70 protein-coding genes, 2 tRNA genes and 1 pseudogene (2 of these 73 cut by a window edge) are annotated in these 52506 nt (G+C 63.5%); 33 read left to right on the top strand and 40 right to left on the bottom strand.

Going from position 1 to position 52506, the window contains the following annotated elements:
* Window positions 1–761 carry the 3' portion of a TRAP transporter large permease gene (locus IVB54_RS20605; RefSeq protein WP_007591317.1) on the top strand. 598 nt of this gene lie to the left of the window's left edge, so the window shows 761 of its 1359 coding nt (coding positions 599–1359); its start codon lies off the left edge, out of view; its stop codon occupies window positions 759–761.
* Window positions 762–806: 45 nt separating this feature from the next.
* Here the strand turns inward: IVB54_RS20605 and IVB54_RS20610 are convergent, their stop codons facing one another.
* From IVB54_RS20610 to IVB54_RS20625, 4 genes are read right to left on the bottom strand one after another with little or no spacing between them, the layout of a single operon-like run.
* Complete coding sequence (locus IVB54_RS20610) at window positions 807–1718, bottom strand: hydroxymethylglutaryl-CoA lyase (RefSeq protein ID WP_018457768.1); 912 nt, start codon at window positions 1716–1718, stop codon at window positions 807–809.
* 1 nt (window position 1719) lies between these two features.
* Window positions 1720–3723, bottom strand: a complete 2004-nt coding sequence (locus tag IVB54_RS20615) for an acetyl/propionyl/methylcrotonyl-CoA carboxylase subunit alpha (protein ID WP_018457767.1) — start codon at window positions 3721–3723, stop codon at window positions 1720–1722.
* A gap of 4 nt (window positions 3724–3727) precedes the next feature.
* The gene (locus IVB54_RS20620) at window positions 3728–5332 is read right to left on the bottom strand and encodes a carboxyl transferase domain-containing protein (protein WP_018457766.1); all 1605 of its coding nucleotides are present in this window, start codon (window positions 5330–5332) and stop codon (window positions 3728–3730) included.
* Between the two features lie 24 nt (window positions 5333–5356).
* Window positions 5357–6529 (bottom strand): isovaleryl-CoA dehydrogenase, encoded by a 1173-nt coding sequence (locus IVB54_RS20625; RefSeq protein ID WP_247776432.1) that lies wholly within the window; start codon window positions 6527–6529, stop codon window positions 5357–5359.
* Between the two features lie 113 nt (window positions 6530–6642).
* Here IVB54_RS20625 and IVB54_RS20630 point away from each other — a divergent pair, with 113 nt between their 5' ends.
* Window positions 6643–7671, top strand: a complete 1029-nt coding sequence (locus tag IVB54_RS20630) for an AraC family transcriptional regulator (RefSeq protein WP_018457764.1) — start codon at window positions 6643–6645, stop codon at window positions 7669–7671.
* Window positions 7672–7743: 72 nt separating this feature from the next.
* Here the strand turns inward: IVB54_RS20630 and IVB54_RS20635 are convergent, their stop codons facing one another.
* The 3 genes from IVB54_RS20635 to IVB54_RS20645 form a co-directional block, all read right to left on the bottom strand.
* Window positions 7744–8043: a DUF3551 domain-containing protein gene (locus IVB54_RS20635; protein WP_018457763.1), complete on the bottom strand. Its 300-nt coding sequence runs from the start codon at window positions 8041–8043 to the stop codon at window positions 7744–7746.
* A 273-nt stretch (window positions 8044–8316) separates the two neighbouring features.
* Complete coding sequence (locus IVB54_RS20640) at window positions 8317–8802, bottom strand: Lrp/AsnC family transcriptional regulator (protein ID WP_007591345.1); 486 nt, start codon at window positions 8800–8802, stop codon at window positions 8317–8319.
* Window positions 8803–8995: 193 nt separating this feature from the next.
* Window positions 8996–9301: an ETC complex I subunit gene (locus tag IVB54_RS20645; RefSeq protein ID WP_007591346.1), complete on the bottom strand. Its 306-nt coding sequence runs from the start codon at window positions 9299–9301 to the stop codon at window positions 8996–8998.
* Window positions 9302–9561: 260 nt separating this feature from the next.
* Between IVB54_RS20645 and IVB54_RS20650 the strand changes: the two genes are divergently transcribed.
* Window positions 9562–10731, top strand: a complete 1170-nt coding sequence (locus IVB54_RS20650) for an OpgC domain-containing protein (RefSeq protein ID WP_018457761.1) — start codon at window positions 9562–9564, stop codon at window positions 10729–10731.
* A gap of 40 nt (window positions 10732–10771) precedes the next feature.
* On the opposite strand, the gene IVB54_RS20655 is transcribed toward IVB54_RS20650, so the two are convergent.
* A complete protein-coding gene (locus IVB54_RS20655; protein ID WP_018457760.1) occupies window positions 10772–10966 on the bottom strand; it encodes a hypothetical protein in 195 nt (64 codons plus the stop codon).
* A 335-nt stretch (window positions 10967–11301) separates the two neighbouring features.
* Between IVB54_RS20655 and IVB54_RS41465 the strand changes: the two genes are divergently transcribed.
* A complete protein-coding gene (locus tag IVB54_RS41465) occupies window positions 11302–11433 on the top strand; it encodes a hypothetical protein (protein ID WP_256374433.1) in 132 nt (43 codons plus the stop codon).
* 336 nt (window positions 11434–11769) lie between these two features.
* Here the strand turns inward: IVB54_RS41465 and IVB54_RS20660 are convergent.
* The 4 genes from IVB54_RS20660 to IVB54_RS20675 all read right to left on the bottom strand — a co-directional run bounded on the left by IVB54_RS20660 (window position 11770) and on the right by IVB54_RS20675 (window position 14147).
* Window positions 11770–11846, bottom strand: a tRNA-Pro gene (locus IVB54_RS20660).
* A 111-nt stretch (window positions 11847–11957) separates the two neighbouring features.
* Window positions 11958–12443 carry a DUF192 domain-containing protein gene (locus tag IVB54_RS20665; protein WP_018457758.1) on the bottom strand — a complete coding sequence of 162 codons (486 nt, stop codon included), beginning with the start codon at window positions 12441–12443 and terminating at the stop codon, window positions 11958–11960.
* A 111-nt stretch (window positions 12444–12554) separates the two neighbouring features.
* Window positions 12555–13187, bottom strand: coding sequence for a cold-shock protein (locus tag IVB54_RS20670; RefSeq protein WP_018457757.1), 633 nt, complete (start codon window positions 13185–13187; stop codon window positions 12555–12557).
* A gap of 198 nt (window positions 13188–13385) precedes the next feature.
* Window positions 13386–14147 carry an NAD-dependent protein deacetylase gene (locus IVB54_RS20675; RefSeq protein ID WP_018457756.1) on the bottom strand — a complete coding sequence of 254 codons (762 nt, stop codon included), beginning with the start codon at window positions 14145–14147 and terminating at the stop codon, window positions 13386–13388.
* Between the two features lie 274 nt (window positions 14148–14421).
* Between IVB54_RS20675 and IVB54_RS20680 the strand changes: the two genes are divergently transcribed.
* Entirely contained in the window at window positions 14422–14586 is a 165-nt protein-coding gene (locus IVB54_RS20680; RefSeq protein WP_018457755.1) for a hypothetical protein, read from the top strand.
* Between the two features lie 67 nt (window positions 14587–14653).
* On the opposite strand, the gene IVB54_RS20685 is transcribed toward IVB54_RS20680, so the two are convergent.
* Window positions 14654–14947 (bottom strand): hypothetical protein, encoded by a 294-nt coding sequence (locus IVB54_RS20685; RefSeq protein WP_247777516.1) that lies wholly within the window; start codon window positions 14945–14947, stop codon window positions 14654–14656.
* Between the two features lie 278 nt (window positions 14948–15225).
* On the opposite strand from IVB54_RS20685, the gene IVB54_RS20690 reads away from it, so the two are divergent.
* On the top strand, window positions 15226–15456 hold the full coding sequence (locus IVB54_RS20690) for a hypothetical protein (protein WP_026233438.1): 231 nt from the start codon (window positions 15226–15228) through the stop codon (window positions 15454–15456).
* A gap of 78 nt (window positions 15457–15534) precedes the next feature.
* Complete coding sequence (locus IVB54_RS41470; RefSeq protein ID WP_256464728.1) at window positions 15535–15660, top strand: hypothetical protein; 126 nt, start codon at window positions 15535–15537, stop codon at window positions 15658–15660.
* On the opposite strand, the gene IVB54_RS20695 is transcribed toward IVB54_RS41470, so the two are convergent.
* The 4 genes from IVB54_RS20695 to IVB54_RS20705 form a co-directional block, all read right to left on the bottom strand.
* Window positions 15657–15854 (bottom strand): hypothetical protein, encoded by a 198-nt coding sequence (locus IVB54_RS20695; protein WP_026232719.1) that lies wholly within the window; start codon window positions 15852–15854, stop codon window positions 15657–15659. The two genes, IVB54_RS41470 and IVB54_RS20695, sit on opposite strands and share 4 nt — an antisense overlap.
* Before the next feature lie 195 nt (window positions 15855–16049).
* On the bottom strand, window positions 16050–16430 hold the full coding sequence (locus IVB54_RS20700) for a hypothetical protein (RefSeq protein WP_018454367.1): 381 nt from the start codon (window positions 16428–16430) through the stop codon (window positions 16050–16052).
* Window positions 16431–16641: 211 nt separating this feature from the next.
* The gene (locus IVB54_RS41475; RefSeq protein WP_256374376.1) at window positions 16642–16764 is read right to left on the bottom strand and encodes a hypothetical protein; all 123 of its coding nucleotides are present in this window, start codon (window positions 16762–16764) and stop codon (window positions 16642–16644) included.
* Window positions 16765–17020: 256 nt separating this feature from the next.
* Window positions 17021–17170, bottom strand: a complete 150-nt coding sequence (locus tag IVB54_RS20705) for a hypothetical protein (protein ID WP_018454370.1) — start codon at window positions 17168–17170, stop codon at window positions 17021–17023.
* 287 nt (window positions 17171–17457) lie between these two features.
* On the opposite strand from IVB54_RS20705, the gene IVB54_RS20710 reads away from it, so the two are divergent.
* On the top strand, window positions 17458–17685 hold the full coding sequence (locus IVB54_RS20710) for a hypothetical protein (protein ID WP_018454371.1): 228 nt from the start codon (window positions 17458–17460) through the stop codon (window positions 17683–17685).
* Window positions 17686–17937: 252 nt separating this feature from the next.
* Here IVB54_RS20710 and IVB54_RS20715 read toward each other — a convergent pair whose 3' ends face one another.
* Window positions 17938–18114, bottom strand: a complete 177-nt coding sequence (locus IVB54_RS20715; protein WP_018454372.1) for a DUF2934 domain-containing protein — start codon at window positions 18112–18114, stop codon at window positions 17938–17940.
* 136 nt (window positions 18115–18250) lie between these two features.
* Complete coding sequence (locus IVB54_RS20720; RefSeq protein ID WP_007591377.1) at window positions 18251–18547, bottom strand: HU family DNA-binding protein; 297 nt, start codon at window positions 18545–18547, stop codon at window positions 18251–18253.
* Window positions 18548–18955: 408 nt separating this feature from the next.
* Between IVB54_RS20720 and IVB54_RS20725 the strand changes: the two genes are divergently transcribed.
* The 5 genes from IVB54_RS20725 (at window position 18956) to IVB54_RS20745 (ending at window position 21213) form a co-directional block, all read left to right on the top strand.
* Window positions 18956–19141 carry a hypothetical protein gene (locus tag IVB54_RS20725; protein WP_007591378.1) on the top strand — a complete coding sequence of 62 codons (186 nt, stop codon included), beginning with the start codon at window positions 18956–18958 and terminating at the stop codon, window positions 19139–19141.
* Window positions 19142–19386: 245 nt separating this feature from the next.
* Complete coding sequence (locus tag IVB54_RS20730; protein ID WP_018454373.1) at window positions 19387–19689, top strand: hypothetical protein; 303 nt, start codon at window positions 19387–19389, stop codon at window positions 19687–19689.
* Window positions 19690–19864: 175 nt separating this feature from the next.
* Entirely contained in the window at window positions 19865–20137 is a 273-nt protein-coding gene (locus tag IVB54_RS20735) for a hypothetical protein (protein WP_247338023.1), read from the top strand.
* 169 nt (window positions 20138–20306) lie between these two features.
* Complete coding sequence (locus tag IVB54_RS20740) at window positions 20307–20483, top strand: hypothetical protein (protein WP_007610124.1); 177 nt, start codon at window positions 20307–20309, stop codon at window positions 20481–20483.
* Between the two features lie 220 nt (window positions 20484–20703).
* On the top strand, window positions 20704–21213 hold the full coding sequence (locus IVB54_RS20745) for a hypothetical protein (RefSeq protein ID WP_018454375.1): 510 nt from the start codon (window positions 20704–20706) through the stop codon (window positions 21211–21213).
* Window positions 21214–21235: 22 nt separating this feature from the next.
* Here IVB54_RS20745 and IVB54_RS20750 read toward each other — a convergent pair whose 3' ends face one another.
* Window positions 21236–21616 (bottom strand): hypothetical protein, encoded by a 381-nt coding sequence (locus IVB54_RS20750; protein ID WP_018454376.1) that lies wholly within the window; start codon window positions 21614–21616, stop codon window positions 21236–21238.
* A gap of 168 nt (window positions 21617–21784) precedes the next feature.
* Window positions 21785–22000, bottom strand: a complete 216-nt coding sequence (locus IVB54_RS20755; RefSeq protein WP_018454377.1) for a hypothetical protein — start codon at window positions 21998–22000, stop codon at window positions 21785–21787.
* Between the two features lie 160 nt (window positions 22001–22160).
* Here IVB54_RS20755 and IVB54_RS20760 point away from each other — a divergent pair, with 160 nt between their 5' ends.
* Window positions 22161–22376: a DUF3072 domain-containing protein gene (locus tag IVB54_RS20760; protein ID WP_026232720.1), complete on the top strand. Its 216-nt coding sequence runs from the start codon at window positions 22161–22163 to the stop codon at window positions 22374–22376.
* Between the two features lie 628 nt (window positions 22377–23004).
* Here IVB54_RS20760 and IVB54_RS20765 read toward each other — a convergent pair.
* Both IVB54_RS20765 and IVB54_RS20770 read right to left on the bottom strand, forming a co-directional pair.
* Window positions 23005–23274 carry a hypothetical protein gene (locus IVB54_RS20765; protein WP_018454380.1) on the bottom strand — a complete coding sequence of 90 codons (270 nt, stop codon included), beginning with the start codon at window positions 23272–23274 and terminating at the stop codon, window positions 23005–23007.
* A gap of 5 nt (window positions 23275–23279) precedes the next feature.
* The gene (locus IVB54_RS20770) at window positions 23280–23522 is read right to left on the bottom strand and encodes a hypothetical protein (RefSeq protein ID WP_245288382.1); all 243 of its coding nucleotides are present in this window, start codon (window positions 23520–23522) and stop codon (window positions 23280–23282) included.
* Window positions 23523–23768: 246 nt separating this feature from the next.
* Between IVB54_RS20770 and IVB54_RS20775 the strand changes: the two genes are divergently transcribed.
* From IVB54_RS20775 to IVB54_RS20785, 3 genes are all read left to right on the top strand, one after another.
* The gene (locus IVB54_RS20775) at window positions 23769–24167 is read left to right on the top strand and encodes a VOC family protein (RefSeq protein WP_018454382.1); all 399 of its coding nucleotides are present in this window, start codon (window positions 23769–23771) and stop codon (window positions 24165–24167) included.
* Between the two features lie 228 nt (window positions 24168–24395).
* Window positions 24396–24848 (top strand): VOC family protein, encoded by a 453-nt coding sequence (locus IVB54_RS20780; RefSeq protein ID WP_247338024.1) that lies wholly within the window; start codon window positions 24396–24398, stop codon window positions 24846–24848.
* A 293-nt stretch (window positions 24849–25141) separates the two neighbouring features.
* Window positions 25142–25780 carry a glutathione S-transferase gene (locus IVB54_RS20785; RefSeq protein ID WP_247338025.1) on the top strand — a complete coding sequence of 213 codons (639 nt, stop codon included), beginning with the start codon at window positions 25142–25144 and terminating at the stop codon, window positions 25778–25780.
* A gap of 108 nt (window positions 25781–25888) precedes the next feature.
* Here the strand turns inward: IVB54_RS20785 and IVB54_RS20790 are convergent, their stop codons facing one another.
* Genes IVB54_RS20790 through IVB54_RS20800 form a run of 3 tightly spaced genes read right to left on the bottom strand, consistent with a single transcriptional unit; the run spans window position 25889 to window position 26621 of the window.
* Window positions 25889–26056, bottom strand: coding sequence for a hypothetical protein (locus IVB54_RS20790; RefSeq protein WP_018454385.1), 168 nt, complete (start codon window positions 26054–26056; stop codon window positions 25889–25891).
* A 6-nt stretch (window positions 26057–26062) separates the two neighbouring features.
* Entirely contained in the window at window positions 26063–26308 is a 246-nt protein-coding gene (locus IVB54_RS20795; RefSeq protein ID WP_018454386.1) for a hypothetical protein, read from the bottom strand.
* Between the two features lie 58 nt (window positions 26309–26366).
* Window positions 26367–26621 (bottom strand): PilZ domain-containing protein, encoded by a 255-nt coding sequence (locus IVB54_RS20800; RefSeq protein ID WP_007591415.1) that lies wholly within the window; start codon window positions 26619–26621, stop codon window positions 26367–26369.
* 224 nt (window positions 26622–26845) lie between these two features.
* Between IVB54_RS20800 and IVB54_RS20805 the strand changes: the two genes are divergently transcribed.
* The 7 genes from IVB54_RS20805 (at window position 26846) to IVB54_RS20835 (ending at window position 32421) form a co-directional block, all read left to right on the top strand.
* Window positions 26846–26920 (top strand) — tRNA-Glu (locus IVB54_RS20805).
* A gap of 99 nt (window positions 26921–27019) precedes the next feature.
* The gene (locus tag IVB54_RS20810; protein ID WP_018454387.1) at window positions 27020–27667 is read left to right on the top strand and encodes a hypothetical protein; all 648 of its coding nucleotides are present in this window, start codon (window positions 27020–27022) and stop codon (window positions 27665–27667) included.
* A gap of 165 nt (window positions 27668–27832) precedes the next feature.
* On the top strand, window positions 27833–28459 hold the full coding sequence (locus tag IVB54_RS20815; protein WP_018454388.1) for a pilus assembly protein PilZ: 627 nt from the start codon (window positions 27833–27835) through the stop codon (window positions 28457–28459).
* 104 nt (window positions 28460–28563) lie between these two features.
* Window positions 28564–28836: a hypothetical protein gene (locus tag IVB54_RS20820; protein ID WP_018454389.1), complete on the top strand. Its 273-nt coding sequence runs from the start codon at window positions 28564–28566 to the stop codon at window positions 28834–28836.
* A 570-nt stretch (window positions 28837–29406) separates the two neighbouring features.
* Entirely contained in the window at window positions 29407–30447 is a 1041-nt protein-coding gene (locus tag IVB54_RS20825; RefSeq protein WP_018454391.1) for a PrsW family glutamic-type intramembrane protease, read from the top strand.
* A 74-nt stretch (window positions 30448–30521) separates the two neighbouring features.
* A complete protein-coding gene (locus tag IVB54_RS20830; protein WP_026232724.1) occupies window positions 30522–31100 on the top strand; it encodes an HdeD family acid-resistance protein in 579 nt (192 codons plus the stop codon).
* 235 nt (window positions 31101–31335) lie between these two features.
* Complete coding sequence (locus tag IVB54_RS20835; RefSeq protein ID WP_018454393.1) at window positions 31336–32421, top strand: 3-deoxy-7-phosphoheptulonate synthase; 1086 nt, start codon at window positions 31336–31338, stop codon at window positions 32419–32421.
* A 54-nt stretch (window positions 32422–32475) separates the two neighbouring features.
* On the opposite strand, the gene IVB54_RS20840 is transcribed toward IVB54_RS20835, so the two are convergent.
* The 3 genes from IVB54_RS20840 to epmA are packed head-to-tail and all read right to left on the bottom strand — an operon-like array spanning window position 32476 to window position 34926.
* Window positions 32476–32727 (bottom strand): hypothetical protein, encoded by a 252-nt coding sequence (locus IVB54_RS20840; protein ID WP_018454394.1) that lies wholly within the window; start codon window positions 32725–32727, stop codon window positions 32476–32478.
* A gap of 43 nt (window positions 32728–32770) precedes the next feature.
* Complete coding sequence (locus IVB54_RS20845) at window positions 32771–33865, bottom strand: lysine-2,3-aminomutase-like protein (RefSeq protein WP_026232725.1); 1095 nt, start codon at window positions 33863–33865, stop codon at window positions 32771–32773.
* Window positions 33862–34926, bottom strand: coding sequence for an EF-P lysine aminoacylase EpmA (gene epmA / locus IVB54_RS20850; protein WP_018454396.1), 1065 nt, complete (start codon window positions 34924–34926; stop codon window positions 33862–33864). The genes IVB54_RS20845 and epmA overlap by 4 nt, the downstream gene beginning before the upstream one ends.
* Before the next feature lie 162 nt (window positions 34927–35088).
* On the opposite strand from epmA, the gene efp reads away from it, so the two are divergent.
* The 3 genes from efp (at window position 35089) to IVB54_RS20865 (ending at window position 38371) form a co-directional block, all read left to right on the top strand.
* The gene (gene efp / locus IVB54_RS20855; protein WP_026232726.1) at window positions 35089–35655 is read left to right on the top strand and encodes an elongation factor P; all 567 of its coding nucleotides are present in this window, start codon (window positions 35089–35091) and stop codon (window positions 35653–35655) included.
* 23 nt (window positions 35656–35678) lie between these two features.
* Window positions 35679–37301 carry a peptidoglycan DD-metalloendopeptidase family protein gene (locus IVB54_RS20860; RefSeq protein WP_085353465.1) on the top strand — a complete coding sequence of 541 codons (1623 nt, stop codon included), beginning with the start codon at window positions 35679–35681 and terminating at the stop codon, window positions 37299–37301.
* Window positions 37302–37384: 83 nt separating this feature from the next.
* A complete protein-coding gene (locus IVB54_RS20865; protein WP_018454399.1) occupies window positions 37385–38371 on the top strand; it encodes a DUF808 domain-containing protein in 987 nt (328 codons plus the stop codon).
* Window positions 38372–38401: 30 nt separating this feature from the next.
* On the opposite strand, the gene IVB54_RS20870 is transcribed toward IVB54_RS20865, so the two are convergent.
* Both IVB54_RS20870 and IVB54_RS20875 read right to left on the bottom strand, forming a co-directional pair.
* A complete protein-coding gene (locus tag IVB54_RS20870; protein ID WP_026232727.1) occupies window positions 38402–38899 on the bottom strand; it encodes a cupin domain-containing protein in 498 nt (165 codons plus the stop codon).
* Between the two features lie 21 nt (window positions 38900–38920).
* A complete protein-coding gene (locus IVB54_RS20875) occupies window positions 38921–39400 on the bottom strand; it encodes a carboxymuconolactone decarboxylase family protein (protein ID WP_018454401.1) in 480 nt (159 codons plus the stop codon).
* A 54-nt stretch (window positions 39401–39454) separates the two neighbouring features.
* Between IVB54_RS20875 and IVB54_RS20880 the strand changes: the two genes are divergently transcribed.
* The gene (locus IVB54_RS20880) at window positions 39455–39976 is read left to right on the top strand and encodes a MarR family transcriptional regulator (protein WP_018454402.1); all 522 of its coding nucleotides are present in this window, start codon (window positions 39455–39457) and stop codon (window positions 39974–39976) included.
* A 27-nt stretch (window positions 39977–40003) separates the two neighbouring features.
* Here the strand turns inward: IVB54_RS20880 and IVB54_RS20885 are convergent, their stop codons facing one another.
* From IVB54_RS20885 to IVB54_RS20895, 3 genes are all read right to left on the bottom strand, one after another.
* Window positions 40004–40174 (bottom strand): hypothetical protein, encoded by a 171-nt coding sequence (locus IVB54_RS20885; RefSeq protein ID WP_018454403.1) that lies wholly within the window; start codon window positions 40172–40174, stop codon window positions 40004–40006.
* An 85-nt stretch (window positions 40175–40259) separates the two neighbouring features.
* Window positions 40260–40511, bottom strand: coding sequence for a hypothetical protein (locus tag IVB54_RS20890; RefSeq protein WP_018454404.1), 252 nt, complete (start codon window positions 40509–40511; stop codon window positions 40260–40262).
* Between the two features lie 58 nt (window positions 40512–40569).
* A complete protein-coding gene (locus IVB54_RS20895) occupies window positions 40570–40830 on the bottom strand; it encodes a hypothetical protein (RefSeq protein WP_018454405.1) in 261 nt (86 codons plus the stop codon).
* A 135-nt stretch (window positions 40831–40965) separates the two neighbouring features.
* Between IVB54_RS20895 and IVB54_RS20900 the strand changes: the two genes are divergently transcribed.
* Window positions 40966–42186, top strand: coding sequence for a lytic murein transglycosylase (locus IVB54_RS20900; protein WP_018454406.1), 1221 nt, complete (start codon window positions 40966–40968; stop codon window positions 42184–42186).
* 6 nt (window positions 42187–42192) lie between these two features.
* Here IVB54_RS20900 and IVB54_RS20905 read toward each other — a convergent pair whose 3' ends face one another.
* The 3 genes from IVB54_RS20905 to recJ all read right to left on the bottom strand — a co-directional run bounded on the left by IVB54_RS20905 (window position 42193) and on the right by recJ (window position 45796).
* Window positions 42193–42990 carry an aldolase gene (locus IVB54_RS20905; RefSeq protein ID WP_018454407.1) on the bottom strand — a complete coding sequence of 266 codons (798 nt, stop codon included), beginning with the start codon at window positions 42988–42990 and terminating at the stop codon, window positions 42193–42195.
* A 109-nt stretch (window positions 42991–43099) separates the two neighbouring features.
* On the bottom strand, window positions 43100–43909 hold the full coding sequence (locus tag IVB54_RS20910; protein WP_026232728.1) for a glucose 1-dehydrogenase: 810 nt from the start codon (window positions 43907–43909) through the stop codon (window positions 43100–43102).
* 45 nt (window positions 43910–43954) lie between these two features.
* A complete protein-coding gene (recJ, locus tag IVB54_RS20915) occupies window positions 43955–45796 on the bottom strand; it encodes a single-stranded-DNA-specific exonuclease RecJ (protein WP_018454409.1) in 1842 nt (613 codons plus the stop codon).
* A gap of 277 nt (window positions 45797–46073) precedes the next feature.
* On the opposite strand from recJ, the gene IVB54_RS20920 reads away from it, so the two are divergent.
* The gene (locus IVB54_RS20920; protein WP_018454410.1) at window positions 46074–47150 is read left to right on the top strand and encodes a methyl-accepting chemotaxis protein; all 1077 of its coding nucleotides are present in this window, start codon (window positions 46074–46076) and stop codon (window positions 47148–47150) included.
* Between the two features lie 126 nt (window positions 47151–47276).
* Here the strand turns inward: IVB54_RS20920 and IVB54_RS20925 are convergent, their stop codons facing one another.
* On the bottom strand, window positions 47277–48296 hold the full coding sequence (locus tag IVB54_RS20925; protein WP_018454411.1) for a helix-turn-helix domain-containing protein: 1020 nt from the start codon (window positions 48294–48296) through the stop codon (window positions 47277–47279).
* A 359-nt stretch (window positions 48297–48655) separates the two neighbouring features.
* Here IVB54_RS20925 and IVB54_RS20930 point away from each other — a divergent pair.
* The 3 genes and pseudogenes from IVB54_RS20930 (at window position 48656) to IVB54_RS20940 (ending at window position 51073) form a co-directional block, all read left to right on the top strand.
* Window positions 48656–49668, top strand: a pseudogene (locus tag IVB54_RS20930) (formylglycine-generating enzyme family protein).
* A gap of 234 nt (window positions 49669–49902) precedes the next feature.
* The gene (locus IVB54_RS20935; RefSeq protein WP_018454412.1) at window positions 49903–50646 is read left to right on the top strand and encodes an SDR family oxidoreductase; all 744 of its coding nucleotides are present in this window, start codon (window positions 49903–49905) and stop codon (window positions 50644–50646) included.
* 10 nt (window positions 50647–50656) lie between these two features.
* Entirely contained in the window at window positions 50657–51073 is a 417-nt protein-coding gene (locus IVB54_RS20940) for a cupin domain-containing protein (protein ID WP_247776433.1), read from the top strand.
* A gap of 41 nt (window positions 51074–51114) precedes the next feature.
* Here the strand turns inward: IVB54_RS20940 and IVB54_RS20945 are convergent, their stop codons facing one another.
* Window positions 51115–52113 (bottom strand): L,D-transpeptidase family protein, encoded by a 999-nt coding sequence (locus tag IVB54_RS20945; RefSeq protein WP_018454414.1) that lies wholly within the window; start codon window positions 52111–52113, stop codon window positions 51115–51117.
* Window positions 52114–52125: 12 nt separating this feature from the next.
* On the bottom strand, window positions 52126–52506 hold the end of the coding sequence (locus tag IVB54_RS20950) for a glycosyltransferase family 4 protein (RefSeq protein WP_247776434.1). The gene runs 681 nt beyond the window's last position; the window shows 381 of its 1062 coding nt (coding positions 682–1062); the start codon falls outside the window, past its right edge; its stop codon occupies window positions 52126–52128.

Consider the following 52506-nt stretch of genomic DNA (forward strand, 5'->3'; position numbering starts at 1 on the left):
AGGAATACGCCGCGGCCGAAGCGATCTACAAGAACGGCGGCCCGGAAGCTGCGATCCTCGCCCGCGACGAGTACACGCTCGCGGAACGCTTCAGCGTACTGCCGCGCGTGATCCCGTTCGTGCTGCTGCTCACCGGCGTCATGATCGCCCTCTATGGCGGTTACGCCACGCCATCAGAGACTGCCGGCCTCGGCGGCCTCTTGGCGCTGGCATTGATCGCGGCGATCTACAGCGTGTGGCGGCCGAGCGACCTTGCCCCGATCCTGAAATCGACGATCCGGGAATCGACCATGCTGATGATGATCATCGGCATGTCGCTGCTCTATTCCTACGTGATGAGCTATCTGCACATCTCGCAATCGGCCGCCGAATCCGTCGTCGCGATGCATTTGCCCCGCTGGGGCCTCTTGTTCGCGATCCTCGTCATGGTCGTCGTGCTCGGTTTCTTCCTGCCGCCGGTCTCGATTATTCTCATGACCGCGCCAATCATCCTGCCGCCGCTCCGCGCCGCCAATTTCGACATCATCTGGTTCGGCGTCGTCATGACCATCGTGATGGAGATGGGACTGATCCATCCACCCGTCGGCCTCAACATCTTCGTCATCCGCAACGTCGCGCCGGATATTCCCCTGCGCGAGGTGATCTGGGGCACGCTGCCGTTCGTGCTTTTGATGATGCTCGCGGTGCTGCTGCTCTGCTTCGTGCCGGGCATCTCGACCGCACTGCCGGACCTGGTGATGGGGCCGGACGGGAGCAGGTAGCTGCGTCCACCATCATTGCTTCGCTGCGCTCGCAATAACGGAGAACTAGGAGCTGGCGCGCTTCCTCTTCGCGTTCAGTGCGGAGGCCACGCGGCTCACCGGCGGCTTGCCCAGCACGCCGCTCATCTCGTTGGTTGCCGCCAGCAACCGGTCCATATCGACACCCGTCCTAATCCCCATGCCACCGAGCATATAGACGACGTCCTCGGTCGCGACGTTGCCGGTCGCGCCCGGCGCGTAGGGGCAGCCGCCGAGGCCGCCGGCGGCGGCGTCGATGACGCGGACGCCTTCCTCCAGCCCCGCATAGAGATTGGCGAGCGCCTGGCCGTAGGTGTCGTGAAAATGCATCGCGAGATTGGCGGGAGGGATGTTGGCGCTGACCGCCCGCAGCATCTCTTTGGCTTTGGCAGGCGTACCGACACCGATCGTGTCGCCGAGCGAGATCTCGTAGCAGCCGAGCTCCCACAGCGTGGTGGCGAGATCGGCGACCGCTTTCGGCTGGATCTCACCGTCGAACGGACAGCCCAGCACGCAGGAGATATAGCCGCGGACCTTGACACCATCGTCCCTGGCGCGCGCCAGCACCGGCTTAAACCGTTCGATGGACTCCGCGACCGTGCAATTGATGTTGGCCCGCGAAAAGCCCTCGGAGGCCGCGGCGAACACCGAGACGATCTTTGCGCCGGCCGCGCACGCGGCGTCATAGCCCTTCTCGTTCGGCACTAGCACGTGGAATTCGGCACTGGTCAAATGGCTAACGCCGCGCAGCACGGCGTCCGAGCTCGCCATCTGCGGGATCGCCTTGGGCGAGACGAAGGCGCCGACCTCGACTGTATTGAGGCCGGCCGCGACCAGCGCCTCGATGAAGGCGATCCGGGCCTCGACACTGACCGCCGTCTTCTCGTTCTGGAGGCCGTCACGCGGCCCCATTTCGATGATGCGGACCTTATCGCTCATCTCATTCTCCGGAAGGATCGACCACGGCGAGCTCGACGCCCTCCTGGACGATGTCGCCGACCTTGCATTTGATGGATTTCAGCACGCCGGCATAGGGGGCGCGCAGCGTCTGCTCCATCTTCATCACTTCCAGGGTGAGGATCGGCGCCCCCTTCTCGAGCTTGGCGCCCTCCTCCGCCAGCACGGCGACGACCGTGCCCGGCAAGGGCGCTGCGATCTTGTCCGCGCCGACCTGCTCCTCGGTCTCGCCGCCGAACGGATCAACCCAATGCAGATCGAAGCGGCCGTTGCGCGTGCGCAAATACAGCTCATGGCCGTCGATCACGGCCGCGACCGACGTTTTGACGCCGTCGAGGGTCAGATCGAAGCCGCCGTCCTTCGCTACCATCGTAAACGCCAGCTCGCGCTCGCCGATCACGAGCGTCGACGGGCCGCTGCCATAGTTCAGCACAACCTTCTGCTCCGGCCCGTGTCCAACGCGGAAAGCAAAGCCGCGCCGACGGCGGCCGACCGGCATCCAGCCAAAGGTCTGCCAGGGCGAATTCGCGTCCGCCTGTGCAGCCTGCCGCTCGTTGTTGATCACAGCGGCGACCGCGGCACACAGCTCGAGCTCGCCTGGTGCCGGCGACGCCTGCGTCAGGACCGCCAGCTCGCGCTCGATGAAGCCGGTGTCGATCGCGTTCGCCCTCACCTTCGGATGCGTCATCAGCGCCGACAGGAACGGGATGTTGGTGACGATGCCGCGGACGTCGGACTCTTCCAGCCCGCGGTTCAGCCGCTCGATCGCGACATCCCGCGTCGGCGCCCATGCGATCATTTTTGCCAGCATCGCATCGTAGTATGGCGAGACCGTATCGCCTTCCCGATAGCCGGAGTCGATGCGCAGCCCCCCCGTTTCAGCGGGCAGACGCCAGGTTGATATCTTGCCCACCGACGGCATGAAGTTCTTGGTCGGGTTCTCCGCATAGACCCGCGCCTCCACGGCGTGGCCATGAAGCTTGATCTCGTCCTGCTTCAGCGGCAACGCCTCGCCGAAAGCGACGCGCAACTGCCACTCGACCAGGTCGATCCCCGTGATCAGCTCGGTCACGGGATGCTCGACCTGGAGACGAGTGTTCATCTCGATGAAGAACACGTCCTTGCCGTCGGAGACGAACTCGATGGTGCCGGCGCCGACATAGTTGACGGCCCCCGCGGCCTTTCGCGCGGCGGCACAGACCGCCTCGCGCTGGGCGGGATTGAGCGTCGGCGACGGTGCCTCCTCGATCACCTTCTGGTGGCGGCGCTGCAGGGTGCATTCGCGCTCGAACAGCGAGAGCAGATTGCCGTGGCTGTCGCCGATCACCTGCACCTCGATATGCCGGGGGTTATCGACATATTTTTCGATCAGCATGCGGTCGTCGCCGAACGCGGCCTTGGCCTCGCGCTTCGCGCTGACGATCGCAGGCGCCAGTTCATCCGCGGAGCGAACGATGCGCATACCACGGCCGCCGCCGCCGGCGGACGCCTTCACCAGAATCGGGAAACCGACCTTCTCGGCCGCCTTCGCCAACGTCGCATCGTCCTGCGCCTCGCCGTGATAGCCGGGCACCAGCGGGACGCCGGCCTTCTCCATCCGCGCCTTGGAGCCGGACTTCGAGCCCATGGCAGTCATCATTGCCGCTGTCGGGCCGACGAAGACCAGGCCGGCGTCGAAACACGCCTGGGCGAATTCGGCATTCTCCGACAGGAAGCCATAGCCGGGATGGATCGCCTCCGCGCCGGTCTTGCGCGCGGCCTCGATCAGCCGTTCGGGATTGAGATAGCTGTCGCGGGCACGCGCAGGCCCAAGCAGCACGGCCTGGTCGGCGAGCGCGACATGCATTGCGTCGCGATCCGCCTCGGAATAGACCGCGACCGTGCGCAGGCCCATGGCGCGCGCGGTGCGGATCACGCGGCAGGCGATCTCACCGCGGTTGGCGATCAGGAGGGTGCGAAAACGGCGGTAGAGCTTTGAGCGGTCCATCGCATCACATCCTGAACAGGCCGAATTTCGTCGGCTCGATCGGCGCATTCGACGCCGCCGAGAGGCCGAGGCCGAGCACCAGCCTTGTATCGGCCGGGTCGATCACGCCGTCGTCCCAAAGCCGCGCGGTCGCGTAATACGGGTGCCCCTGGCTCTCATATTGCGCGCGGATCGGCTCGCGGAATTTATCTTCGTCTTCTTTCGACCAGCTGTCGCCCTTGGCCTCGATATTGTCGCGGCGGACCTGGCTCAGCACCATCGAGGCCTGCTCGCCGCCCATCACCGAGATGCGCGCGTTAGGCCACATCCACAGGAAGCGCGGGGAGTAGGCGCGGCCGCACATGCCGTAATTGCCGGCGCCGTAGGACCCGCCGATCACCACGGTGAATTTCGGCACCGACGCGGTCGCGACCGCCGTCACCAGCTTGGCGCCGTCACGCGCAATGCCGCCGGCTTCGTATTTCTTGCCGACCATGAAGCCGGTGATGTTCTGCAGGAACACCAGCGGAATGCCGCGCTGGCAGCACAGCTCGATGAAATGCGCCCCCTTCAGCGAGCTCTCGCTGAACAGGATGCCGTTGTTGGCAATGATGCCGACCGGAAAACCCCAGATGTGGGCGAAGCCGCACACCAGCGTCGTGCCGTAGAGCTTCTTGAACTCGTCGAACTCGGAACCATCGACGACGCGCGCAATGATGTCGCGCACGTCGAACGGCTTGCGCCCGTCGACGGGCACCACGCCGTAGATCTCCTCCGCCGCGAACAAGGGATCACGCGGCGGATGCATGTTGAGGTTTGGTCGTACCGACGGCTTCAGCGTGCCGACGATGCGGCGGGCGATGCCGATCGCGTGTGCGTCGTTCTGGGCATAATGATCGGTCACACCCGATTGCCGCGAATGCACGTCGGCGCCACCAAGCTCCTCCGCGGTCACCACTTCGCCTGTCGCGGCCTTCACCAGCGGCGGCCCGCCGAGGAAGATCGTGCCCTGGTTGCGCACGATGATGCTCTCGTCCGACATCGCGGGGACATAGGCGCCGCCGGCTGTGCAGGAACCCATCACGATGGCAATCTGCGGGATTCCTTGCGAGGACATCTGCGCCTGGTTGTAGAAGATGCGGCCGAAATGCCGCTCGTCGGGAAAGATCTCGTCCTGCAGCGGCAGGAAGGCGCCGCCGGAATCGACCATATAGATGCAGGGAAGATTGTTCTGCCGCGCCACGTCCTGCGCGCGCAGATGCTTCTTCACGGTCATGGGATAATAGGTGCCGCCTTTGATGGTGGCGTCGTTGGCGACGATCACGCATTCGCGGCCCGCGATGCGCCCGACCCCGGTGACGACGCTCGCCGAATGCACGTCGCCGCCGTAAAGGCCATAGGCCGCGAGCGGCGACAGCTCCATGAACGCGGTGCCGGGATCGACCAGCAGGTCGACGCGCTCGCGCGCCAGCATCTTGCCACGCGAGGTGTGGCGGTTGCGCGAGACCTCGCCGCCGCCGCCCGCAACCTGGCTCAGCTTTTCGCGCAGATCCGCGACGAGGGTGCGCATGGCCTCGGAATTGCGCGCAAAGTCCGAAGAAGACGTATCGATGCTGGAATGGAGCGGCATGTTGGTTCCAATTGCGTGAAGGTTTTAAGCCGTCTCAGCCATCAATTCGCGACCGATCAGCATGCGCCGGACCTCCGAGGTGCCGGCGCCGATCTCGTAGAGCTTTGCATCGCGCCACAGGCGTCCGACCGGAAATTCGGAGGTGTAGCCGACCCCGCCAAGCGCCTGGATCGCCTCACCCGCCATCCACGTCGCTTTCTCGGCGGAATAGAGGATCGCAGCGGCGGCGTCCTTGCGCAAGCTGCGCGCGTGATCGGCGCGGTCGCAGGCACGCCCCACCGCATAGACATAGGCGCGCGTGGCCTGCCAGGTCGCGTACATGTCGGCGAGCTTGCCCTGCATGAGCTGGAAGTCGCCGATCGGCTGCCCGAACTGCTTGCGCTCGTGCATATAGGGCACCACCGCGTCCATGCAGGCCGCCATGATCCCGAGTGGTCCACCCGAGAGGACCGTACGCTCATAGTCGAGGCCGGACATCAGCACCTTGACGCCCTCGCCGACCTTGCCAAGCACGTTCTCCTCCGGCACCTCGCATTCGTCGAAGAACAGCGGATACGTGTTGGAGCCGCGCATGCCGAGCTTGTCGAGATGCTGGCCGTGGCTGAAGCCCTTCGTCCCCTTCTCGACCAGGAAGGCGGTCATGCCGCGCGGGCCCGCTTCCGGATCGGTCTTGGCATAGACCACCAGCACGTCGGCATCGCCGCCATTGGTGATCCACATCTTCGAGCCGTTGAGCACGTAGCGGTCGCCGCGTTTGTCGGCGCGCAGTTTCATCGAGACGACGTCTGAGCCGGCGCCGGGCTCGGACATCGCGAGCGCGCCGACATACTCGCCGGAGATCAACTTTGGCAGATAGCGCTCGCGCTGCGCATCATTGCCGTTGCGGCGGATCTGGTTGACGCAGAGATTTGAGTGGGCGCCATAGGAGAGGCCGACCGCGGCCGAGCCGCGCGAAATCTCCTCCATCGCGACGATATGGGCGAGATAGCCCATGTTGGAGCCGCCATATTGCTCCGGCGCGGTCATGCCGAGCAGGCCGAGGTCGCCAAGGCGCTTCCAGAGGTCCGCCGGGAATAGATTGGCCTTCTCGATATCGGCGGCACGCGGGGCGATCTCCGCCTCCACGAAGGCGCGCAGCGTGTGGCGCAGCATGCTGATGTCTTCGCCCAGATCGAAATCGATGCTCGGGATATTCAAGGCGATTCCTCCCTATTTTGGGGACCGAACCTAGCGGCATCGGGGCCCTTCTGCGGTCGAAAAGGTTGCATTTTCCGCCAAACTTGGCGAGGATTTTCCCAGAGGATTTTCCGATGCCTTTTCAAGTCGCAACCGCGATCCCGCGCCGTGCCGTGACCCCTGCCGCCTTCGTCCGCGGCGTCGTTGCCGCTTACGAACGCTACGGCCGCGATCCGACCGAGGCGCTGAGCCGGGGTCAGGTAACGCCGGACCTTGTCAATTCTCCGGATGGGCGGGTCACGGCCGGCCAGTTCGAGGCGCTGGCGGGCCATGCCATGCGCGAACTCGATGACGAGGCGCTCGGCTGGTTCTCGCGGCGGCTGCCCTTTGGCACCTACGGCATGCTGTGCCGCGCCTCGATCACCGCCCCGACGCTGGAGGTCGCGCTCAAGCGCTGGTGCCGGCACCATCGTCTGCTCACCGAGGACGTGCTGCTCGATCTCGCCGTCGGCGAGGAGACCGCGGTCGTGTCCATCCGCGAACTGGCCGACCTCGGACCTCTACGCGAATTCTGCCTGGTCACCCTGCTCCGCTATGTTCTCGGCTTCTCCTGCTGGGCGGTGGATTCGCAAATCGCGCTCCGCGCCGCGGAATTTCCGTACCCCGAGCCCGGCCACGTCTCGGTCTATCCGACCATCTTTTGCCGAAACATCCGCTTCGGTGCGGACCGCGCTTCCATCACCTTCGACAAGCATTACCTGTCGCTGCCGCTCACCCGGAGCGCGGCGGACCTCGACAACATGCTCAAGGGCGCGCTGCGGCTGACCGTACTGCCCTATCGGCGCGACCGGCTGCTGGTCGAGCGCGTTCGCCGCGTACTCCGCAATGCGCGCGGACGCAGTCTCGGCGCCGAGGATGTCGCAAGCGAGCTGGCACTCTCCACCCGCACCATGCATCGGCGCCTGCGCGATGAAGCGACCTCACTGCGGGATCTCAAGGAAGAGGCAAAATTCGAGCTCGCCAAGCAGGAGTTGATGCGCGGTCGCAGCCCGATCAAGCGGATCGCGGAGATCGCCGGCTTCCGCAACGAGAAGAGCTTTTCTCGCGCCTTCCGCACCTGGGCCGGCGCCTCCCCGCGCGAGTTTCGCGGCAGGTATCGCTGAAGCGCGGGTTGTCATGCTGTTGCGGCCTCCGAGATCCAACTTGGAGGCCGCAACATTTCCAAACGGTCTCGCTCAGTTCGAGTTGGTCTGCCCGCCCGGGCGCAGCTTGGTGCGCGAGTGCGTCTGCTTCGGCTGGAAGGCCAGCGCGTCGGCCGACGTCTTCGCGCCGCCGCTCTGTGAGCACGAGCCGCCGATGCCGCCGGCCGCGGCCCGGCAGGCCTCCATCGTCGGATAGCCGCAGCCATGCGCGGCCTGGGCACCATTGGTGATGCAGTAGTCTTCTGCCTGGGCAGCCGGCGCGGTCATCATGAGAAACGCAGATGCAAACAGCGTCGCAGCGGATGCGACGAACGTCTTCGAGATCGAGGTCATGTTGTCTTTTCCTGCTTCAGGGTCCCACAAAAGAGGCCTCGGCATGCGACGCAGGCTGAGGTTCACACCTCGCATGTAGGCCAGCACCAGGAACCGGCAATCACGCTTCGGCGCATTGCAGAACTTCGCAAATCACATGTCACAGTTAGGTGAGTTACTTATGTTTATATCCGCCTTATCCGAACCTGTATCCCGGTAAGGGAGTCACTCCCGCGCCTTCGGATGTTTGGACGTCGTTACGCGAGCTACGTTTTGGGACCCGTCGCCGCCGAACTATCCTGCCGCCGCGATCTCCTGCAATGGCAGCGGCACGTCCTTCGCCACGCCCAGCACCGGAAAGCTGCGGACGTTCTTCACGTTCGGCATCGCGGCGAAATGCAGGAGCTGCTGGCGCATGCTCTCGACGCTCGGCGCCACGCATTTGAGAAGATAGTCGGTGTCTCCCGAAATCCGCCAGCACTGCTGGATGCGCGGGATCGCGGCGATCGAGCTCTCGAATGCCGCCAGCACCGGCTGGGCTTGGCTGCCGAGCTGGATCGAGACGAACGACACCACCTCGTAGCCGAGCAGCCGCTCGTCGATAACGGCGCGCACCGCCCGGATCACGCCGCGGCTGAACAGCGATTTCAGCCGCCTCACGCAGTTGGGCCCGGACACCCCGACGCGCAGCGCCAGCTCGTTATTGCGAACCCGCCCGTCCTGCTGCAACTCGGAGAGTATTTTCAGATCGACGCCGTCGAGCTGGTCACGCCCCGCCATAGCCCACCTCGTCATGGTCGCATCATGCGAGACAGCGAAGCACGGGGCGGAATGGCTGCCAAGGGCAGGACGATGGGAAGAACCGGCGTGGTTGGCCGAGCTTGTCCCGGCCAACCGCGGGCTTTTTACGTGGACGCTAAAACGTGGATGCCCGGGACAAGCCCGGGCATGACGAGAGTTTCGTTGCCCGCCCTCAATGCGTCCACGGCTCGCCGCGGCGGAACGAGAAATTGTCCGCATAGGCGACCGGACGGCGCACCGATTCCTTTGGCTCGATCACCTGGTAGGCGATGCCCTTGCGCTCGCAATAGGCGACCGCCTCTTCCTTGCTGTGGAAGTGCAGCGTGATCTGCTGCTTCATGTCGCCGGACGAGGTCCAGCCCATCAGCGGCTCGACCGCGCGCGGCTGCTCGGGCTCGTAGTCGAGCTGCCATTCCTTGGTCTTCGACCGGCCGGATTGCATCGCGTTCTTGGCGGGCTTGAAAATGCGTGCGGTCATGGACGGTCCGGGCCTCTTGTTCGTCTTTTCGTTCGATTTCGATGCGTCACGGTAGCAGTTGGTGGAAACCGCGGGCATAGTATAGAGACACCTTTAGGGAACTGATCGGTGATTCCGGCCCCCCGGGATGGCTCGCCGATGGGTATAATCATTATGCTGCATCGTGACAATTGCGTACCCGCCTTCCGCGCCGGGGTCTCGCCCGGTGGCCCTGCTTCGTTGACATCTACCTGTCCGTCCCCTCCGAAAGCTCCCGTCGCATGTCCTTCCTGAACATCAACGCCACGCTCCCCGAGAAGGGCCGTGACCTCAGGCTCGACCTGTTTCGCGGCATTGCGAACTGGGCGATCTTCCTCGACCATATCCCCGACAACGTGGTGAACTGGATCACCACCCGCAACTACGGCTTTTCCGACGCCGCGGATTTGTTCGTCTTCATCTCCGGCTACACCGCCTCCTTCGTCTATGCGCGGATGATGCTCGAGCGCGGCTTCCTGGTCGGTGCTACGAGGCTGACCAAGCGGGTCTGGCAGCTCTACGTCGCCCACATCATCCTGTTCGTGATCTACATCGCCTCGATCAGCTATCTGGCGCTGCGCTTCGGCGATTCCGAGATGATCAACGAGTTCAACGTCGCCGGCCTGGTGGACAACGCCACCGAGACGCTGCGCCAGGGCCTGTTCCTGCGCTTCAAGCCGCTCAATCTCGACGTGCTGCCGCTCTACATCGTGCTGATGGGGCTGTTTCCGCCCGTGCTCTGGTTCATGCTGCGCAAGCCGGACCTGACGATGGCATTGTCCATCGTGCTGTGGCTGACCGCGCGCCATTTCGGCCTGAACCTGAACGCCTATCCGGCCGGACAGTGGTACTTCAACCCGTATTGCTGGCAGGTGCTGTTCGTGTTCGGCGCCTGGTGCGCCATGGGCGGCGCGCGGCGCTCGATGACGCTGATCAACGCACCGGTCACGCTGTGGCTCTGTCTTGGTTACATGCTGTTTGCGCTGGTCATGACCATGGCCGGCCGCTTCCCGACCCTCGGCGGCATGTTCCCGGAATGGCTGTTCTCGGCGTTCAACCCGAACGACAAGACCAACCTCGCGCCCTACCGCTTTATCCACTTCGTCGTGATCGTGATCCTGGTGATCCGCTTCGTTCCCAAGGACTGGCCGGGCCTGGAATGGAAAGGGTTCGACCCCATCATCGTGTGCGGCCAGCAGTCGCTCGCCGTGTTCTGCGTCGGCGTGTTCCTGTCCTTCGTCGGTCATTTCGAGCTGTCGATGAGCTCGGGCTCGCTGTTCGCGCAGATCTTCGTCAGCGTCGCCGGGATCGCGATCATGACGACGGTGGCCTATTACATCTCCTGGTCGAAGAAGCAGGACAAGCCGCTGAAGCCGCCGCCGCCCAAGACTGCGGCCGCAAAGGCCGCTTGAACGGGCAGCTCCGATCCCGCCGGACGACAGCGCCGCCGCTTCAGGCCGCCGCTTCGCTGTCGTACTCGGTAAACTTCTTGTAGATCCAGTCACGGCCGTCGTGGCGGCGCCAGACCTTGCCGTAAACGAGCTGCCCGTTGATCGAGCGGCGCGGCACGAACACGGTCCAGAGGTGCCAGATCTCGGTCCAGCTCGCCTGCGGACCGACGGTTCGGACGTTGCGATCGAGAGACATGATACAGAACTCACAGGATACGAGCGCTGCGACGAACTGTGATGTCGTGTGAGCACGAATTTCAGGCAGACCGTCGCAAGCCGAACCGATCTGATAACAGTCGCGAAGGCGCCCGCAACAACCGCTCGCTCTTAACCTAACCGATCAACCTTACCTCCTGTGAGCGCGTGGCGAGACCGGTTGAAAGCGGCCGCCGATTTTCCTAGACTGTGTGCGATTTGAGAATGAGCGCGTCGTTTTGAGGACGCGCGTTGATTTCCAGCCTGACGCGAATTTTTGAAAACGATTGATGGGCGGGGGCCACCACGATGAATTTGCAATGTGCATGTCTGCGCTTGGCGCTGCATTCGACGCCGCCTGCTCTGCCCGCGAAGACGCCGGAGCAGGAGCCGCGGAAGGTCGCCAACGACAATCAGCTGGCCTGGCCATTCCTGCCGTTTCCGTTCGGCTGGTACGCGACGAACTGATGGTTGGAAAAGCGTAACGCCGCGCAAGCGGAATATCATCGCTTGGCGGCGTCCGCTAGGCATTGGGCGCTGAAATCCCCAACACCAATATGTCTAGGACGACGCCTAAAGGTTCGACAAAGTTTTACGCATTCCGCGCCGCCCGACCCGCCCCAATGCCTTGAAATGTCGCGCGGAAAGTCGCGTTGCGCAGGGAATGAGCGCCGAGGGTTAGGAAGGCTTTGGCGGCTGCGGGCATCGGCATCGAACGCGCGCCATGCACGGCTGGAGCTGCGCTCGCCTGGCGCCTCGCCGATTGGCTATTGTTCTGAGGCGCGGGTCTGGCCCACCTCGGACTGGTCGGGGCAGCTGGATTCGAACCAACGACCTGCAGTACCCAAAACTGCCGCGCTACCAGGCTGCGCTATACCCCGAATGTCCGGCGAGCCCCGTCGATACACGCTTCCCAAAGCGCCAGCAAGCCTTCCAAAGGCGCGAGCAAGCTTCCCAAAAGACCGCCAGGACGGGGCAATAAGCCCTCCCGCCTACTTGCTGCCGAACAGCGGGTGGCCCACGCGGTCGCCGGCGCGGATGCCATATTTCTGCGCCGTGCCTGCCACCACCTCCAGAACAGCCCGCGCGGGCCCCCTGGATGAGATGATCTTTGTCGACATCGGCTCGGTATTTTCGGCGATGCGCAGAATTCGGCCGTCGGCGCGAATGAAGATCATGTCGAGCGAGACGTAGGTGTTCTTCATCCACATCGACACCTCCTGCTCGGGATTAAAGTCGAACAGCATGCCTTTGCCGTCCGCCAGTTCCTTACGGTACATCAGGCCAGTCTGCTTCTCTTCCTCCGTCGTCGCGACCTCGACCGAGAACACCTGCACGCCGTTCCTGGTGACGATCTCGAGGGGCTGGAAGCTGGCGGCGCGCACGGGTGCGCTCGCGACGGCACAGCCGGCGATGACAAGGATGGCGGCAAGCCAGCCCTTCGCAAGGGCGAAGACGGCCTTTCGATCGAAATTCATGGATGGCTCTCGAGGCGTGGGACTGGACCAGTCCTTACGTGGCGGTCACCGGAAAAGCCAGAGGCGCGCCGGCCAGCCAGCGCGCCTCTGCTCACGATCGCGGGAATGGAATTAGTGGGACGAAACCGGCGATCCCGTCTCGGGATGGATCTCGGCCGCCATCATGCCCTTGGAGCCGGGCCCGAACCGGACCAGGACATACTGGCCGGGCCGCAACTCGGTCATGCCGAAGCGGCGCAGCGTCTCCATGTGCACGAAGATGTCGGGGGTGCCCTCGCCGCAGGTCAGGAAACCGAAACCGCGCAGCCGGTTGAACCATTTGACCTGAGCCCGCTCCAGCCCGCTGGTCGCCGTCACCGTGACATGGGTGCGCGGCGGCAGCATCTGCGCCGGATGGATCGCAGTCGACTCGTCCATCGAGACCACGCGGAACGCCTGGTAGCCCTTGGCGCGCTGGATGCACTCGACGACGATGCGGGCGCCCTCGTAGGCGGTCTGGAAGCCGTCGCGCCTAAGCACGGTGACGTGCAGGAGCACGTCGGGCCAGCCATTGTCGGGAACGATGAAGCCGTAGCCTTTTGAGGCGTCGAACCATTTGATGACGCCGTGAACCTCGACGAGGTTGGCGCTGCTCTCACCAAGTCCGGTGAACGGACTGAGTGCACTGTCGCGACCGCCACCGCCGTGTTCGCCCACCGCGGGAACTCCGACCTTCTTGGACTCAAATCCGTCCGACGACCCCATAACCCCGGACCCCACACATGCCATGCAACCCGCCTGAATGGCGGCGCCGAATCACGCGTCTTTAGAGAATCTTCTCAACTCGACGCGACGCGAATCTTTCGACTCAAAAGATAACACTCCCGGTTGCGACGCATAGACAAAAAAGAGATTCGGCGGAACCTATGAACAGCTTGCACAGCCGCGAATCAAATTGCTGCCTCAATTACCGACAAAGGGCCCCAGCGTTTCGCCGATGTCGTGGCGGATCACAAGGTCGGCGATGTCGTCCTGCTCGGTTGGCTCGCGATTGACGATCACCAGGCGTGCACCTGATTCCTTCGCCATCATCGGAAAGCCCGCGGCCGGCCATACCACCAGCGAGGAACCGATCGCGATGAAGAGATCGCAGGCTTGCGACAGCGCCGTCGCGCGCTGCATCTCGTCCTCGGGCATTGTCTGGCCGAAGGAGATCGTGGCGGTCTTCACCGGCTCGTCGCACACGGTACAGTTGGGCGCGGCGCCCTCCTCGTCGAAGCGGCGCTTCACCCAATCAAGCGGATAGGCCTGCCCGCATCCAATGCAGCGCGCATACGTGGTGTTGCCGTGAAGTTCGATCACGTGATCGCTTGCGACGCCGGAGGCCTGATGCAGATTGTCGATGTTCTGGGTGATGATCGCGGGAACCTTGCCGGCGCGGTAGAGTGAGGCGAGCGCGCGATGGCCGCGGCCGGGCTTGGCCGCCGCAAAGACCTCCTTCATGGCGAAGCGCCGGCGCCAAGATTCGTCGCGCGCCTCCTGGCTGGCGACGAACTCGTCGAACGGGATCGGGCGGTTGCGCGTCCAAATTCCGCCCGGCGAGCGAAAGTCGGGGATGCCGCATTCGGTCGAGATGCCGGCGCCGGTGAACGGCACGATCCGTTTGGCTTCGGCGATCATGTCGCCAAGACGCTCGACGCCGCTGCGAAGATCCGATGCAATCAACGCCGCCTCCCGTTTTGCTTTTGTTTTACTGATTTGTTTTTGCGCTAGCTGCAACATGCGCAAGCGACAAGATTATTGACGCTGTTCTCCACCGCCACGCAAGACATGGTCGGCAATTTTTTCCGACCCTCGCTTATCACAATCCTGCAATGCCTCCTCCCCATTGACGCCCCAATCAGAAGCGCCAATGCATGTGTTGACGCGACTCAACGTGATTGCGGCGGCAGTGCTTGGGTTCAGTAGGACACATACTCACGTGCAGAGGGGATTTAACATGACCGAGGACGAACAACGCAAAATCCGCGAACGCGAAGAGATCGCCGCCCGTGTCGCCGCCTTCCGTGCCACCCAGGAAAAATTCAAGCGCGAACGTGAAGAGTATTTCGTGTCGACGCTCGACAACGCGCGCAAGGCGGAACGGCCCTCGCTCTGGCCGTAACGACACCGGATCACCGAGCATGAAAAAAGCCCGGAGCATTGCTCCGGGCTTTTCGTTTGTTCAGCCGTTACCAGTGACGGTAATAATGGTGGCGGCGGTAGTATGGTCCATCACCGTAATAAGCGTAGCGACCAGGGCCGTAGGCATAAGCGGGGCCGCCATAGTAGCCATACCGCGGGCCGTAGCCATAGCCGTAAGGATGCGACGCGGCGACGGCGCCCGCGGTGATGGCGCCGGCGGCAAGACCGAACGCGAGGCCCGGACCGATGCCGCGGCCGCGCGCCTCGGCAGGCGAAGGCGCCGCGACCGCGGTCACGCCAACGGCCGCGACGGTAGCCAGAACTGCCAGTGTCTTCCTCATCATGAATCTCCTCCTTCGTATCTCGCGCAGACAACGCCGGCGCGTTGCTATGGTTGCGCGCAAGCCTGTGGAACCGAGTTCGGAATAAATCCGGCCACGCATGGAACGGGCACGCGTTCCGCGAATTGTTTGCTCAAGTGCGGAAGCCTTCGCCGTCCGGTTGAGGCAACAGCACGAAGACCCCGTCAGCATCACCGATGCTGGCGGGGTTTTCAGTTCCACGCACAGCATTGGCAATGCGCCACAATTGCTGCCAGCGGGGAGCCGAGGAGGATAAAGTGCCGATATCCACGTTGCTGGCCCGTATCCGCAGGCTCGTTCCCAGATCCGGAGATCAGCATTACGACGAGATCGTCCGCAGTTTCGGTGTCGGTACGCTGCGCCCGCCGCCGACCCCGATGAGCGACGGCGAACTGGCGCGGGCGATTGCCGAGTTCCTTAAGGAACAGCCGTCGAGCGAGTCCGTAGGCGCCCTCGGCCGGCGGCTCGACCCCACCACCCCACTTTGAGGCGCCGGTCCGCCTTTGTCCGGGAACATGCGCTTCGCGCGCACGTTGGCGTAGCCTTCAAGGAGAAAGGAGGCCGACATGCCCGTTTGGCTCGAAATCCTGCTCAACCTGTCCGGCTATGCCGGCTTCGTGGCGCTCGCCTCACACGGCACCGCGTGCCCAAGCAATTGCGCCGACCATCAGACCTCCACCGACGACCGTTAATTCGTGTGCGGTAGCTGGCCCGCCGTACGCATCAGCCTGTCGGCTTTGACCGCGACACGCGTGTCCTCGAGCTGTGGCCGCAGCGAGACGCTGATCACCACGAAAGCCAGACAAAAGAGCGTGCCGACGATGGCGATGCGCCGGTAGGTGTGGGGGTCGCCCTGACAAAAGGACGGTTCTGAAAAAGGTGTCATGAATTCGTTCTTGGCAAAATTGCTTGTTGGCCAAAGTCGCTTGTTGGCCAAAGTCGGATCGCGTCTTCGCCAGACACCTATCGCAAGTGGCGGCAAGTGCAACGCGATTGCGCTTTTAACCTAACCGAATAGGGTTATCGGCTTCGCGGCAAGCTTCCGTTAGGAGTTCGCCAAGCCTCTTCAGAACAAGCGTCTTCAGAACTCGGCGAGCCGCTTCAGGCTCGCGCGAAAACCGAGGCTGCGATGGCCTGCGACCAGCACGGTGCCGAACACCTCGGCCGTGTCGTCGCTGAACGTCCCGGAGAAGCCGCTCGTTGCCTCCACTCCGCCGAACAGCGGCCGGGCGAAGCCATCCGCAAACGGCGTATGCTGGTTGGTGACAAGCTCGCCCTTCCAGGTCCCGTGCTCCGAAGGGCCGTTGTCCGAATTGCCGTTCCGGATCGTGTAGGCGCCGCGCGACCAGAAATACGGCCCGCCGCCGAGCAGAACGCCGTCACGCAGGATCAGCACGCCGCTGTCGCGGCCCTTCACGCCGTCGAGCATGTGGATGTGGATGGAATAAAGCCCGTTCTTCATGTTGCGTCCGCCGCTGGAGCAACGATAGCGCCGGCGACGGAGAGCGTCGAGACGGTGAAGCGAAGCTTGTGGTGATCCGTCGTCCGGCTTTGTTCCAGCTTCGCCTGCCTTTCGTTCTCGGAGAACGAATCGGAATCGCAGAAACCGGCAGGAAGCAAGTCTTAATATATTGTTCGCATGCAAACGAGCGCCGTCGCCAACGATCGCGCGCTCACATGGCGTCTTCGGACTTCGACCGCGGTGGCACCTGCGGCACCGAGGGCCTGTCGTTGCGCAAGCGCGGGTGCCGGTCGTACCAAAACACTTTTGCGATCTCGGCGAACATCTCGAGCAACAGCACGCATCCATGTCGCGTCTCCCTCGCCTCACTCGTAGCGAGGACAGGCGAACGGGACTGTGCGAAGCATCACGCCGGCTTGGTCAGGAAAGGCGTGTCCCGCATCGACACAGAAGCCACGACTTGTTCTGCATCCGACTCCATTTCGTTCGTAAGGAACGAATCAGAGTCGAAAAACCAGCGCAAAACGATCCCTAACGATCGGTGAAGGCGCGCGCGATTGCCTGTTGTCATCGAGATAGTGCGATGCTCATCACGCCGCTCGCTTCGCCGTATCCTTCGATAGAGCCTTCTCCGAAAAGCATTCGAGGATCTGGATGCGGAGTTCTTCCGCGGCCGGACCATCAAGCTTCCTGAGCTGATTCCAGAGCCTGATCACTTCGCGTTGTTTCTCGACAGTCATGGGCACCTCCAAAGAATGTCGCTGCCAAAAGAGATGCCTCACTAGAACAAAATGGGAACAACAAGTCCAGCCCCTCCCGTGAAATTCGCCGGGCACATCGCCTTGAGCCTTCCGCGCGCCGACGGTTGCTTTTTAGGTTTTCAACCTTAAGTTCGAGCCACGGCGCGGCGGCTAGGCGCTGAAATCCCTTCCCCGCCAGCCAAGAAGGCCCCGTGCGAAAGCGCGGGGTTTTTCTTTTGGGGAACGCGCCACCGCCCTCCCCGTTAGTCATTCCGGAGCGAGGGATCGTGACCAGAAAATACTACGCCGTCGAAGTGGTGCGTCAGATCGAAGAGACCGTGGAGATCATGGTCGAAGCGCCGGATCAGACCGCCGCACATGATGCAGCGCTCGCGCACCTGAAGGCGCGCGGCTCCGAATATCAGTGGCTCAATCCCAAATGCGATCTCATCGTCTGGCGCGAGCGCCAGGTCGATACGCCGGCGATCATCGACGTGTCCGTATCGCCGGACTAGCGGCCGGAACGAGTTTTCCCGGCCCGCGTTGTCAGGTCGAATTCGGTGGTGCTGGCGGCATGTCGCAACGCGGCCGACCAGCTTGAAGAGCCCCGGTCCCCAAGACCGGGGCTTTTCTTTGAGGCGGCCGCACGGAGGCGACTCGATTCGAACGAGGGCCCGAACAGCAAAGCAGCCACCCGGGTGTTATGCCGGGTGGCTGCTTTGAGAACTGTCGACGCTCGCCCCTGTCCGCCTGTTAGACCAGCAAAGTCAGACCGACAAATTGTCGGTCATGCCGGGTGGGACTTCGCCTTGCTTGGTCCGCTCGGCGAGAAGCTCCTTTTCGGCCTCATACCAGAAGGTGTCCATCGTGCCTGCGGGCTCGCCAGCCTCCTTCCAGAGGTGATAGGCCCGATTTCGAATCTCTTCTTCGCTGAGACCAGTCATGTGATTTCTCCCTTTCGGAAGCAAAGCCTGACGACGCCCTAGAGTTCCTTAAGAGAGTTCCTCATTGGTTCAGCACAAGCAAGCAATCATTGCAGCGCTCCGCGAAAAGAAGCCTCCGCAACGAAAACGCGAGCCCTTAGACGGAGTCTTTGGCCACCTTCAGCGGCGAGGCCTTCACCGACTTGCTCGCCGGCTTCGCGGCGAACTGCATCGGCTCCTTGGTGAAGGGATTGACGCCCATGCGGGCTTCGGTCGCCGGCTTGTTCACCACCGACATCTTCACGAAGCCGGGAATGACGAACTCGCCGGACTCGTTGAGCTCCTTGTAGCCGACCGTCGCCATGTACTCGATGACCGACTTCACGTCGTTCTTCGACAGCTGCGTGCCCTCGGCAATTGCATCGATCAACTGAGTCTTCGTCATCTTCGCCATGTCTGAATTTCCTTCTGTGCGCGCGAGCAGGCTTTGCTCAGGACGCGGTCCGACCGCGCAACGCGCTTCTGTTTCATGCCAACTTTCATGAAGTGACGGGGCTTAGAACCCATCGACGCCCAAAACGCAAGCAGGGGTTCTGCGGAGGGCCGGACGCCCCGGCAAAGATGCCGCAGCTTCCGCCGTTTTCGCGTTGAACCATTTTCTCCCCGAGGCGTCTAACTCTTTGAAGTCCCCAAGCTTCACCCCCCATCAGAGAGCCCCGCTTCCCCCAGGCGGGGCTTTCGTCTTTGCCTGGACCCGGCCCCGCACTGCCGATCAGGCTGGCCCCCGAGGTCTGCGCCCGGCCACCCCGGTGACCGTCACAAGGCAGGTTCTCTTTTTCGGCCATCTCCTGCATAATGCGGCATGGCAAAAACAAAAGTGACCTTCAAAACCGTCCGCATTGCAGACAACGACTGGAAAATCCTGGCGGATTACCCGGACAGCGAACAGCGCGAAATCAAGGGCTTCACCAGCAAGGCAGACGCCGACGACTGGATCAATGGCGACCGCAAGATCGCGTGGCTCCGCTCCCAGGGATACGCCAAGTAAACCGCACATGAGTCACGCGCGTATCGCGTGACGCCCGTATGGGTATGAGGCGCGCTCCGTCCCTCCCGCTCCATAGGTTCTTTCCGTGCCGGCGCCTTGCCGAGCAAGCGGCAACGCCCGCGCGTCCTATCGGCTGGACGGGAGCGCCTGGTCGATAAACCTTTGGCTGGGCATGCGCCGTTGAGACTTCGGTAACCTAACGCCTCCAAGCTCCTCTTAGTATCGTTGCGTTGGAGTACCCCACAGTGCTGGATTTTAACGAGCTGCGTGAACTCGCGGCCGATGTTCGCGTGTTCGTCGACATTGCCGAAGACAAGGCCGAAGCGCTTCGCGCCGTCATCACAGCCTATGACGTGGTGCTCGCGATCTTCCCGTCGGGAGAGGGCATGGGTCTCCACGTCATCAAGGGCGGCGAGATCCTGGACAGGATTGCAAACTCACGAACCAATACGAGCTACAGCCACACAGCCATTGCGGTTCCCGACCTGGAGCACGCGGAAGTGCTCAAGCACCTGACGGGCCCGGCCGATCAGCGGCTTGCGGCTTAGAGCGTTTTCAAATTCGCGGGACGAAAACGCGTCACAACAATCTGGAGCAGTTCTGATTCAAGCAGAACCGACAACGCCTCGTTGCAGACGAGAATTTTTGCACTCCAGAACGCCTTGTTTTAGGAACACGGTTTCTGCGCTCCCGTTGGCCCACACAACCAACCAGGAGTTTGAGATGAAGAAGCTCGTCATTGCGACCGCCGCCCTCGGCCTCATGTGCGGCTCTGCCTTGGCCCAGACCCAGACCGGCCCCGCCGCGCAGTCCGACAACATGCAGAAGCCCGGCATGACCAACACGGACAAGGGCACGATGAGCAGCGGCACGACCGGCGTGAGCCATGACGGCATGAGCAAGGGCGAAATGGTGAGGCCCGACGCCTCCGGCCAGGGCGGCTCCGGCCCGGGCAGCGACCAGGGCGGTACCAAGACCCGCAGCAACAAGAAGTAAGCCGGTTTCCTGTACGGCTCGCTTCCCGGCCGCGTCGCTTCCACAAGCGGCGCGGCCATTTCATGAGAAGGGTCTTTGGAACCTGTCGAATGCACTCCTCACAATCGTGCGCGCACCGGAACGGTCAGGTCTTGCCGCGAGTTGCCCCATCTCCAGCAAGGAGATCGTCATGAGCGTTGAAGGCAAAGTGAAGGAAGGCGCCGGATTCATCAAAGAAGAGATGAACGAACACGGCAAGTCCCCCGAGAGCCAGAAGAAGGCCCAGGAAGGTCGCGACTTGCGCAACGAAGGCCGGATCGAAGACGGCAAGCCGCCGAAGACGACGAAGCCGGGCACCGGTCACTAGATCGCGTTCGAAACCCCGTTTGGTGAAAGCCGCCCCTGGTCATGTCAGGGGCGGTTTTTCACGTTCATGACCAGCCGATACGTGCCCATGCGATCTTCCGAAGCTGTGATCCTCCGAAGGTGCAGTCCTACAAAAATAGCCGGAGGCTCGAAGCATGCAGGGCGATGGCTGGTAGAACGCTCCGGCTGTTGTATGGTCGAACGTTTCTTGTGAGGGGCTGATGAAGATTGCCATTGTTGTCGCCGGCTTGATCGTTGTTGTTGCCGCCGTTCTCGTGGCGGTACAGCCCGGCTTTCTAAAGCCTGCGTCTATGGCACTTGTGAAGAAGTCCGACATCCTCGGCTTTTCGCCAGGGATGACATTCGACGAAACCAACAAGCTCGTCACGCAACGTCGCTACCGCTGCCGTCAGATTCGCGATTCCTACGTCCTGGAGTGCGCAGTCGACGGCGCCAAGGTCACGATCTTTGCCGACGACGTTGACCCTGGGAATCCTGATCCCAAACATCGCATCTGGCGCGTCATTGCGGAGTTGAACAATCCGGGTCCCCAAGACGCTGCCGTCAAATCGATCTCCGACCAGTTCAACGCCCAGCCAACCAGGGACTCCCGGGACGGATGGATATGGACTGTCGGCCGTGGGCTCAAGCTGAGCTACGACGGCGCCGCCTTGAAGCTGGTGGACGAGGCTGAGGAAATCAGGCGTGGCAAGCAGGAAGCAAAGCGCTAGGGAGCGCGACGCCGGGTGCCCTTCAGTGACGAAACCGGTTGACGGCCAACAGCGGCAGCCATGATCCCAGCACCATGCAGATCGCAATGGCTGCGACTAGGACGTATTTCAGGGGATGTTGCGAGGACGCGAGCGAACCTTCGAGGTGAAGGTATGGCAGCATCGCCTCCACGGCCATCCCGATCAGGGCAACCGCAACCAGCCCGCCAACCGCCGAAGCGAACAGGTTGACGATCCATCCGATCGCGCCGCGCTCGTTCGACCAAGCCTCGTAGATCGCGACAGCCAGCATCACGAGCACAAAGACCAGCATGAAGCTCATCGAGCCGCCGACGCTCGCCTTCGACCCGAAGATTTCCACCAGCAGCATGGCCGCCACCGCGAGCAGTGTGATCGCCTTCACGACTTTCCTCTTTGGTGTCTCAGCACATAGGCCGCGAAGCCAATTCCGATGCCGAGCAGGCTTTGCAGCATGGCGGTTGGTCGCGCCGGGCTTCGCCGGGGTTCAACAAATTGCACTCGGAGAACTGCAGGACCGCCGCGCAGTGACGACCGAAGGCCGGGGACCGATCTATGCAGCTTGCCTATTGGAAAGCCGCTCGAACGCCGTGATGGCCCGGTTGGCCAGCATGAGGCGTCTGTGCTCGCCCTTGCGGACCATCTCTTCGACGGCGGCCGAGAGAAAGCGGCTGGTGAACGGCGCGTCGCTGACTTGTCCGGTGCGCTCCAGATAATCCCAGGCGATCTGCACGGAATGTTCGATGAGATGGGACAGGTTCTCGCTCATGCAGAACCTACGCTTGGCGGGAGCGCTTGTTCCGCGCTGGCCAGTAGGTCGGTTCTTCATGGCAGATCTCGAGACGTTCAATTTCCGCACGTTTTCGACTGACGAACAAATGAGGAACGACAAGCGCGCGCCGACGTTAGGTGGAAAAGGAGAGATCGCGATGGCTGACAAGACAGCTGACAACACCGGGGACAACACACAAAAGGATCCGAAGGATTGGGTTTCCGGCGACGACCCGATGACCGGCGCCCAGGAATCCTACCTCAAGACCCTCGCCGAGCAGGCGCACAAGCCCCTCCCCAAGAAGGATCTGACCAAGGCAGAGGCGTCAGAGCTGATCGACACGATGCGGCAAAAGGCCGGGCTCGAGAAGTAGACAGCGGGCATGTACGCCCCGCCCCTGCGAGACGGAAGAACATGACTCACCGATGATCAGAAGTGTCGCGGGAAGGTTGCAGGCGTTCGGCCAACGCTGCATTCACAAACGTTGAGCGCGCTGCATTTCGTCGGGCACAGACAGCGTCGATTGAGCGCACGATCCCGCAATGTCGATTCCACAACTTCAATGCCGGGATCGCGGCCTGTCGCTTTGCGAGCCGGGCACTCATCCTGCTTTGCCTTGCTTCACGTCATGTACGATGTCACCGATGGTGCTTCCCACGACAATCGCGGCAACAACAGGCCAACCGGCGGCTACCATAAGGATGGCCCCGTAGCGCATGTCTTCGCCGGGCCGTTTGTAACTGTCTCGGCCCGAGAACAGGAGCACCGCGATCAGGCAGCCAACTGCGTATCGTCTAAACCATTTCACGACGAGAGACCTTCGTTTACGGGCATTCGTCGCCTCGAACTCCGTCGTGGTTCATGATGTCGGCCGTCCGGCCGCTCGCCGGCAGGCGAAATTTCAGACGATCATGCAAGGCGCGTCAGGCGCCTTGCATGACCTGCTGCCGCTCATTTTCTTGAGCGCGCTGAGCATCGGCTCCGCGCCGAGCTCAGTTCTGTCACTTCGGCAGATCGCGGATTGCCAGCTTGATGACTGTAAGGACAACGAAAGCGGGCGCCCCGTAAACGATGGCGTTCACGGCCCAAGTGATGGCGACGCCCAAGAAAACGGAACTGCCGACAGCTCCCCAGAAAAGGTAAGCTGCGGATATACCCGGCATCTCCCATGCCATCACAGGGGTGGAGTAGTCGGTTAGCTGCTCCATGACGAGCAGCACCGTCGAGACGAGGGCCCCGATTGCCAGTGCGACGGTGAGAACGGATTTCATTGTCTTCAAAGGCCCAACAGCGCCATCACGATCGGAATCATAAAAAAGGCTGCCAGGCCGAGGAGGCCTCCTACGGCAATCTTCACCCAACGCCGTTGAATTTTCGGCTCGAGCCATGTCGCCAGTTTGACCCAGAGCGCATACGCCCATCCGGCAACAATCGAGCGGATAAGTGCAAACAGAAGCTCGCCTAGAATATTGGCCATAGCGGTTAGTCGCGTCAGTTCCGCGGGGAGTTCATCTGCCAACGGCTAAACAACCCCGTGTCCCCCGTGAGTGAGGTGGCCCAGTTCTGCGATTTGCGTCACGTTCTGAGGACCCGGTTAGCGCTGTGGGGCTTCGTGAAGGGCTCGTTTTCTAGCGCTTGAGCAATGCCATCGCCATTCACGGCGCGCTCGGCGCGGCATCGTGACTGCTGACATCAGGGTGGCAGCAGCGGTGTGCGACGAGCCCCGCGATGCCGCTCAAATCTGCGGTCAACCAAAGGACATGCCATGAAGTTCGCCTCCACTCGCCTGATCGCTACTGACATCAAAATCATGGTTTCGTTCTACGAAATGGTGACCGGATGTTCCGCCGAATGGCTCGCGCCGGTGTTCGCCAAGATCGTGACGCCGGGCGCCAACCTCGCAATCGGCGCAGCCGAGACGGTCACGCTCTGGAAAGAAAACAGTGCCGAGCCCGGCGCGAACCGCACCGCCGTGATCGAGTTTCAGGTTGAAGACATCGATGCGGATTATCAGCGCCTGAAAGACAAGGTTACGCTGGTGCACGAGTTGAAAACGATGCCATGGGGCAACAGGACGTTCCAGTTTCGCGACCCCGAAGGCACGGCGGTATCGCTCTTCATGCCGCCGATCGAGCAGGCCGGACACCGCCTCGCGGCGCAATAGGTCGCGGCAGCAGACCGCCCCGCACACACAGCCAATGGCGCGTGTGCGGCACTGGATTTTCGGTGAGAGTGCATTGAAATTTCGCCGGCTGATTTACTTCATCAGCCGGCTTCACCCTCATGCACATGTGCACCCGCCCCCTGCCCCTCCCCGGATTTTCCTGCTATCTCCTACTCCCTTCGGCTCGGCCGAACCAAAAACCCTCCATCCACCCAGGGAGCAACAACCATGCGATACCTCCACACCATGCTGCGCGTGCGCAATCTCGATGTCGCGCTGAAGTTTTACCAGGATGCGCTGGGGCTGAAGGAGGTTCGGCGGATCGAGAACGACAAGGGGCGTTTCACGCTGGTGTTCCTGTGCTCGTCGGACGATCTCGAGGCGCTGAAGAAGCAGCCGCAGACGCGCGGCGCGCCGCTGGTCGAGCTCACCTGGAATTGGGACGAGGAAAAATACGGCGAGGATCGCTTCTTCGGCCATCTCGCCTATGAAGTCGACGACATCTACGCGACCTGCGAGAAGCTGATGAAGGCCGACGTCACCATCAACCGTCCGCCGCGCGACGGCAACATGGCCTTCGTCCGCTCGCCGGATTTGCACTCGATCGAGCTGTTGCAGAAGGGCGATCCGAAGCCGCCGCAGGAGCCGTGGTCGTCGATGCCCAACATCGGCCATTGGTAGGCCTTTTTGCCGGAACCAGCCCCTCTCCTAAGCGTTCTCTCTTCGACAAAGCAATTGGAGGAGGACGCGATGGGACGCGGAATTTTGTTGTGGATGCTGGGCGTGCCGATCCCGGTGATCATCTTGCTGTGGCTGTTCTTCGGCCGCTGATCGCCTGACCAGGCTTTGCCTTGCAATGAAAGCTCCGCCTCGGGCGGAGCTTTTTGCATGCGAGGATCGGCGCAATCGCGCGTCGCCCGCCGCAGTGGATTCCGCTATCACCTGCGCCGAAAGAAACGCCTGGGGAGGATGACGTGCCGGACCAAAAGCTGACGATCTGGGGCCGCGCCAATTCGGTCAACGTGCAGAAGGTGCTGTGGTGCCTCGCCGAGCTCGGCCTGGCTTACGAGCGCATCGACGCCGGCATGGCGTTCGGCAAGACCCGCGAGGCCGACTATCTCGCGATGAACCCCAATGCGCGGATCCCGACGCTGGTTGAGGGCGACTTCACGCTGTGGGAATCCAATTCGATCATGCGCTATTTCTGCCTCGCGCATGGGCGCGGCACGCCGATCTATCCCGAGGCGCCGAGGCTGCGCGCCAGCGTCGACCGCTGGCTCGACTGGACGCTGTCGATGGTGCAGCCGGTCGACCGCCCGGTGTTCTGGGGCATCGTGCGCACGCCGCCCGCCGAGCGCGAGATGATCCAGGTGCAAAAGGATGCCGATGCCGCCGCCGAGGTCTGGGCCATCGCGGACCGCCTGCTCTCCACGCGTCCGTTCATGGACGGCGATGCGTTCACGCTCGCCGACATCGCGGTTGGCGCCTATGCGCGGCGCTGGCTCGGCGTCGAGGGCATCACCCGGCCCGCGCAGCCGCATCTGACGCGCTGGCTCGCCGAACTCGGCAAACGGCCCGGTTTTGCGCAATTTGTGGCACCGCCGATGTCGTGAGCGGTGGCGCGGCTTAAAGTCCGTTACGAGCACGATGAATCGGCATTTTGCCGCGCGGCGCCGGGAGATGGCGGCTACTGTGCATGGGGTTGTTTTCGCTTTTTTTGTTTAGGGCCAGCCGCGCTCGAACAGCAGCACGCAGAAAATCAGCACGAGCGTGACCGCCGCGGTGCCCAGCCGCGCAGTCCAGCTCAGGCCGCGGCCGACCCACCACAGCAGCGCGCAATACATCACGAACGGGACGATGATCTCGGGCCGCATGATGTCCGGCGGCATGGGGGCTCAGCGCCTGACCGTGGTCTCGACGCTGATCGAGCCGCCGATCTTGACGCAGGTGCCGGTGCTCTCGACCAGATGGAAGCCGCGGCCATAGGCGGCGCAGGAGCCCGCTTTCGCGCTCCCGCCGGCACCGTTCAGCGGCAAGGCCTTGCCGGCCTGTGGGCGCTCCGGAGGCGGCAGACGCAAGGCTTCCGCCGCGGCCGCGGCCGTCGTCAGCAACGAGATCAGGATGAGGAGCGGCGCACGCATGCAGGCCGTTCTAGCCCGGACCGGCGTCGCGCGCCATCGGGGTCGCTTTGCCCGGGGATCAGATGAACTTGATGCCGGCCGATTTGCCGCGGCGCCACACCACCTGGCAGCTCCGCCCGGTCCGCGCATCGCGCGCGAACGCCATCCGGATCACGCCCGGGAGCTGGCTCGCATCCTCGTCCAGCGTGATCTTGGCGCCCGTGGCGGAGATGTCCTGGACCAGGCATTGCCGCGCTGCGAATCCGCCGTCGAGCGTGATCCAGGCATGCTGCGACAGCGACTTGCGGGCTGCGCGCTTCTTGGGCGGTGGCATCGGCTTAAATTCTCCCAGTCCAGCGCTAGCTCAGGGAACCTAAGAAACCGTTGAATTCGGCCGACCGATCCTTGGGTGGGATGCTATCCACCGGTGCCAAAAGACCGTTCCCGAACGGCTTGCCCAGGGCGCCAAAGGCCATTATAGGTTCGCCCGCTGCAGCCGCCGGGCATGACTCGGGCGGCCAGCGGCCGTGCCGCGAAAAGCGGCGGGGCCCTGGGTTTGCTCCCTTCGTCTATCGGTTAGGACGCCACCCTTTCACGGTGGAGAGAGCGGTTCGATTCCGCTAGGGAGCGCCATCATCCGCCGTTGGATGACAGGGCGAAATCTGCCGCCCCGCATGAACCTCCCCGCCCCTCGCCTCCGACCAAGGTCCAGATGGAACTGGATGCAGGCCGATGGCGCAGCACAAATCTCCCTCGGACGACCAGGCCGGGATTGCCTCGCCGACGCCTCCGCCATGGATCCACCGCACGGCAGCCTACGTGCCGGAGCGGCGCGCCAGAATGCTGGAGCACATGGCGCGCGCCAGATCGCGGCCTCGGGCAACGACTGCGTCGGAGCCGTCGCATACGGCAGGCACGACCATTCTCGCTGACGCCTGCGGCTACGCCGTCCTGTTCGGCATCATCGCGCTGCTGTTTCAGTCGCGCGTTCCTCTCTACCTCGGCGCGTTTCTCTTCTTCACCGATGGCGAGCGCATCGAACTCGCTCTTGCAAAGATCGGCATCCGTCTCGAGCTTGGTACGATCGGGCCCGACATCATCAAGGGCTTCGTATCCCTGTTCGGATGGTTCGCGCTGCTGGCATCGCTGAAAGCGTCCGTCCCCGCCTGGCTCGCGACATGGATGCTTCCAGACACATCGTGGTCCTTGCTCGCCGGAATCGCTCTTTTGTTCGCCATCGTCGAAGCATTCGCAACGCGCGCGATGCAGCATGCATTGCCGTGGTTCGGATTTGAGAGGCGACCGAGCGGCCTGGCCTGCGCGACGATCAAGCTCGCTATGGCCCTTGGCGTGCTGGCTCTGCTGGTGCTGCTCGGATGACGCGATCGTGAGGTCACGGGCCTGACAATCGCGGCGCTATGCCGCCCGCCCCGATCTGCGCATTTACCGGAAATTTACCCCTGCTCGTGAGCGCCGGTATCATTTGCTTAGAATTTGATTGCTATCGTGGAATTACGGAAAACCTCCGAAACACGATTGGCGCCCATGTCCGTCGCAGAGTTCCTCAGACAGCGTGCCGTGCATGTCACCGTGAGTGGCAGCTACTCGCTGCCGCGTTGGTACGATTGCGAGGGCAAGCTCCGTACCTTCGCCTGCCGCACCAGCCGCGTTTCACCGTTCCGCATGATGGTCGACGTTCCCGTAGTCGGAAAGGTCGGCGAGCGCGTGACCTCCTACTTCCAGGATTTTGGCGAATTCCAATGCACCATCAGCGCGACGCTGAAATCGGGCTTCCTGATGGAGCTCGACATGACGCGGGCCCGGCGCGCCTGGATGTCGGAAAAGCTGACCTGGCTCGAGAAGAAGCAAAAGGACGCCAGCGTCCAGGAGCTGCGGAATGACGCGCGCTTCGTTCCGCAGGTCGCGCACACCTTCCTGACGCTCGCCGACGGCAGCACCCATGCCTGCTTCATCATCGACGTCTCCACGGCCGGTGTCGCGATATCCTGCGAATACGATCCGCCAGTGGGAACCCCGCTTGCGGTCGGCGCTTGCGTCGGGCGCGTGATCCGCAAATTCGAAAACGGCTTTGCTGTCAAATTCGCCGAAAAGCAGTCGCGGGACGACGTCGTCCGGCTGATCGTCCGCACGGCCATGCTGCAATCGGCCTGATCCTCCGGCCGCGCTGCCCTATCGCAGCCCTATTTCGAGATAAGCTTTTGAAGGTCCGCGCCTCGTTCCGGACGTCATTTGCAGACTTGCGATCGGGGGACCGAATGGCAGTCGAGAAAATTACAGTCGATAAGGTCAGAGTCGACAAGATCACCTGGGACAGGGTCGGCCGGGTCACCGAGCCCGGACGCTACATGTACACGTTCGGCTGGCTCACCATCACCGCCGACGATCTCGATATCTGGAAGCAATACCCGCAGGCCGCGTTCACGCTGATGGCGCAGCATTCCGAGCCGGACGCGTCCACCGGCGAGGAGTTCCATCTCGGCGCCTTCGACGTCGCGCCCGACGCGCCGCCGCCGCTCACCACGCATTGAGACAGTCAAAGCGGGCTACGATCGGCAGCCAGCCGCCGCGGCAGGGCGCGTGGCGGGAACGCGTGGCACGCCCGTTGCTTTATCATTGCCATGACTCACATCCCCGCCTTCGATCAGGCCTTTCTGCTGTTGCTCATCGTGCTCTGCCTTGGTACGTGCCTTATCCGCGCCTTCTGGGAGGTGGAGCAACTCCGGGGCCGCCGCACCGCGTCCCCATCCCGCGCGATCAAGCGTGACTAGACCGGCTCGGCCGGCCGTGCGTAGCCCGGACGGGGCAATCCCGGCTCTGGACTTGCCGCGGCGACACGTGCATCGTCAATCGAAGAAACCTGCACATTGCCTTGATCTGACTTACCAATCGCGATCCGATGACGGGCGCGCGACCGTTGTCATGGGATGACGAGGTGGTTCTGTCATGCAATTGATTGCGCTCGTTATTCTGCACCTCGGCGACTGTCCTGATGAACGCAGGCTGTCACGCTTGTTAAGAGACGCGACAGCAAGCGCATGACACAAGGTCGCATCAGGGAATGTAGATAAGCGGATCAAGGGAACCTATTTTCGGCGCCGATGTACCTGATTGAAGCGTTACCCACCGTCATCGGAACGGCCGCCATTGCCCCGGCGCTGCTGATGCTGTGGCTCGTCATTGCCGCCGAGGAACGCCCCGGACCGCCGGCCCAGGTCTGGACCGCTTTCCTGCTCGGCGCGGCCAGCATTTCGCTGCTGGGCCTGGCCCGCGCCCCTTTCGCCAAGATGGTTGCGGCCCCGGACAACCCGTGGGCGGCACTGGCCATGCATTCGATCTTCGGCGTCGCGCTGCCGGAGGAAGCGGTCAAGGTGATCGCGATCGTGCTGGTCGCCTCGACCAAGCGGCGGACCTTCGCCAATCCGATGGACACCGTGGTCTATGGCGCCGCGGTTGGCCTGGGCTTCGCCGCCTACGAGAACCTCGCCTATCTCGTCCAGCACGCCGAGATGTGGCGCTCGCTGGCCGCCTTGCGCAGCGTGCTGACCGTGCCGTTCCACGGCGCGCTCGGCATCATCGCCGGCGCCTATCTGACCATCGCGCGCGCCGGCACGGCGCTGGGTGCCAACCGCCATCATCGCGACTGGGCTCGTCTCTCCAGCCGGCTGCTGATCTTCGCAGGTCCGCTCGCCCTGCATTCGGCCTTCGACTTCCCCCTGCTCACGCTTCAGCGCATGCCGGATCTCGATCCGGCGCTGCGGATGTGGTTGGGCGGCGCGAGCCTGCTGATCGGCTTCAGCTCGATCGCCTTCGCTATCCGCCTGGTACGGCGCGTCGCGCGCCATCACGCGCCCCGAACCGACGTCGCGCGCGAGCGCCTCAGCCAGCTCCGCCGGATGTGGGCGCTGCTGCTTGCCGGTGGCGGCGTCGGCTTTCTCGGGCTCGCCTTCGTGCTGACCTCGATCCATCACTGGCTCATCAATCCCGAGCGCAATCTGACGCTGGCCCTGATCCCGATCGGCCTGGTCTCGATCCTGCTCGGCCTCGCACTTCTGATCGTCACGACCGCGATCTATGTTCTCGGCCGCAACCGCATCCGCACCAGCGGCGAAGGTTTTTCGTCGGCGCACGGCGGCGGCTGAGCCGCGGGATGGCAAGCGCGGTGTGCACGTACTAGACTAGATTGAGGACACACCTCTCGATCCGGAGCCTGCCCATGACATCGCCTGAGGATTTTTCCCGGCTGCAATCCGCCATGAGCGGGACGGTCAAGGCACATTGGAAGGCCTTTCTGTTCGAAGGCATCCTGCTTGCGGTGCTTGGCGTCGCCGCGCTGATCCTGCCGCCGCTCGCAAGCCTTGCGATTGCGATCTTCCTCGGCTGGATGTTCCTGATCAGCGGCATCGGCGGATTGATCGCCACCTATTGGGCGCGCAGCACGCCGGGCTTCTGGTGGTCGCTGATCTCGGCCGCGCTGGCCGTGCTTGCAGGCATGCTGCTGCTGGCGCGGCCGATCCAGGCCGTGCTGACGCTGACCATCGTGCTCGGCGCCTATTTCCTCGCCGAGGGCGTCGCCACCATCATGTACGCGCTGGAGCATCGCCGCGAGCCGGGCGGCCGCTGGTCGTGGCTCCTGATCTCGGGCCTCGTCGACATCGCGATCTCGTTCATGGTGATCACGGGACTGCCGAGCTCGGCGGAATGGGCGATCGGTATCCTCGTCGGCATCAACCTGCTGTTCGGCGGCGCCACCCTGATCGGCATGGCGCTGGCGGCACGCAAAAGCAACAGTTGAGGCGCCGCGTGGCCGTCACGTCTATTGGGGGGTGACAAGCCGCCGATCGCACGCTATATGACGGGCGATGATCACCCTCGTCACCAGCTATATTTGGTACTTTAGCTACGACAGCTCGCTGGCGGCAGGAGGATCGCGCTCAATCTGAAACATTGCAGCAAACGTCCGAACAAGCCGCCAGACCCTGGCGGCTTTTTTATTGGCCGGCAGGGTCTCAAAATGACAGGAGCCCGCCGTGCTGAGCACGACCGACGATCTTCGTATCCGCGAACTGAAAGAGCTGAGCACGCCCGAAGAGGTGATGCGGGAAGTCCCGCGCACGCTCACCGCGACGCGCGTGGTGATGGCCGCACGCAACGCCATCCATGCGATTCTCAATGGCCAGGACGACCGGCTTCTGGTCGTGGTCGGCCCCTGCTCGGTGCATGATCCCAGGGCCGCGCTCGAATACGCCGAGCGCCTCGCGAGCTTGCGCGAAGAGCTTGCCGACCAACTCGAGATCGTGATGCGGGTCTATTTCGAGAAGCCGCGCACCACGGTCGGCTGGAAGGGCCTGATCAACGATCCTGATCTGGACGGCAGCTTCGACATCAACAAGGGCTTGCGGCTGGCGCGCAACGTGCTCTCGGCGGTAAATAATGTCGGCCTGCCCGCCGGCACCGAATTCCTCGACATGACGACGCCGCAATACATTGCGGACCTCGTGTCCTGGGCCGCAATCGGCGCGCGCACGACCGAAAGCCAGATCCATCGCGAGTTGGCCTCGGGGCTGTCCTGCCCGGTCGGGTTCAAGAACGGCACCGACGGCAATGTGCAAATTGCGGCGGACGCTGTGAAGTCGGCCTCGAATCCGCATCATTTCATGGCGGTGACCAAGCTCGGCCGCTCGGCGATCGCCTCAACCGCGGGCAACGAGGATTGTCACATCATCCTGCGCGGCGGCAGCACGCCGAACTACGATGCGGCAAGCGTCGCGGCGGCCTGCAACGATCTGGCGAAAGCAAGCGTCGCACCGCTCGTGATGGTCGATGTGAGCCACGCTAATTCGAGCAAGAAGCCGGAAAACCAGCCGCTCGTGACGGCCGACATCGCCGGGCAAATTTCTGGCGGCGAGAACCGCATCATGGGGGTGATGGTCGAGAGCAATCTCGTCGCCGGACGCCAGGACGTGGTGCCGGGCAAGCCGCTCACCTATGGCCAGAGCATCACGGACGGCTGCATCGACTGGGCGACCACGGCAACCGTGCTCAAGCAGCTCGCTAACGCGGTCGAGATCCGGCGCAACATCAAGCGCGCAGGGCTGCACGAGCGCTCCGCCTGACCAAACGATTGCGGGCGGGGTGAGGCTGTCGCACCCTGCCCGCTTTCCCGGCGCCTAGCAGCCGCGGCAGATGCTCTTGATCTTCTTGTCGAGCGCCTGATTTTCCTTGCTGAGGGGATCGTTCGGGTCGCTCAGATTCTTCTCACTTGGCACGTCGCCAGCGCGCGGCTGCCGATGACCGACGGGCGCAGGCGGCAAAGAACCCGCCGATTGTCCCGAGGTCGTCGATCCCTTGCTTCCCGTTTGCGCGAAGCCGGCGCTGCCGAACACCGTCAGAAGCGACAGTGCTAGGATGATGCTTCTCATTTTGCTTCTCCATTCCTCGGGCCAGCATCTCCATCACGACCAATCAGGTCTCGGGCGGATAGAGGTGAACGTCGCCGCAATAATCCACGATACGATAGCGCGTTTCCGATGCCGCATCACCCGCATCAGGTGCGGTATTTTGCATCGGCAACACGTAATTCGGCCCCACCGGCGACTTGCCGGCACCGCCGGGGATGTCGATGACATAGTCGGGCTGACACAGTCCTGACACCCGTCCGCGCAGCTGCCGCATCAAATGCTGCCCCTCGGCGAGTGTCGTTCGCAGATGCGCCGTGCCGGGCGCGAGATCACCGTGATGCAGATAATAGGGCTTGATCCGGCATTCGACGAAAGCTCGCATCAAATCCGAAAGAGCGATTGCGTTGTCATTGACGCCGCGCAAAAGCACGGACTGGCTTACCATGGGAATTCCGGCATCGACCAGCCGCGCGCAGGCGGCACGCGCGGGCCCCGTCAGTTCGCGCGCATGGTTGGCATGCAGCGCCACCCAGGTGGTGGCGCCTTCGGCCTTGAGCGCCGCCACCATCTCGTCGCTGATGCGCGCGGGATCGGCCGCCGGCACGCGGGTGTGAAGGCGGATGATCTTGACGTGATCGATTCCGGCCAGATCGGCCATGATCTCGCCCATCCGCCGAGGCGACAACATCAGGGGATCCCCCCCGGTCAGGATCACCTCCCAGATCTCGCTGTGCGCGCGGATGTAGTCGATCGCCGCGCGATAGGCGGCGTCCGAGAGCGCGTTCTCCTTGCCGGGTCCGACCATCTCGCGGCGGAAGCAGAAGCGGCAATAGACCGCGCAGACGTGAACGAGCTTGAACAGCACGCGGTCGGGATAACGATGCACGATCCCGGGAACCGGCGAGTGCGAATGATCGCCGATCGGATCTGCATTCTCGCCCGGCTGCATCTCCAGCTCTGCGGCAGTCGGAACGAATTGGCGCGCAATGGGATCGTCGGGATCGGACCTGTCGATCAGATCGACCAGCGCCGGCGTGATCGCAACCGCATAGCGTGCGGCAATGCGATCGAGCACCGGCAGCGCTGTGGCTGACACCAGCTGCTCGGCCACAAGTTCGGCCGGCTCGCGCAATGTGCGCGCAAGATTGCTCTTCATCATGTCTCGCTCAACGTTTCATTTGCAGGCGGCGTCCACACCACCTGATCAATTCGCGATGCGCCGCTCGCCAGCATTACCAGGCGGTCGAATCCGAGCGCGACGCCGCTCGCCTCCGGCATCGCCGCGACCGCGGCCAGAAAGTCCTCGTCCAGCGGATAGGCTTCGCAGTAGCGGCGTTGCTTCTCTGCCATGGATTGCGTGAAGCGCTTGCGCTGCTCCTCGGCGTCGGTCAGTTCGCCAAAACCGTTGGCGAGCTCGACACCGCAGGCATAGACCTCGAACCGCTCGGCGACTCGGGGATCGCCCGCCTTCACGCGCGCCAGTGCCGCCTCTGGAGATGGGTATTCGAACAGAATGGTCAAACGGCCCTGCCCCAGATGCGGCTCGACATGCTCGACCAGAACCTTGCTGAAGATGTCGGACCAGGTGTCATCCTCGGCCACGCGGACCTTGCCGGCAACTGACCGCGCGAGCGCGGCGCGGTCGCCCTCGCCGCCGGAAATGGTCGCAAGCAGGTCGATTCCCGCAAACTGCTCGAAGGCGCTGGCAACCGTCACAAGCTCCGGCTCGGCGAAAGGATCTGCGGTCCGGCCGCGGAAGGTGAAGGCGCCGATACCGGTCGCCTGGGCCGCGCGGGCGATGAGGACGACGCAGTCGGCCATGATGGCGTCATAGGGCGCGCCTGCCCGGTACCATTCCAGCATGGTGAATTCGGGCAAATGCAGGTCGCCGCGCTCACGGTCCCGGAACACCCGGGCGAACTCGAAAATCCGGGTCTCCCCGGCCGCCAGCAGCTTCTTGCAGGCGAATTCCGGCGAGGTCCGCAAATATCGGCTCACACGGCTGCCGTCGGGCCGCATGATCTCGGTCCGGGGGGCGTGCAGGTGGGTCTCGTTGCCCGGGGAGACCTGGAGAACGGAGGTTTCGACCTCGACGAAGCCCTGCTCGACGAAAAATCCCCGTAGAGCCCCAGTGATGGCTCCCCTGGCCTGCAAGAAGGGCCGGCGGTCGAGATGCCGCGAGGGGGACCAGAACGGCGACATCGGCTTGTCCCCAGCCATTAACCGGCTGTCCCGCAAGCCAGCAAAATGCTGGCATCCAACGGCAAAACCAGTATGTTGCGGCCCGAAACGGGTGCCGCGGTCTGATTTGGGGCCCCAGGTCCCCCATCAATTTGACCACGTCCTGGCCCGAGCCGGGCCAAGCAAGCAGGAAATACAGCTTTGAGAGTCATCGCCAGTTCTATTCGCAAGGGCAACGTGATCGAGCAAGACGGCAAGCTATATGTCGTCGTGACCGCCGAGAACATCCATCCCGGCAAGGGCACCCCGGTCAGCCAGATCGAAATGCGCCGAATCTCGGACGGGGTAAAGATCTCCGAGCGCTACAAGACCACCGATCAGGTCGAGAAGGCCACAATCGAAGAGCGCAACTACACCTTCCTGTATGAAGATGGTGACGGCTATCACTTCATGAACCCGGAGACCTATGACCAGGTCCAGGTGTCCAAGGATGTGATCGGCGATGCGGCGGCCTATCTTCAGGAGAGCATGACGGTCAAGCTATCGCTGCACGGTTCCAACCCGGTATCGATCGCCCTGCCGCAGCGCGTGACGCTGGAAGTGATCGAGACCGAGCCCGTGACCAAGGGGCAGACCGCCTCCTCGTCCTACAAGCCCGCCGTGCTCTCGAATGGCGTTCGCACCACGGTGCCGCCGCACATCGCCGTCGGCACCCGAATCGTCGTGATGACCGAAGACGGCTCCTACTCCGAGCGTGCCAAGGACTGACGGGACCAAAGCGAGCGCAACAGGTGCCGCCGGGGGGCGAGACAGTGGTTGGGAAAAGTTTCCGCTTCGTCTCGCAACTTCTGGCGTCGCTTTCGCTCCTCATTGCCTCTCCACTTGCTGCGGATGAGTTCCGCAGCCCCTCACTCACGGCGCTGCGCGTCGATTGGCGCGCGGCGCTTGACCAGCTCCGCACCGAAATCAACGTCCATCCCCGGGCCGCGGAAGACTTCATCTTCGCACCCCGTCGTTCGGTGCCGCGCTACGATCCGCGCGCGATGCCGGCGCTGGTGCAGCTCAACGCGATCTCCTCGCAATTCTTCACCGGCATCGCCCGCAGCTCCGTGCCCGTGCTGCTGCCGTTCGACGCTGCCGCGTATCTCGAAGCTCGGCGCAATGGCGCGCCGGCGACCGTCGCGCTGTCGCGCTACCAGGCTGACTTCAATTCCGTCGACCTGTTCGATGCAGGTCCCGCCGGCTACAGCGCGACCTTTTCGTTCGAGCCTGGTACCGGAGACGGCATGCCGAGCCGGGTCTTCGCAAGGCCGGTCGAGGTGCAGATCACGGGCTCGGCGCTGGTCTATGACATTGCCGATCCCTCGGGCGGCAAGGGCGAGCCGGTCAAACCGCTCGCGGCGCTCTACCCGGACCTGCGCAAGTTCATCCGGGAAGGCTATATGCGCTACGCTTTCACCCGTTTCGGCGTCGCCTATGTGGTGTCGATCCAATGCCTCGACAGCGTTGCCAAGCCGCGGCGGCTTGCCTGCAAGGAGGCCTATCCGATCGCCGAGCGCTTCCTGAAGGCGCTGCGCGTGGCGGGCGGCCAGCGCATGCGGCCGCTCACGGACATCGCTTCCAACATTCTCGATCGTCCCACGGTACGCTCCCCGGACTTCACCTACAGGCCGAGCGGCGACATCATCCCGAACACCGGCTATCGCAAGCAGGGCGGCCATCCCGACGTGATGGCCTACGCACAGATCCGGTTTCCTCTCGAGAAGGCGCCCGCGTTCGTGCACTCGCAATCCTATGCCAAGCGCGACAAGATCGAGAGCACGACCGCCTATCCCTGGCGCGACAATTTCTGCGAATCCCGGAGTTTCGAGGTCTGGCAATGCGGCGGCGGCTATGGCCATCAGGGCGAGGACATCCGCGCGGCCGAGTGCCCACCGCCTGGTGAAGGCCGCCAAGCCTGTGATCCCAAGCAGCGCGCCGTCGTCGCCGTGCGGGATGCGAGGGTTATACGCGCTTCCAAGGACCAGGCTGTGACGCTGCAAATCAACAGCCGGAGCGAGCACATTCGCTTCCGCTACATGCATATGAACCCGCAGGCGCTGAACGCCGATGGCCTGCTCAATGGCCGCATCGTATCGGAGGGCGAGAAGATCGGCGTGGTCTCGAACTATCTCGACCATCCCGCCGGCACCTCGATGCACCTGCATTTCGACGTGCAAGTGTTCACCCGCGACGGCTGGATCTGGGTCAGTCCTTACGTCACGCTGGTCTCCGCCTATGAGCGCCTGATCCACGCCCGCGGCCGCGAGGTCGGCCCGGAGATCGCCGGCACGCCACAGCCTGTGGCGCATGCGCTGCCGGAGGACGTGCTCAAGCCGGACCTGCGCGAGGGATCGGGCGGCGACGAGAACTAACGGCTTGCTCCTTCCATTGCCAGGCAGTGCAAAAGCGTGTTGTCGCACACACCGCCCGATGGAAGGCCGAAGGAACTGGGTTGATGAGTGTCGGACTGATTGGTCTTCTCGACGATATCGCAGCGATCGCAAAGGTGGCGGCAGCCTCGCTCGACGATGTCGCGGGCCAAACGGCCAAGGCGGGAGCAAAGGCGGCTGGCGTGGTCATCGATGACGCAGCCGTCACGCCGAACTACGTGATCGGCTTTGCCTCGAAACGCGAACTGCCGATCGTAGGCAAGATTGCGGTTGGGTCGCTGCGCAATAAATTGCTGATCCTGCTGCCCATTGCCCTGTTGCTTGGTTATTTCCTTCCCGCCGCGGTCACGCCGCTGCTCATGCTGGGCGGCGCCTTTCTGTGCTATGAGGGCACCGAGAAGGTGCTCGAAGCCGCGATGCCGCATGATGCGCGCCACCACGAAGCCCAGCCCCAGCCAATTGCATTGAACGCGCGGTCGGTCGAGGACAAGAAAGTCGCAAGCGCCATCAAAACGGATTTCATCCTGTCGGCGGAGATCATGGCGATCACGCTGGCGGCCGTCCCGGCGGGCAGCATCTGGACCCAGGCGCTCGTGCTCGCACTCGTCGCCATTTTCATCACTGTTGGAGTCTACGGCGTGGTCGCCTTGATCGTGAAGGCGGACGATGTCGGCCTGGCCCTTGCGCGGTATGACGGCGCCTCGCTTGTTGGCGGCGCAATCCGATTGCTTGGACGTGCGCTGGTCCGCGGCATGCCTGTCTTCCTGGCGGTGCTGAGCACCATCGGCACCGCCGCGATGATCTGGGTCGGTGGCGGCATCATCCTGCACGGCATCGAACAATACGGCCCACCGGTAGTCGGCCATACGGTTCATGCCGCGACCGAGGCTGCCGCGCACCGCCTTCCCTCCATTGCCGGCACCGTCGGATGGGCGGTCGAGGCAGCCATTTCAGGCGTTATTGGGCTCCTTGTCGGCGCAGTTGCGATACCGGCCGTCACATACGGTCTTTCACCGCTATGGAAACGTCTGAAGCGATCGCAGCCGACCTGAACAAAAGCGGCTGCAGATTGCGGGTGCCGGCTACTCCAGCAACGTCGTGAGTTGCGCGCCCTCGTCCGCCACGAACACGGCAATCAATTCCGCCGGCTCCGTGGTGCTGGCATTGGCCGAGACCAGATGCGTCGAGCCGGGCGGCTCGAAGAAGGACTGGCCGAGGCCGAACGTCTCGACCGGGCCGCCGCCGAGCTGGGAGCGGATCTTGCCCTTGGTTATGTAGGCGGTGACGGATCCTGCGTGACGATGCGGCCGCGAGAACCCGCCAGGGCCGTAGAACACGCGCACGATGGTGACGCGCTTGCCCGGCACGTTCGGCAGCGCGTAGGAGTCGATCGGCTCGACCTTGTCCAGCGGCGAGCTTTCGGCGGCGGTGGCGCAGAGCGGCGCGAGTGCGCCGGAAATGGTGTCCATCGTCACCGGCAACGCCTTGCCGATCGCAAGCGCGCACGCAAGCCCGCCGACGACGGCGATCGCCATCGAACGCGATGGCGCCAATGTGGTGGGCAAACTTACTACCGTCATCACGATCTCCCTTCGTTGCAATCAGGATGCCGCCGCATTCGCTGCGACCGGTCGCTTCGCCGGTGTCCAGCGAAACGCCGCACCGAAACGATTCCAGACGTTGATCGAGGCAACCGCAGAGGTCAGGTACGTCAGTTCGGTCTCGGAGAATTCACGGCTCGCCTCGGCATACACGCCCTCGCCGACTCCGTCGGGCAGGCAGGTCAGCGCCTCGGTCCAGGCCAGCGCGGCACGTTCGCGCGCGGAAAAGATCGGCGCCTCGCGCCAGACCACGACCAAATTGAGCTTGTCGACGGGCACGCCGATCCGCTCCGAAAGCAGGATGTGATGCTGCACGCAGAAGGCGCAGCCGTTGATCTGCGATGCCCGGAGCTTGACCAGTTCGAGAAGCTGCTTGTCGAGACCGGCCTTGGCCGCCACCTGGCCGAGCGCCAGCACCAGCTCATACGCATCCGGCGCGATCTTCTTGAAATCCTCGTATTCGCTGCGGGCGTGTGACATTGCCGTTCACCTCGTGGTATTGTAAGACCGCCTACATCTTATAAGAGCACTTACATGTTGCGCAAGTCGCCCAGTATCACGAGATCGAAATCCCGGCGCAAGACTGCCAAGCCTGACGCCGTGCGCGTGCCAGCCCCAGGGGAAGGCAAGCGCGGCGAGCAAGGCTATCTCGGCTATCTCTTGCGCCAGGCCCACGCCGCAGTCCGTCTGACGATGGAGCGGTCGCTCGCCGATCTCGGTGTCACCTCACCGCAATTCGCGGTGCTGACCATGCTCAACGCCTATCCGGGCCTCTCGGGCGCCGACGTTGCCCGCCTCACCTTTCTGACGCCCCAGACCGTCGGCGTCATCATCCGCAATCTCGAGCGTGACGGCGCGATTGTGATGACGCCGCATCCCGTCCACGGCCGCATCCAGCAATGGACGCTGACTCCGCGCGGCACGGCGCTTTTGAAAGCGTGCCGGGAAAGGGTGATTGCGTTGGAGAAGCGGCTGGCCGCCGGGCTCGATGTCAAGGCCGAGGCAAGCATTCGCCGCTGGCTCGCAGGCATCGCGGCCGATTTGCAGGAGGACTAGGCGAAGCGCGCTTGCCGCTGGCGGGACCTAGTCGCCGCCTCCGCCGTCGCCACCGTCCGAATCCGGGAAGTCACTGACGGCGCCGTGGCCTTGAATACCGCGCCCAAAGTTCTCCGCGAGGATCATCAGGACGACGACGAACAACCCGGCGCCGAACGGCCAGGGATTGGCGCGGATGATGTCGAACAGCTCCTGCATTCACGCATTGTGCGCAGACGGAAGCGAATCGACCGTAAAGTGACAGGCTCAAAATTGGGGATATCCGACCCGTTGCAGGCGCGCCCTACCCGCCCTTCAACACTTTCTTAACCTCGCCATCGGGCCAGGTCTCGCCCGCTGCGATCACCCGCACGCGGCTTTGATCGGCGTCGTTCACCAGCTCATGCGAACTCACCCGCTCGCCGCTTCGCTCCAGGTGCAGATCGGTTTCGGGCTTCCAGCTCAGTGTGGTGGCGAGATCGCCAGGGAAAATCTGCCATTGTGATCCGTCGTCGAGCTCGACGACGTGGCTCTCTGCATGCGCGCGTATCTTCATTCGACCCCGAATTCTCGACGGAAGGCGGGCCCCGACCATCGGCCGGGGCCCCGCTCCGTTAGTCGTTGTCGTGATGAATCACGGTCTTTTCGCGGTCACCGAATTCATCTTCCTTCTTGATGACGGTGGTGCGGTCGGCAGGCTCGCGCTCCTTGATCACGGTGGTGCGATCACGATCGCGGTCACGCTCTCGATATTCCGGGGACTGTCCGACGGTCACGCCGGCGCCGACCGGACCAACATGAACACCGACTTCGTCGGCGAATGCGGGGGCTGCGATAGCGGTGACCATGGCGGCCGCAAACAGATATTTCCTCATCTCGTCCTCCTCGATTGCATGCGGAGGGAATGCGTGAGTGCGACAATTTGTTCCGGAAGGAACAGGACGGACGTCCCGTTCCCGACCCTCCAGGAACCGACTCACAGGAGCCGCATTTCCCGCTACAATAAGTCGATGAAACACGCTGATTCCTCGATCCATCATACCCGCCGCGCCTTCACGATCGGCGCCGCCACCCTGCTCGCTTTCCCGACGCATGTCTTCGCCGCACCTCCAGGCTTCGACGAATGGCGTGAGGGTTTTCGCGCTCGTGCCATGGCCAAGGGCATCTCGGCTGCGACATGGCAGCGTGCGATGGCGCGGGTCGAGCCCGACATGAGCGTGTTCAAGCAGATGCGGAACCAGCCCGAATTTCATGAGCAGGTCTGGCAATACATCAACCGTCGCGTCTCCGACTGGCGCATCATCAACGGCAAGATCGCGCTGAAGAACAACGAGGCGCTGCTCGCGCGCATCGAGCGCGATTTCGGCGTCGAGCGCGGCACGCTGCTGGCGCTGTGGGGCGTCGAGTCCGCCTATGGCGATCCGCTGGTGCAGCAGAACCACATGACGCCGGTGTTTCCCTCGCTCGCCGCCCTCGCCTGGAACGAACCGCGACGCAAGGCCTATTGGGAAACCGAGCTGATCAACGCGCTACGCATCGTCGACAAGGGCTGGAGCACGCCGGAGCAGATGCAGGGATCCTGGGCCGGCGCGATGGGGCATTCGCAATGGATGCCGGAAGTCTGGCTCAATGTCGGCATCGACTATGATGGCGACGGCAAGGTGTCGCCGTTCGGCAAGCCCGACGACGCGCTGGGCTCGACGGCAAAATATCTCGTCAATCGCGGCAAGTGGCACCGCGGCGAGCATTGGGGCTACGAGGTGCGCACGCCCGGTGAGATGAGCGGCAGCCGGACCTATGCGGCTTGGCAGGCGGCCGGCGTCACCCGCGCCGACGGCCAGCCATTCCCGCAAGCCTCCGCATCCGCGCAGATGTGGACGCCGGTTGCGGGCGGGCCGACGTTTCTGCTGGGACCGAATTTCAACGCGGTGAAGAGCTACAATCCCTCGATGAACTATGCCCTGGCGATCTGCCATCTCGGCGACCGCTGCCTCGGCGCCCCGCCTTTCATCCAGCCGTTCCCCGGCTCCGAGCGCGCGCTGACACTCGCCGAGGTGCAGGAGATGCAGACGCGCCTGACCAAGGCGGGCTTCGACACCGGCGGCACCGACGGCCGCGTCGGCAACGACACGATGAAGGCAATCAAGGATTTTCAGCAGAGGGCCGGTATCGTGCCTGCGGACGGCTATGGCGGGCTGAAGGTGCTGGCGAAGCTACGCCAGGGGTCTTAGGCCGGCTCAATGCCGGTATTGCGGCTCCTCCGCATCGAGCTGCCGCCGGATCGCCGCAAGATGCAGCCGTGCAGATTCGGAATCGCCCTCGCGCATCTGCCTGTAGGTCTCGGCTGCAATCGCGGGATCGACCGGCAGCATCTGTCGCCCGGTCGACATCGCCAGCACCTGCACCTCGGCGGCGCGTTCGAGATAGTAGAGATCGTCCCAGGCTTCCGCGATGGTCGGTGCCAACACCATCACGCCGTGATGCTTCATGAAGATGATATCGGCATCCCCAACGGCGGATGCGATGCGCGCGCCTTCGCGGTTGTCGAGCGCGAGGCCGTTGTAGTCGCGGTCCACGGCGGTGCGACCGTAGAACTTGAGCGCGGTCTGGCCGGCCCAGATCAGCGGATCGCCCTCGGTCATCGACAGCGCCGTGGCGTAGGGCATGTGGGTGTGGAAGGCGACCTTGGCGCGCGGCAGGCGCTTGTGCATCTCGGCATGGATGTAGAACGCGGTCGCCTCGGGTACGCCCTCGCCGTCGAGCACGCTGCCGTGGAAATCGCAGATCAGCAGCTTTGACGCGGTCAGCTCGCGGAAGGCGTAGCCGTAAGGGTTGACCAGGAAGAGATCGTCATGGCCCGGCACCACGGCCGAGAAGTGGTTGCAGATGCCCTCCTCAAAGCCGTTGCGCGCAGCCATCCGAAAGCAGGCGGCAAGATCCTCGCGCGCGCTGCGGATCGCGTCGGTGACGAGGTCCGGACGGTTCGAGCGGAACGTTGCTGGCGTGGAGGACGATGAGTGAAGGCTGTGCGCCATGGCGGAAGGACACCTCTGTCGATCGGAAGACGCCCGCGTTGTACAGGTCCGACGCCTGCGCGTCAGCCCCCGCGGGCGCCACCCTGCCCTTCGCAGCCCGCGAGGCGGTCTATTGCCGCCGCGGCACGCCGCCGGCATTCATGCCGCCGTCGATGACGAGCTCGCTGCCGGTGACGTAGCACGAGGCATCGGAGGCCAGATACAGCACGCCGGAGGCAATCTCAGAAGCATGGCCGGCGCGGCCGAGCGGCGTGACGAGGCGCGCACGCTCCTCGGGATCGATCGGTGCATTGCCCTGGTTGCCGGTCGCGCCGGTCGGGATCTTGCCCCAGATCGGGGTGTCGATGATGCCGGGATGGACGGAGTTGACGCGGATGCCGTCGCCGGCGGCCGCGCACTCCATCGCGATTGACTTCGCGAACAGCCGCACGCCGCCCTTGGTCGCCGAATAGGCCGACAGCCCAGGCGCGCCGCGCAGGCCCGCGAGCGAGGACATCATGACGATCGAGCCGCCGCCGGTCTTGCGCATCAAGGGCAGGCAATGCTTGACCGAGAGGAAGACGCCGTCGAGGTTGATCGCGTTCTGCTTGCGCCAGTCGCTGAGCGTCATGTCGACGATCGAGGGCACGGCGATGCCGATGCCGGCGTTGGAGACGAGAATATCAAGCCGGCCAAAGCGCTTCGCGATCTCGGCTGTGATCTCGATCCAGCGCTCTTCGCTGGTGACGTCCTGCTCCAGGAAAATCGCCTTGCCGTCGGCCTTGGTGATGCGATTGGCGAGCTCGGGGCCGCGCAGCTCGTCGATGTCGGTGGCAATGACGGTGGCGCCCTCGCGCGCGAATAGCTCGACGACGGCTTCGCCGATGCCGGAGGCGCCGCCCGTCACCAGCGCCACTTTACCCTCAACCTGCCCTGCCATGTTCACTCCCAGTTTTGCTGTTAGCTTTTTTGTTGTTTGCCGGGCCTATCTAATCATGGATGGTCCCTGATCGGGTAGCGCGACGTCGATGACGCGAAATTGCACACGCTCGGCGCCCTGATAGCGATCGACCGACAATGATCCCGCGACATGCAATTGCTGGCCGCGATTGGCAACGAGCGCGTTGCCGAGCTTCTGTCCGATCGAACGGAACGCGATGCCGTTGACGATGGCGCCGTCGCCCGACTTGAAGCGTAGCCTCAAATGTGCCTGTCCCACCTCGTCGGCATAGACGAGCTGGTGCGCCGGCAGCGCCAACACGGCTTCCGGATTGCCGCTGCCGAAGGGACCCGCGCGGTTGAGCGTCGCTGCAAGCTCGGTCGTCACCGCGCGCGCGGAGACCGCGCCGTCGATGTAGAGCTCGTTGACGTGGCGCGCCTCGGCAACGTCGCGCCCCAACGCATTCTCGAGGTAGGCGCGAAACTCGGCGAGTTTTTCCTTCCGCAGCGTGACCCCCGCAGCCATCGCGTGGCCGCCCCCCTTCAGCAGAATGCCATCGGCGACCGCCTGCCGCACGGCCTTGCCGATATCGACGCCGGCAATCGAACGGCCGGAGCCGGTGCCGATGCCCCCGGGCTCCAGCGCGATCGCAAAGGCGGGCCGCGAGAACTTCTCCTTCAACCGGGACGCAACGAGACCGACCACGCCGGGATGCCAGCCTTCGGAGGCCGTGACGATCACGCCGATCTTGTCCTCGAGCCCGATCGAGGCGAGCGCCTCGGCTTCGGCCTGCGCTTCGGCCGCCTGCTCGATGACCCGGCGCTCGCTGTTGAGGCGGTCGAGTTCGGCGGCGATCCGCGCGGCCTCGACGCTGTCACCCTCCAAAAGCAGGCGCACGCCGAGATCGGCGCGGCCGATGCGACCGCCGGCATTGATGCGCGGCCCCAGCATGAAGCCGAGATGCCAGGCCTCCGGCGGGCCGTTGAGCCGCGCCACGTCCATCAGCGCTGTGTGGCCGACATGGTCGCGCCGCCGCATCGCGATCAGGCCCTTGGCGACGAACGCGCGGTTGAGACCGATCAGCGGCGCGACATCAGCAACCGTGCCGAGCGCGACGTGATGCAGCATGCCGAGCAGATCCGGCTCGGGCATCTCCGCATTCCAGAAGCCGCGCTGGCGTAATTCACGATTGACCGCGACCAGCGTCACCAGCACGAGGCCGACGGCGGCGAGATGGCCGAGGCCGGAGAGATCGTCGAGCCGGTTCGGATTGACCAGCGCGTCGACCTCCGGCAGCTCCGTGCCGGCCTGATGATGGTCGATCACGACGACGGACATGCCGATACGTTTTGCTTCGGCGAGCGGCTCGATGCTGGTGGTGCCGCAATCGACGGTGACGAGCAGCGTGGCGCCCTTTTCGGCCAGCGCGCGCACGGCTTCCGTGTTGGGCCCGTAGCCCTCGAAGATGCGGTCGGGAATGTGGATCAGCGGATCGAGCCCGCAATGCCGCAGATGCCAGGTCAGCAGCGCCGCCGAGGTCGCGCCGTCGACATCGTAGTCGCCGAAGATCGCGACCTTCTCGCCGTTCGCTGCGGCATCCGCGATCCGCTTCGCGGCGGCCTCCATCTCCGTCACCGTGAACGGGTCCGGCAGAAGCTTGCGGATGGTGGGATCGAGGAAATCTGCGACGGCGTCGCTGTCGACGCCGCGGCCTGCCAGCACCCGCGCCAGGAGCTCGGGCAGTTGGTGGCGCTGCACGATGGCAAGCGCTTTCGCCGCCCCGCGGGCATCCAGCCGGTCGCGCCAAAGCTTGTCGGTGAGCGAGCGCGCCACTCCCAGGAACGCCTGGGGCGCTTCGACGGGCAAGGCGGTAGCGGGCGGCGTCATGAACAGCTGTCGGTTTGAGGAACCTGGGAGCCGGAGGGATTGCATCGTCCGGCCGACGGACGATTGGCCCGCAATCCCTCGGGATTTGCAACGTCTGCGCGGCACAAAGCGGTGGATTGCCGCTTTGCTACCCGGACTGACTATCATTTGAGCATTCCGCAAAACAGCAAATTAAGCAGGCGTTAGGCGGAATCTTCGAAAAAGAATCGTATTCGATCTGTCAGTGATTGTTCCGGGTTCGTTGCAGATCAGACCTCATTGCCAAGGGAAGCCCCCGATGTCTGCTGCGCTGGGTCTCAAAGCCAAGCCGATCGCAAATGAACCCGCTGATGATGATTCCGACATCTCCGCGCTGATCAACCGCCTCACGGCGGAGGTCAACCAGATCGCGGTCGACAAGACCAAGGCGATCCAGCAGATCACCAACCAGATGAAGATGCTGGCGCTGAACGCGTTGATCGAAAGCTCGCGCGCCGGCGCGCAGGGCGCGGGCTTCGCCGTGGTGGCGCAGGAGGTCCGCGGCGTCGGCCAGCAGGTCGAGACTATCGCCCGCGAACTCGAAAGCCAGCTGACCAAGCGCACCGGCGACCTCGTCGCCTCGATCGACCGCATGAGCCAGCGCTCGCGCGGCGAGCGCATGGTCGACCTCTCGCTCAACGCCATCGAGCTGATCGACCGCAACCTCTATGAACGGACCTGCGACGTGCGCTGGTGGGCGACCGATTCCGCGCTGGTCGGTTGCGCGGCCTCGCCCGACGCCGCGGCCGTGTCCCATGCCTCGCAGCGTCTCGGTGTGATCCTAGGAGCCTATACCGTCTATCTCGACCTCTGGCTCTGCGATCTCGACGGCAACGTCATCGCCAACGGCCGCGCCGACCGCTTTCGCGCTGTCGGCCAGAACGTCGCCCACACCAAATGGTTTCGCGAGGCCAAGACCCTGCGCTCCGGCGACGACTATGTCGCCGGCGACGTCGAGAACCAGCCGCTGCTCGGCAATGCCCAGGTCGCGACCTATTGCGCCAGCGTCCGCGCCGGCGGCCAGGCCAACGGCGCGCCGATCGGGGTGCTCGCCATCCATTTCGACTGGGAGGCGCAGGCCCGCGCCATCGTGCAAGGCGTGCGCGTTGGCGACAGCGACAAGGCGCGCGTGCTGCTGGTCGACTCCAATCTTCGCGTGATCGCCGCTTCCGACGGACAAGGCATTCTCAGCGAACGCATCTCGCTGTCGCTCAACGGCCAGCGTTCCGGCTTCTACCAGGACGGCTCGGGCACGCTGGTCGCGTTCCATGCGACGCCCGGCTACGAGACCTATCGCGGCCTGGGCTGGTACGGCGTGATCGTCTGCGGGGCCTGAAGCTGGAGGCGGCTCGCCTATCCAACTCAAAACCGTGAAAACAACCCCATACACGGTAGCCATCCGGTTGTTTTCATGACAGTTTTTTCGCCGTTTGACGCCTGCAAAACACTGGCATGCATGCCATCATGGCGTCGTTCGCGGTCCAGGCTCAAAGCGCGAGGCTCTGGCGATCTCGTCTTCGGCGGCCTGCACCGCCGCGATTCCGAGCGTTTGCGACGGACGCTCTCCGAACATTGCCAGGTAGTATTGCGAGAACCGGCCGAGTTCGTAAAAGCCCTGCTGCATGGCGACCGCTGTCACGGTGGTCGAGCCGGGTGCGCTCTGGTGCAGGATCGAATGAACAGCGCAAAGACGCTTGTGCCTGAGGAAGCTGACCGGGCCGAGACCGAATACCTCCTGAAACGCGCGGTGAAGGGTGCGCCGCGATACGCCGAGCGCCGCGCAAATTTCCGACACGTGCACCGGACGGGTGCCGGCGTCGTCGAGAAACTCCTCGACCTTGCGGATCAGCCGTCGCGCGGAAGGGAGCCAGCCATTGCCGTCGGGTGGCAGCGACGACGCGACGTTGGCAGCCATGCATTCGGCGATCGATCGTTTCCAGAAATCGGCTGTTGATGGCGTCAGTCCGTATTTGTTGTCGCGCAGGTGCGACATGATCCGGACCAGGCGGCGCGAGGCGATCGCGCCGCTCTCGATGTCCGCGCGGAAATGACCGCGGCTGCGCCAGGTGTCAGGATCACTCAGCCGTGCTTTTCCGGCGAACAGCGTCGCGACCTCGTTGAGGTCGAACCGCATGGCGGCGTAAGCGGAGCCGCCGTGAAAAACACCGTCATGTTCGAGCAGCGGCGGAATGACGAGCACATCGTTGAGCTGCATGTCGAACGACCAGTGGGCGACGCGCTCTTCGGCCGCGAGCAGCATCCCGATGATCAGCTTGTCGTCGCTGGAAACCCGCTGCGTGCGCATGCCGACGTTGAACGCACCAATGCTGAGCGAGAAGTCGCCGATGCCGACATGGGACAACGTTCCGCGCAACCGACCGCGGCCGAGTTGCATCACATCGACATGCGAGCCGTGGACGGCCTGCTGAAGTCCTTCGAAACCGTCCAGCTTGCGCGAATCAACCAGGAGGACTTGCCCCATGGCTGTACCGTGTTACTGAAGCGCGACAATTCTGCGGCACGCGAGGCCTCACCAACTCCCCCGCAGACTGGCACAAACTGCACATCACAGCCGTCCAATCTTCGGGTACCGTTTGCAACCTTAGCGATATTGAGCGGACGCGCTTTGGGGATGGCAGAGCGCACGCGGCATGGATTTGCCGCGTGGTCGAAAACGTGCGTGCAAAAGAAAGAGATGTTGACGCAGCGTCCTCCTCTCCCCGAGTGCCAAAAAAACGGGGCTAGACAATGCGTCTAATGGGCCGGGCAGAGAGCTATCGTCGAAGTCTGCCAGGTTGGCGCAGTAGCATCAGGTGGACTACGAGCATCGGAGCTTCCACCATGTTGCGAGCAGATCTGGATCACTGCGAGTGGTTGCCGGATGATTTGAAGACCGGCGAGATGGTCTTCATTCCCGGCGGAACCTTTCGCATGGGATCCGACCATCATTATCCCGAGGAAGCGCCGAGCCATCGCGTTGCTGTCGACGGCTTCTGGATAGACCGCACGCCCGTGACCAACCGGCAGTTCAAGCAGTTCGTCGACGCAACCGGCCATGTCACCGAGGCGCAGATCGTTCCCGATCCGAAGGACTATCCGGGCGCGCTGGCAGAGATGCTCTACGCGGGATCGCGGGTGTTCTCACCGCTGCCGCGCATCACCGATCTCACCGACTGGAGCCAGTGGTGGACATTCCTGCGCGGCGCCAACTGGCGTCATCCCTATGGTCCTGGCAGCACATCGAGGATCTCGACGATCATCCCGTCGTCCACGTCTCCTTTAGCGATGCGGCAGCCTATGCCCACTGGGCCGGCAAGGGCCTGCCGACGGAGGCGGAATGGGAATTTGCGGCGCGTGGCGGCCTCGAGGCGGAGGAATACGCCTGGGGCGATGCGCTGATGCCGGGCGGCAAACACATGGCCAATATCTGGCAGGGCAACTTCCCCGTCCAGAATCTCGGCGAGGATGGGTACGAGCGTACCTCGCCGGTCATGGCCTTCCCGCCGAACGGCTACGGCCTCTACGACATGATCGGCAATGTCTGGGAGTGGACCTCCGACTGGTGGTCGTCAAAACACGCCGCCGACGCCGCAAAACCCTGCTGCATCCCCAAAAATCCCCGCGGCGGCGGTGAGCACACAAGCTACGACCCTCGCCTCCCCGACATCCAGATTCCGCTCACGGTCCTCAAGGGCGGCTCGCACCTCTGCGCGCCGAACTATTGCCGCCGATACCGCCCGGCCGCGCGGCACGCCGAGCCGGTCGATACCTCGACCAGCCATGTCGGGTTCCGCTGCGTAGTGCGATTGCCGTCTGTAACCGAACGCCGACACGAAGGACGTGCTGCAATCTAGCGCGCGCCGCTGGTGGTGGCTGGCGCCAGCGGTGCGCTCCGCGCGTCGGGCTATTTCGATATGCAACTTATCTATCGGCGATCGATAAACATCTTCATCATTTTTGGACAAGGCAGGCCGGTTACAGGCAAGAGCCTGCCCCATTTCCCCGGTAAGAGTCGCCTCATCGCATCGCGACGCGCGCGCCGTCGACCCTGAAACGCTCGCGCCCGCAACGTGCCGAGGAGATAGGCCATGAAGATCGTCGTGATCGGCGGGACCGGATTGATCGGATCCAAGCTGGTGGCGAAGCTCAAGCAGCAAGGCCACGACGCGGTCGCGGCTTCGCCGAAGTCGGGCGTGAACGCGGTGACCGGGGAAGGTCTCGCAGCAGTGCTGGCGGGCACCAATGTCGTCGTCGACGTTGCCAACGCGCCGTCCTGGGAGCCCGCGGCCGTGCTGGAATTCTTCGAGCGTTCGAGCAAAAACCTCGCTGCGACTGAGGCCGCAGCGGCCGTGAAGCATCATGTGGCGCTCTCGATCGTCGGAACCGAGCGCTCGCCCGATAACTCCTATTTTCGCGCCAAGCTGGCGCAGGAGACTATCATCAAGTCTTCGCCGGTCCCCTACTCGATCGTCCGCGCCACCCAGTTCTTCGAATTCCTCAGCGCCATTGCCGAGATGGGTGCGGCCGAGGGTGGGATCGTTGTTCCCTCGGCATTGTTTCAGCCCATCGCGGCCGAGGACGTGGCCGATCGCCTCGCAGAAGTCGCGATGAGCCCGCCGCTCAACGGCACGATCGATATCGCAGGACCTGAGAAGGCGCCCTTTGATGAATTCATCGCACGCCGCCTGAAGGCGTCCGGCGACCCCCGACCGGTGGTGGGAGACCCAAAGGCGCCGTACTACGGCGCTCCCATCGACGACACATCGCTGAACCCTCTCGGCGAGGCGCGGCTTGGCAAAACGCCGCTCGCAACATGGCTCGCGAGACTTTGAGGAGACCCCCATGCGCAGATTGCTCATCGCAACCGCTGTTTATGCCGCATCATTCCTGACAGCCCATGCCGTCGAGACGGCGACGCCCACGGCCAAGGTGACGGTCGTGTTCGACCAGGCGCTGCCCAATGTCCCGGGCAAGAGCATGAAGGGCGTACTGGTCGAGTATGGTCCCGGAGGCTCCTCGCCGGCCCACATCCACGCGCCCTCGGCTTTCATCTACGCCACCGTCCTGGAAGGAGCGATACGCAGTCAGGTCAATGACGGCCCGGCCAAGGTCTTTCACAAGGGCGAGAACTTCTCCGAAAAGCCCGGCGACCGCCATGCCGTCAGCGCCAATGCCAGCGAGACCGAACCCGCAAAATTGCTGGCCGTCTTCGTGGTGGATACGGCCGACAAGGAGCTGACGATGCCGATCCCGAAATAGCGCACAATCGGCGAGCGGCGTTGCCACCTCGAGGCGTTTGTTCATCCGGGGCTGCCCACGAATGCCACCGGCGTGCCCTTCGAGACACGCCCGGCGACGCGCTCGGCATCCCAATTGGTCAGACGCACGCAGCCGTGAGATTCCGCCTTGGAAATCTTCTCCGGCGAAGGCGTGCCGTGAATGCCGTAGCCCTCGGCAGACAGGTTGATCCAGACCGTGCCGACCGGATTGTTCGGGCCGGGCTTGATGGTGAAGGGCTTGCGGGAATGGACGCCCTTGAAGCGATAAGCGGGATTGTAGCGATAGTACGGATTTCGGCTGACTTCCGTGACCTTGAGCGTACCTGAGGGCGACGGCTTCTCTTCGCTGCCGACGGTCGCGGGATAAAATCCGATCAGCGCATTCGTTTTGTCGAACAGTTTTACGGTCTGCCTGATCTTGTCGACCTCGATCCTCTCGGCCTTGGTGGGGATGCCCTCGCCTGCGCCTGATGTGTCCACCACGACGATGGTGTCGCCGGCGCGATCGAAATGACGCCCGGAGTTGAGCGCGACCAGGAGCTGCTCGCTCATGTGAAATTTCTCGGCCAGGGCCTCGCGCGCACTGGTGAAGCCGAGCTTTGTAAGCTCCTTCATGTCCTCCATCCTCGACGGCAGCTTTTTCAGGAAAGGACCCGCCACGTCCTGCTCGGTGATGGCATAGGTCATCGTCACCGGCCGGTCGTCCGCCCGTAACGCGGTCCAGACATCGTCCGTCACGGCGTCCGAAACCGGCAGCTGCCGTGCTTCGGCATAGGCCCGCAACGCCTTTTTGGCGTTCTCGCCGAATCTGCCGTCGATCTCGCCGGGCGAGAAGTGCGCGCGGTCCAGCAGGACCTGCAACCGGACCCCCGCCGCGGTCGGCTTATCGTTCGACAGGGTTTTCTTCGACGGCTCGGCGACGTTGATGGCAGCGGCGTCGATCTCCGCGGCGAACGCCGGCGGCGCAGCCAGAGCGAAGACCAGAAAGATGCAAATCTGCCCCGCTTTTCCGAGCGACATCGGCTGCTCCTTTCACGTTTCCGACGGTTCAGTGATCAACTCCCGAGCCGCGGCGCCAGCGAGCCTGCGGTATTGGTGTTCGTACTGCCTCGCCATTCGGCTCGCAGAGAAGCGCTCCTCGAAGCGGGCGCGCACCTTCCTTCGATCCAGTTTTCCCAGTTCGCCGATCGCCTTGACGGCCTGCTCCTCGTTCTCGACGATGAAGCCGGTCAATCCATGTTCGATGACTTCGGGGACGGAGCCGGAGCGATAGGCGATCACGGGCGTTCCGCATGCCATCGCTTCGATCATGACCAGCCCAAACGGCTCCGGCCAATCGATCGGAAACAGCAGAGCAGCGGCTTCGGCAAGGAAGGGCTGTTTCTTCGCGTCATCGACTTCCCCAACAAGCCG

The sequence above is a fragment of the Bradyrhizobium sp. CW1 genome (genome assembly GCF_023100665.1).
Taxonomy (GTDB): Bacteria; Pseudomonadota; Alphaproteobacteria; order Rhizobiales; family Xanthobacteraceae; genus Bradyrhizobium; species Bradyrhizobium canariense_D.

Coding starts and splice junctions, on each gene's coding strand:
- IVB54_RS20610 (WP_018457768.1), bottom strand. CDS start 1,718: ATGAGCGATAAGGTCCGCATCATCGAAATGGGGCCGCGTGACGGCCTC.
- IVB54_RS20615 (WP_018457767.1), bottom strand. CDS start 3,723: ATGGACCGCTCAAAGCTCTACCGCCGTTTTCGCACCCTCCTGATCGCC.
- IVB54_RS20620 (WP_018457766.1), bottom strand. CDS start 5,332: ATGCCGCTCCATTCCAGCATCGATACGTCTTCTTCGGACTTTGCGCGC.
- IVB54_RS20630 (WP_018457764.1), top strand. CDS start 6,643: ATGCCTTTTCAAGTCGCAACCGCGATCCCGCGCCGTGCCGTGACCCCT.
- IVB54_RS20635 (WP_018457763.1), bottom strand. CDS start 8,043: ATGACCTCGATCTCGAAGACGTTCGTCGCATCCGCTGCGACGCTGTTT.
- IVB54_RS20640 (WP_007591345.1), bottom strand. CDS start 8,802: ATGGCGGGGCGTGACCAGCTCGACGGCGTCGATCTGAAAATACTCTCC.
- IVB54_RS20645 (WP_007591346.1), bottom strand. CDS start 9,301: ATGACCGCACGCATTTTCAAGCCCGCCAAGAACGCGATGCAATCCGGC.
- IVB54_RS20650 (WP_018457761.1), top strand. CDS start 9,562: ATGTCCTTCCTGAACATCAACGCCACGCTCCCCGAGAAGGGCCGTGAC.
- IVB54_RS20655 (WP_018457760.1), bottom strand. CDS start 10,966: ATGTCTCTCGATCGCAACGTCCGAACCGTCGGTCCGCAGGCGAGCTGG.
- IVB54_RS20665 (WP_018457758.1), bottom strand. CDS start 12,443: ATGAATTTCGATCGAAAGGCCGTCTTCGCCCTTGCGAAGGGCTGGCTT.
- IVB54_RS20670 (WP_018457757.1), bottom strand. CDS start 13,187: ATGGGGTCGTCGGACGGATTTGAGTCCAAGAAGGTCGGAGTTCCCGCG.
- IVB54_RS20680 (WP_018457755.1), top strand. CDS start 14,422: ATGACCGAGGACGAACAACGCAAAATCCGCGAACGCGAAGAGATCGCC.
- IVB54_RS20685 (WP_247777516.1), bottom strand. CDS start 14,947: ATGAGGAAGACACTGGCAGTTCTGGCTACCGTCGCGGCCGTTGGCGTG.
- IVB54_RS41470 (WP_256464728.1), top strand. CDS start 15,535: ATGCCCGTTTGGCTCGAAATCCTGCTCAACCTGTCCGGCTATGCCGGC.
- IVB54_RS20695 (WP_026232719.1), bottom strand. CDS start 15,854: ATGACACCTTTTTCAGAACCGTCCTTTTGTCAGGGCGACCCCCACACC.
- IVB54_RS20700 (WP_018454367.1), bottom strand. CDS start 16,430: ATGAAGAACGGGCTTTATTCCATCCACATCCACATGCTCGACGGCGTG.
- IVB54_RS20705 (WP_018454370.1), bottom strand. CDS start 17,170: ATGACTGTCGAGAAACAACGCGAAGTGATCAGGCTCTGGAATCAGCTC.
- IVB54_RS20715 (WP_018454372.1), bottom strand. CDS start 18,114: ATGACTGGTCTCAGCGAAGAAGAGATTCGAAATCGGGCCTATCACCTC.
- IVB54_RS20720 (WP_007591377.1), bottom strand. CDS start 18,547: ATGGCGAAGATGACGAAGACTCAGTTGATCGATGCAATTGCCGAGGGC.
- IVB54_RS20725 (WP_007591378.1), top strand. CDS start 18,956: ATGGCAAAAACAAAAGTGACCTTCAAAACCGTCCGCATTGCAGACAAC.
- IVB54_RS20735 (WP_247338023.1), top strand. CDS start 19,865: ATGAAGAAGCTCGTCATTGCGACCGCCGCCCTCGGCCTCATGTGCGGC.
- IVB54_RS20740 (WP_007610124.1), top strand. CDS start 20,307: ATGAGCGTTGAAGGCAAAGTGAAGGAAGGCGCCGGATTCATCAAAGAA.
- IVB54_RS20745 (WP_018454375.1), top strand. CDS start 20,704: ATGAAGATTGCCATTGTTGTCGCCGGCTTGATCGTTGTTGTTGCCGCC.
- IVB54_RS20755 (WP_018454377.1), bottom strand. CDS start 22,000: ATGAGCGAGAACCTGTCCCATCTCATCGAACATTCCGTGCAGATCGCC.
- IVB54_RS20760 (WP_026232720.1), top strand. CDS start 22,161: ATGGCTGACAAGACAGCTGACAACACCGGGGACAACACACAAAAGGAT.
- IVB54_RS20765 (WP_018454380.1), bottom strand. CDS start 23,274: ATGAAATCCGTTCTCACCGTCGCACTGGCAATCGGGGCCCTCGTCTCG.
- IVB54_RS20775 (WP_018454382.1), top strand. CDS start 23,769: ATGAAGTTCGCCTCCACTCGCCTGATCGCTACTGACATCAAAATCATG.
- IVB54_RS20780 (WP_247338024.1), top strand. CDS start 24,396: ATGCGATACCTCCACACCATGCTGCGCGTGCGCAATCTCGATGTCGCG.
- IVB54_RS20790 (WP_018454385.1), bottom strand. CDS start 26,056: ATGCCGCCGGACATCATGCGGCCCGAGATCATCGTCCCGTTCGTGATG.
- IVB54_RS20795 (WP_018454386.1), bottom strand. CDS start 26,308: ATGCGTGCGCCGCTCCTCATCCTGATCTCGTTGCTGACGACGGCCGCG.
- IVB54_RS20800 (WP_007591415.1), bottom strand. CDS start 26,621: ATGCCACCGCCCAAGAAGCGCGCAGCCCGCAAGTCGCTGTCGCAGCAT.
- IVB54_RS20810 (WP_018454387.1), top strand. CDS start 27,020: ATGGCGCAGCACAAATCTCCCTCGGACGACCAGGCCGGGATTGCCTCG.
- IVB54_RS20815 (WP_018454388.1), top strand. CDS start 27,833: ATGTCCGTCGCAGAGTTCCTCAGACAGCGTGCCGTGCATGTCACCGTG.
- IVB54_RS20820 (WP_018454389.1), top strand. CDS start 28,564: ATGGCAGTCGAGAAAATTACAGTCGATAAGGTCAGAGTCGACAAGATC.
- IVB54_RS20825 (WP_018454391.1), top strand. CDS start 29,407: ATGTACCTGATTGAAGCGTTACCCACCGTCATCGGAACGGCCGCCATT.
- IVB54_RS20830 (WP_026232724.1), top strand. CDS start 30,522: ATGACATCGCCTGAGGATTTTTCCCGGCTGCAATCCGCCATGAGCGGG.
- IVB54_RS20840 (WP_018454394.1), bottom strand. CDS start 32,727: ATGAGAAGCATCATCCTAGCACTGTCGCTTCTGACGGTGTTCGGCAGC.
- IVB54_RS20845 (WP_026232725.1), bottom strand. CDS start 33,865: ATGATGAAGAGCAATCTTGCGCGCACATTGCGCGAGCCGGCCGAACTT.
- epmA (WP_018454396.1), bottom strand. CDS start 34,926: ATGGCTGGGGACAAGCCGATGTCGCCGTTCTGGTCCCCCTCGCGGCAT.
- IVB54_RS20865 (WP_018454399.1), top strand. CDS start 37,385: ATGAGTGTCGGACTGATTGGTCTTCTCGACGATATCGCAGCGATCGCA.
- IVB54_RS20870 (WP_026232727.1), bottom strand. CDS start 38,899: ATGACGGTAGTAAGTTTGCCCACCACATTGGCGCCATCGCGTTCGATG.
- IVB54_RS20875 (WP_018454401.1), bottom strand. CDS start 39,400: ATGTCACACGCCCGCAGCGAATACGAGGATTTCAAGAAGATCGCGCCG.
- IVB54_RS20880 (WP_018454402.1), top strand. CDS start 39,455: ATGTTGCGCAAGTCGCCCAGTATCACGAGATCGAAATCCCGGCGCAAG.
- IVB54_RS20885 (WP_018454403.1), bottom strand. CDS start 40,174: ATGCAGGAGCTGTTCGACATCATCCGCGCCAATCCCTGGCCGTTCGGC.
- IVB54_RS20890 (WP_018454404.1), bottom strand. CDS start 40,511: ATGAAGATACGCGCGCATGCAGAGAGCCACGTCGTCGAGCTCGACGAC.
- IVB54_RS20895 (WP_018454405.1), bottom strand. CDS start 40,830: ATGAGGAAATATCTGTTTGCGGCCGCCATGGTCACCGCTATCGCAGCC.
- IVB54_RS20900 (WP_018454406.1), top strand. CDS start 40,966: ATGAAACACGCTGATTCCTCGATCCATCATACCCGCCGCGCCTTCACG.
- IVB54_RS20905 (WP_018454407.1), bottom strand. CDS start 42,990: ATGGCGCACAGCCTTCACTCATCGTCCTCCACGCCAGCAACGTTCCGC.
- IVB54_RS20910 (WP_026232728.1), bottom strand. CDS start 43,909: ATGGCAGGGCAGGTTGAGGGTAAAGTGGCGCTGGTGACGGGCGGCGCC.
- recJ (WP_018454409.1), bottom strand. CDS start 45,796: ATGACGCCGCCCGCTACCGCCTTGCCCGTCGAAGCGCCCCAGGCGTTC.
- IVB54_RS20920 (WP_018454410.1), top strand. CDS start 46,074: ATGTCTGCTGCGCTGGGTCTCAAAGCCAAGCCGATCGCAAATGAACCC.
- IVB54_RS20925 (WP_018454411.1), bottom strand. CDS start 48,296: ATGGGGCAAGTCCTCCTGGTTGATTCGCGCAAGCTGGACGGTTTCGAA.
- IVB54_RS20935 (WP_018454412.1), top strand. CDS start 49,903: ATGAAGATCGTCGTGATCGGCGGGACCGGATTGATCGGATCCAAGCTG.
- IVB54_RS20940 (WP_247776433.1), top strand. CDS start 50,657: ATGCGCAGATTGCTCATCGCAACCGCTGTTTATGCCGCATCATTCCTG.
- IVB54_RS20945 (WP_018454414.1), bottom strand. CDS start 52,113: ATGTCGCTCGGAAAAGCGGGGCAGATTTGCATCTTTCTGGTCTTCGCT.